The organism is Xanthomonas sp. WHRI 10207 (genome assembly GCF_040202975.1).
In the GTDB taxonomy this organism is placed as follows: Bacteria; Pseudomonadota; Gammaproteobacteria; order Xanthomonadales; family Xanthomonadaceae; genus Xanthomonas.
In genome coordinates, this window is record NZ_JBEGDX010000002.1 from 575,916 (window position 1) to 633,586 (window position 57,671).

The following is a 57,671-nucleotide window of genomic DNA, read 5'->3' on the forward strand; positions in this document are numbered from 1 at the left end:
CTTATTGCGCCGTTCGATCGCCATGCAGGTGCGCTTGCGCATCGCCGACAGCGTGTTGCGCAACGTCGATCGGTCATCGATACATGTTGCGAGCGTCGAATTTTTTTCACCGAGCACACCCCAGACCCTCACGAACGACTCACGTCAGAAATCCGGCGCACCGGTATGCAGGCGGTTGTGCGGCGACAGATCGCGCATGGATGCCTCCACGCGCATCGCGTCAGCGCATCGCCAACCGCCTTTCCAGCCTGCGAGTGTCAGCACCGTGCAGGTGGCTGCCCAACCGCCCCTCGATCTCGATCTCGAACGCACACCGCCCGGCGGCGACGCGCCAAAAAAAAATGGCCGCTCTGGGAGCGGCCATCGGTGCGCAGCAGGGAAGACGGACTCAGTGGTCGTCGTCTTCAAGCAGCTCGGCGTAGTCGTCGGGCGACAGTAGATCGTTGAGCTGCTCCTTGTCGTCGAGTTCGACAACGAAGATCCAGCCCTCGCCATAGGCGTCTTCGTTGATGGTTTCCGGCTTGTCGCTCAGCGCGCCGTTGACCTCGACCACAGTACCGCTGACCGGGCTATAGACATCGGATGCGGCCTTGACCGACTCGACCACCGCCGCGCCGTTGCCGACCTGCACGGTGTCGCCGACGCTCGGCAGCTCGACGTAGACCAGGTCGCCCAGCAAGCCCTGCGCGTGGTCGGAAATACCGACGGTCACGCGGCCGCTGCTTTCGACACGGGCCCACTCGTGGGATTTGAGGAACTTGAGGTCGCCAGGAATCTCGCTCATGGGTGTGCTCCGGGGAAACTGGGGTTGGGGACAGGTGGTTAGTTTAGACCGCGCGACAAGACAGGTGCACGCATGTCGGTATGGCTGGGTTGCATGCGGTGACAGGAGGCCGGCCGAGGGCGACCGGCGTCATGCGACTCAGTCACCAAGAACGCCGGGCTGCGCCTGACCGTCGCGCACGAACGGAAACTTCACCGCGCGCAACGGGACCTGCTTGCCGCGAATGTCCACGCGCAGGTCGTCGATGCTGCCGGCCGGCACGCGTGCGAATGCGATCGCCTTGCCGAGCGTCGGTGAGAAGGTGCCGGACAGGATCTCGCCTTCGCCGCTGGCGGTGAACACGCTCTGGCCGTGGCGCAGCACGCCCTTCTCATCCATCACCACGCCGATCAGTTGGCGCGGTGCGCCCTGTGCCTTTTGCGTTTCGAGCACGGCGCGACCGATGAAGTCGCGGCCTTCGTCCAGGGTGATCGTCCACGCCAACGCAGCCTCATAAGGAGTGACCGCGTCGTCCATGTCCTGCCCATAGAGATTCATGCCCGCTTCCAGACGCAAGGTGTCGCGCGCACCCAGACCGGCCGGCTTGACGCCCTGCGCGAGTAGCGCATTCCAGAACGCAACCGCTGCGTCCTGCGGCAACACGATTTCGAAACCGTCTTCGCCGGTGTAACCGGTGCGCGCAACAAACAGGTCGATGCCATCGCGCGAGCGCGTCTGCAGTGCGGCGAAACGGCCGAGCTTGCTCGCTGCCGTGGCGTCGGCCGGATCGACCAGTTCGATGACCTTGGCGCGTGCGTTGGGGCCCTGCACGGCGATCATCGCGAAGTCGCCGCGCTCTTCCACGCGTACCTCGAAGCGTGCGGCCTGTTCGCCGATCCACTGCAGATCCTTTTCGCGGGTGGCGGCGTTGACCACCAGACGGAAAAAATCTTCGGTCATGAAATAGACGATGAGGTCGTCGATTACCCCGCCCTGCGGATTAAGCATGCAGGTGTACAGCGCCTTGCCGGACACCTTGAGCTTGTCCACCGAGTTGGCGAGCAGGTAGCGCAGGAACTCGCGCACGCGTGCGCCGCGCAGATCGACCACGGTCATGTGACTGACGTCGAACATGCCGGCGTCGCGACGCACCTGATGGTGTTCGTCCAGCTGCGAGCCGTAGTGGATCGGCATATCCCAACCGCCGAAGTCGACCATCTTGGCGCCGAGCGCGCGATGGGTGTCGTTGAGGATGGTCTTCTGGGTCATGGGCGCCGGTCCAAGGGAAAGATGCCCATTATCGCTGCCTGGCCGTGCTTGCGGGTAACCGCGTCATTGCGCAGACGCAGCACCGGCCCAACCGTGCAATTGGGCACAAGCACGCCGCACTGCAGCAATGTGCGACCGGGCTTCTCGCCGTGCTCGGCGATCAGCTGGTGGCTTGCACCTGCAAGGTCATGCCATCGACGCCGACGATGCGCACCGGCGCGCCGGCGGGCAGATCCGGACCACTGACCACCCAGAACGCATCGTCGACCTTGGCGCGACCGCGGCCATCGTGGATGGCTTGATCGAGCAGCACACGACGGCCGATCAATTGCTCGGCGCGTCTGTTGAGCAAGGGACGGTCGCTCTGCCGCCCCTTGCCGCGGAACCAGGTGCGATAGACCTGCACCGACACAAAGCTGAGCACGACGAACGCCACAATCTGCACCAGCAGCGACATGCCCGGCAGCGCCAACACGAGCATGCAGACGGCGGCGGCGGCAATCCCCATCCACAGCAGAAACGCGCCGGGCACCAGCGTCTCTGCGGCGATCAACAGCAGCGCCAGCACCGCCCAGATCACAACGTCCCAGCGCATGGCTCAGCCTCCCGCGCGCGGCGGCATCGGCGGCATGCGTACGGCTGGCGCGTCGGGCTTGCCCATCGCTTCCTTGGCCAGTTCAGCGATGCCGGCGAGCGAGCCGATGATGCCGCTGGATTCCATCGGCATCAGCACGAACTTCTGGTTGGGTGCGGTGGCCAGTGCCTTGAACGCCTCCACATACTTTTGTGCGACGAAATAATTGATTGCCTGCACGCTGCCGTTGGCGATCGCGTCGGACACCACCTGGGTGGCGCGGGCTTCGGCCTCGGCCAGACGCTCGCGCGCCTCGGCGTCGCGGAAGGCGGCTTCCTTGCGGCCTTCGGCTTCGAGCACGGCCGCCTGCTTCTCGCCCTCGGCGCGCAGGATCTCCGATTGACGCGAGCCTTCGGCTTCCAGGATCTGCGCGCGCTTTTCGCGCTCGGCCTTCATCTGCCGCGCCATCGAGTCGATCAGATCGCGCGGCGGCTGGATATCGCGAATTTCGATTCGCGTGACCTTGATGCCCCATGGGTTGGTGGCCTGGTCCACCACGCTCAGCAACTGCGCATTGATGGTTTCGCGCTGGCTCAGCGATTCGTCCAGATCCATCGAACCGATCACGGTACGGATATTGGTTTGCACCAGCGCGATGCTGGCGATCTCCAGATTGGAGACTTCATAGGCGGCCTTGGCGGCATCCAGCACCTGGAAGAACACCACACCGTCCACGCGTACCACCGCGTTGTCCTTGGTGATGACGTCCTGGCTGGGCACGTCCAGCACCTGTTCCATCATGTTGATCTTGCGGCCCACGCCGTAGACCACCGGCACCAGAAAGTGCAGACCCGGACTCAGGGTGTGGGTGTAGCGGCCAAAGCGCTCCACTGTCCACTGAAATCCCTGCGGCACCATACGCACGGTCTTGAACAACACGATGACGCCAGCGACCAGAACGGCCATGGCCAAAAACGAAGTCGGAAACATGTGCATCCCCCTTGCATATGACGAGTCGATCCTTGCAGCAGTATGCACCCGCACTGCCCGTCGCCGGCTTGGGGATGCACTGCAGGAATGCGCTCGCGACCATTGCCGCGTCGGACAGCAAGCGCCTCGTCGTGCGCGGATCACACGACCGCCAGGCTCAGACGTTGCGCGGCGCGAACATGATGACGGCCATGCCGAGCAGACAGCAGGCGGCGCCGAGCAGGTCCCATCGCGTCGGAGTGATGCGGTCCACCCACCACAACCACAGCAAGGCACTGGCGATATAGACCCCGCCATAGGCGGCATACACGCGTCCGCTGGCAGCCGGATGCAGACTCAACAGCCACACGAAGATCGCAAGGCTCAGCGCGCTGGGCAGCAGCAGCCACACGCTGCCGCCTTTGCGTAGCCATAGATAAGGAAGGTAGCAGCCGACCAGTTCGGCCACGGCGGTGGCGACGAACAGCAACAGTGTGGTCAGCGCGGCGCTCATGCGCCGGGCACGGCGCCGGCATCCGGCACCGCCGCGAGGGATTCGTCGCGCTTGACCTGTTGCCACAGCGCTTCCTGCGCGCCCAGCGACAACGCATCCAGCGTGGTGCCCTGCACGTGCGCCTGCGCTTCCATCGCACGGAAGCGCCGTTCGAATTTCAGATTGGCATGCCGGAGCGCGGCGCCCACATCGACCTTGGCGTGTCGCGCGAGATTGGCGCAGACGAACAGCACATCGCCCAGTTCGTCTTCCAGCCGCGCCTGATTGTCGGCTACCGGGCCGCGGGCGAATTCCACCCGCAGCTCCTCGATTTCTTCCTGCAATTTTTCCAGCACCGGCGCCGGGCCAGGCCAATCGAAGCCCACCCGCGCCGCGCGCGACTGCAACTTGGTGGACCGCTGCCACTCGGGCAGCCCGCGCGCGATGCCGGCCAGTGCAGAGTCGTCCTGGTGTCCCGCGGCGCGGCGTTCTTCGCGTTTGATCTGGTCCCAGTTGGCGCTCACCGCCTGCGCATCGTCCGCCGTTTGCGCCGCGAACACATGCGGGTGCCGGCGCACCAGCTTGTCGCTGAGTGTGGCGACCACGTCGGCAAAGTCGAACGCGCCCTGTTCGGACGCCATCTGCGCATGGAAGACCACCTGCAGCAGCAGGTCGCCCAACTCGTCGCGCAGCCCGGGCAGGTCGTTGCGATCGATCGCGTCGGCGACCTCGTAGGCTTCTTCGATGGTGTACGGCGCGATGGTGGCAAAGCTCTGCTCCACATCCCAGGGGCAACCGTGCTCACGGTCGCGCAGGCGCGCCATCAACTGCAGCAGGCGGTGGATATCGCCGGTGGGCGGAGTCTGGAGCATGGTGTGTTCCTGGAGCGATGTTGGAAGGCGCATCCGCGGCGAGAGCGCTGACGCAGTGCGGCAGTGCGCGTGGCAGCAACTCCGACGCGCGATGCCGCCGCAGTGTACCGGTCAGCCAATCACGACCTTGCGCATCCGTGTTGCCTGGCGTGTGACGCGCACACGGCAGGCCGGCATGCTCAGGCCAGCCAATCGCGCCAAGGCAGATTGGGGTCGCCCAGCGCGATGAAGTCGCCATTGAGCAAGGTGTCGCGGCGGTTGTAGCGGAACGGCTTGCCGGAACCGCCGGCCAGCAGCACACCACCGGCGGCATGCAGCACGCATTGGCCGGCCGCGGTGTCCCATTCGGAGGTGGGGCCGAAGCGCGGATAGACATCCAGGTCGCCTTCGGCGATGCGGCAGAACTTCAACGACGAGCCTTGCGCCACCACGTCGATCTCCCCCATGCGCTCCAGCGCGGCCGCAGTGCGCGCGTCGCGATGCGAGCGGCTGGCAGCGACCCGCAAGGGTGTGGCGGCCGGTGTGCGGGTGTGCAGCATCTCGTCGCGATCGCCGTCGCGGCGGAACGCGTTTTCGCCGCGTGCGGCGTACCAGACCCGGCCATCGACCGGCGCCTGCACCACGCCCAACACCGGCGCGCCCATGTGGATGAGGGCGATGTTGACGCTGAACTCGCCGTTGCGTTTGACGAACTCGCGGGTGCCATCCAGCGGATCGACCAGCCAGTAGCTGGTCCAGTACTGCCGCTCCTCCCAGGCCACGTGCGCGGATTCTTCCGACAGCACCGGCACATCGGGCGTGACCCGGCGCAGACCGTCGACGATGACGCGATTGGCGGCAAGGTCGGCCTGGGTCAACGGACTGGCGTCGTCCTTGATCTCGACCGCGAAGTCCTGCGCGTACACCTGCATGATGGCCTCACCCGCTTCGCGAGCAATCGCGATCACGGTTTCGCGCAGTTCCATCGGGATACGGATCATGGGTTGCGCTCCAGCCACTCGCGCGCAATGAACAAGGCGGCCAGCGAGCGGCCTTCGGAGAAATCGTCGCGCAGCATCAATTCGTCCAGACGAGCGATTGGCCAGGGCACCACTTCCATCTCTTCCGGCTCATCGCCGACCAGGCGCTCGGGATACAGGTCGCGCGCCAGCACCAACCAGGATTGGTGACTCATATAAGTAGGAGCGAGCGTCATCGCGCGCAGCACCTGGACCTGCCGCGCGCCGTAGCCGGCTTCTTCCTTGAGCTCGCGGTCGGCCGCCTGCTCCGGGGTCTCGCCGGCATCGATGCGCCCCTTGACCAAACCCAGCTCGTAGCGGTGCACGCCGGCGGCGTACTCGCGCACCAGCAGCACAGTGGTCGCGTCGAGCATCGGCACCACGACCACGGCACCGTGGCCCTGGCTGAGTTGCCGTTCGTAGAGACGGCGCTGCCCGTTGGAAAACTCCAGATCCAGTTGCTGGCGACGGAACGGCCCGTCGCCAAGATCGGTGATCTTGTGGATGGTCGGCAGACGCGGGCTCATGCGTGGCACGCAGCCGCGGAGCGGACCGATAGAATAGGCAGATGCATCGACATGTTCATGAGCCCGAAATCCTAGCAGACCCTGCAGCCTCCGAAGCTGCCGAACATTGGCGGCAACGCGATCTTGCGGTGCTGTGGCACCCGTGCACACAGATGCGCGAGCATCCGCACACGCTTCCGCTGGTCCCCATCGCCGGTGGCCAGGGTGCGTGGCTGATCGGTCACGATGGCCGTCGCTATCTGGACGCGGTCAGCAGCTGGTGGACCAACCTGTTCGGCCATGCCGAGCCGCGCATCGGCGCGGCCATCGCGCAGCAGGCCGGCACCCTGGAGCAGGTGATGCTGGCCGGCTTCACCCACGCGCCGGCAGTGCAGCTGGCTGAGCGCCTGCTGGCGATTGCGCCGCGCCAGCCCGACCGCGCACCGCTGTCCAAGGTGTTCTATGCCGACAACGGCTCGGCCGGCGTCGAAGTGGCCTTGAAGATGGCCTTCCATTATTTCCACAACCGTGGCGAGCATCGCCGCACGCGTTTCATCGCGTTGGAAAACGGGTATCACGGCGAAACCATCGGCGCACTGTCGGTCGGCGACATCCCGTTGTATCGGCGCGTGTATGCACCGCTGTTGTTGCAATCGCTGTTTGCACCGTCGCCCGACGCCTACCTGGCCGAGCCGGGCCAAAGCGCGGAAGACTATGCACTGCAGGCGGCCGATGCCCTGCAGGCACTGTTCGAACAGTCGCCGGGCGAAATTTGCGCGTTGATTCTGGAACCACGTGTGCAATGCGCCGGCGGCATGCGCATGTATCACCCGGCGTACTTGCGCCGTGCGCGCGCATTGTGCGATGCGCATGGCGCGTTCCTGATCGCCGACGAGATCGCCACCGGCTTCGGACGCACCGGCACCCTGTTCGCCTGCGAACAGGCCGGCGTGATGCCCGATCTGCTGTGCTTGTCCAAGGGACTGACTGGCGGCTTCCTGCCGCTGTCGGCGGTGCTGGCCACGCAGCAGTTGTACGACGCGTTTCTGGACGATTCGCGCGAGCGCGCGTTTCTGCATTCGCACAGCTATACCGGTAACCCACTGGCGTGCGCGGCGGCATTGGCGACGTTGCAGATCTTCGCGGACGACGACGTGATTGCGCGCAACCAGCAAACCGCCGCGCGCATGAGCGCCCTCGCTGCGCAGATCGGCGAGCACAGCGCGGTGGCGGACTTGCGCCAGGCCGGCATGATCGTGGCCTTCGAGCTGACCCAGGCCGGCAACAAACACACTCCCTTCCCCGCCGCGGCACGGGTTGGATTGAAGGCGTATCGCACGGCGCTGGAGCGCGGCGTGGTGCTGCGCCCGCTGGGCGACGTGCTGTACTGGATGCCGCCGTATTGTGTGGATGAGGCGCAACTGGCCTTGCTTGCCGCGACCACCCGTCACGCCATCGACGAGGCCGTCGCATGCGCCTGACCCGGTCCCACGTTGCGTTGCCGCTGCAGTGCGAACAGGAAGTGACCCTGCCCGAAGAGTCCGCCAATCATCTGCTGCGCGTGTTGCGCTTGCGCGAGGGCGATGCCTGCATCCTGTTCAATGGCGATGGCAGCGACTACCACGCGCGGATCACCGTGGCTGGCAAGCGCGAAGCGCGTGCGCTGGTTGAGCGTGCGGAAGCGCTGTCCAACGAATCGCCCTTACGCATCACGCTGCTCCAGGGCATCGCGCGCGGCGAAAAAATGGACCTGATCCTGCAGAAAGCCACCGAGTTGGGCGTGGCCGCCATCGTGCCGGTCAACGCCGAGCGCACCGAGGTCAAGCTCGATGCAGCGCGCATGGAAAAACGCATCGCGCATTGGCGCAGTGTGGTGGTGTCGGCCTGCGAACAATCCGGCCGCGCACGCGTGCCGACCGTCGCCGCGCCACTGGGCTTGCAAGAGGCCGCGCAGGCCAGCGACCCGCAGGCGCGACGGCTGACCCTGGACCCGCAGGGCGAGCATCGCCTGTCCACCCTGAGTGCGGATGTCGACCAGGGGCTCATCGTGGCGATCGGGCCGGAAGGCGGCTGGTCGCCACGCGACCGCGCCACGCTCGCCGCTGCCGGTTTCACCGGCCTGCAATTAGGCCCACGCATCCTGCGCACCGAGACCGCCGGCCTGGCCGCCATCGCGGCATTGCAGGCGCGGTTCGGGGACCTGTAGGTTCAAGGACGTGTAGGACATCGCGGCTGCTGACGCGGAGTGCGGGTAGTGTCACGCCTCGTGTGACCGAACGATTGGCGACCCCGCACGGTGGCGGCAACCCCGTAGGAGCGCACCCGGGCGCGAGAAGCCTTACCGGTAACGCCCTATCGCGCCCAGGTGCGCTCCTACGGCGTGCGGCGATGCGATTGCCGAGAGGCCCGATACAGCGCGAGTGGAATTACTGCAAAAACGTACGACGCCGGCCAATGCGTAGGACAGCACCCGGGCGAGAGAAGCCTTACCGGTAATGCCCTATCGCGCCCAGGTGCGCTCCTACGGAATGCGGCGATGCGATTGCCGAGAGGCCCGACACAGCACGAATGGAATTACTGCAAAGACGCACGACGCCCGACCACGGTGTAGGAGCGCACCCGGGCGCGAGAAGCCTTACCGGTAAAGTCCCGTCGCCCCCAGGTGCGCTCCTACGGTGTGTCGTGCGTCAGCGACCGTGCTGCAAAAACCAGCTGGCCGCGCCGATGACGCCGAGCTGGCCGTGTTCGACGATGCTGACCGGCACCTGCTCCAGGGCAGGACGCAGCGTGCCCTTGTCGAGCAGGCGGGCGGTGAAGTCGCTGGCGGCAATGAACTCGGCAATCTGCGGCAGGAATCCGCCGGCCAGATAGACGCCGCTGCGGATGCCGTAGAGCAGCATCATGTCGCCGACCACGCTGCCCATGAACCCACAGAACGCCCGCAACGCATCGCGCGCGAGCACGTCGTTGCCGGCCAATGCAGCGGCGGTGACATCGGCCGGGCCTTGATGCACGGCAGGCTCGCCACGCAGCGCGGCCAACGCGGTGTAGAGATTCAACAGGCCAGGGCCGGACAACAAGGTTTCGGTGCCCACATGCGTGCGCGTACGACGCAGTTCCTGCAGCAAGGCCACTTCCAGATCGCTGGCGGCGGCGAGCGCGGCGTGGCCGGCTTCGGTCGGCAGCACCATCGGGTTGGCGCCGTTGGGAATCCACACCGCCGCACCCAGCCCGGTTCCGGGACCGAGGACCAAGGCCGGGCCGGGCGCGCCCTGAGCGGGGCCGGACAGCTGCATGACCTGATTGCCGGTCATGTAATTGGCCGCGTAGGCGACCGCTTCGAAATCGTTGACCAGATGCAGCGCCTGCATGCCGAGCTGGCGGCGAATCTGTTCCGGCGCCAGCACCCACGGCAGGTTCGCGGTGATCACGCTACCGTCTTCCAGCGCATAACCGGCACTGGCGATCACGCCGCGCCGCACTGGCGCGCATCCCATCTCGGCAAAGAACGCGGACATGATCTCGGCCAGGCCCGGATAATCGGCGCAGCGGTACTTGCGATACTCCAGCACGGTGACCGGCTTGCGCATATCGGTGCTTGCGCAGACCAGCGCCAGGCGCACATGCGTCCCTCCCACGTCTGCGGCAACGAAGGTGTCGGGGCGCGGAAAGGCCACCGCTTCCATTGGGCTGCTTGCGCTCACGCATTCTCCTGATAAGTGGCAGCGGGCTGGCGTCATGTCCCGTTGTCCGACGAACGGCAGCGGGTAGACAACGTTGTCAGTAATCGCCCTGTAACGCAACCGTGGCGGCGACGATCAGGGCATTCTCCCGCACCGCCCATCATCCACGAAAAATCCGCATGCATCACGGAGATTTCTGCATAAAAACCGTGCATGTGCCAGTGGAACGCCGTCGAGCCATAGAAGCCGCCAATTGCACGTTGCTGACGGAACCCCGCATGTGCGCACGCTCTCAGCGGCTTCGACGATCACGTCGCAAAAAATGCTGCATTGCAGCGCAATCGCAGGCGCTTCAGAGATCTGTGACGATGTGTTGACAACGCTGTCAACGCTACGCGAGACTCGATCCAAATCGGGGTTCTGGCAGGAGGGGCCAGCAACTGTTCGGTACTGAAGAACGGCGCTTCCCTCGCCTGCCACGCCAGATTCGTGAGTGGCGCGTCATACGACGTTCGACTCGCCGATGTCGCATTCGCTCCACCGCTTCACCACACGGGGGACACCTCCTCTACCACGCGCATCGACGCCACCTGCTGCCATTGCGGAGCACGGAGTGCGATCACCGCGATCGGTCAGGGCGTGTTGTTTTGCCGGCCACGCCGAGCGCGTTGTGCCCACTACGGGCCATGCGCACTCACAGCACTAACCAATGAGGTTTAGCCATGCACAGCCGCACCACGACGTTAGCACTCTGTATCACCGCCGCTCTGTACTGCTCCGGCTCTGCAATGGCTGCCGGACAAGAACAACAAGCCCCGGCTGGCACCACGCCGTCGGCCACCACCGAGTTGGACACCATCACCGTCACCGGCTACCGCGCGTCGCTGGAGAAGAGCCAGGCGGTCAAGCGCTCGGCCAACTCCATCGTCGATGCGATCAGCGCCGAAGACATCGGCAAGTTCCCGGACATCAATGCGGCCGAATCGCTGTCGCACCTGCCGGGCATCAGCGTCGACCGCCAGTTCGGCGAAGGCGAAAAGGTCAGCATCAACGGCACCGACCCGGCGTTGAACCGCGTGCTGCTCAACGGCCAGACCATCGCCTCCGGCGACTGGGGCGGCAACCCGACCGACACCAGCGGCCGTACCTTCAACTACACCCTGCTGTCGCCGGAAATCATCGGCCTGATGGAGGTCTACAAGACCCCTGAAGCGCGCATCGATGAAGGCTCGATCGGCGGCACCGTGATCGTGCACACCCGCAAGCCGCTGGACCTGCCCAAGAACACCATTCGCGGCTCGATCGGCTACAACTACAACGACCGTTCCGAAGAAGGCAATCCGCGCGGTTCGGCGCTGTGGAGCTGGAAGAACGACGACGAAACCTTCGGCGCGTTGATCTCCGCCACGCACGACAAGCAGGACCTGGCACGTGCCGGTATCGAGTACTTCGGCTACACCACTGGCGCCGGCATTCCGCCGACGGCCACCATCACCGGCGACGGCAGCGATGTGGCCACCGCACGTGTGCCGGCCGGTATCAGCAGCGCGTTCTTCCAGCAGACCCGCGAGCGCAGCGGTCTGCAGGGTGCGTTGCAGTGGAAGCCCAACGAGCAGAACGAGTTCAACCTGACCGGTCTGTACATCAAGGGCAAGTACAACAACTTCAGCCAGGCGCGTTATGTGTGCCCGGCCTGTAACGACGACCGCCAGAAGATCACCCAGGCCAATGTGCAGAACGGCGTGGTGACCTCGGCCACGGTCAGCGATGGCGCAGCCGGTCAGCCGTACGCGCAGCTGGATGCCAACTACCGCGAGAGCACTGTCACCACCAAGAGCCTGAACCTGCGTCACGACTGGTCCGGCGAGAAGTGGGTATTCACCACCCAGGCCGGCTACACCGAGGCCACAGGTGGCAAGAACCCCGAATACCTGATGAAGTACCTGATGCAGGACGGTGGCTACAATTACGCGTTCGACGGCAGCAATACGTCGGTCAACTACGACAACGGCGGCGCCTCCAACTGGGCCCTGCCGGGCAACCCCGCCGGCCTGGCGCCGGGCCAGGAAGGCAATATCCCGGGCACCACCACCGGCATCATGCAGGCCGGCGGTATCGCTTATCAGAAGAGCAAGGACGACGAAAAGTACTTCCAGTGGGATGCCGCGCGCGACCTGGAATGGGGCCCGTTCACCAAGCTGCAGTTCGGCTACAAGTACATCAACCACAACAACGGCGTCGACGCGCGCGGTAACCGCATCAACACCACCGACCCGGTGTCGCTGACGCAGTTCAACCCAGGCACCACACCCAGCAGCCTGTACGACGGCCTGGGTGCCAGCGGCGACTTGACCACCTGGCCAACCGCCAACCTGGGCGCCGTGCGCAGCTACTTGCTGTCGCAGCCGCAGGGCCCGTACCGCACCGATTTTGGCGCGTCGTTCGACGTTAAGGAAATCACTCAGAACGTCTACACGCAGTTGAACTACGAGACCGGCAAGTGGCGCGGTAACGTCGGCGTGCGCTTGGTCGACACCACCGACAAGTCGCAGTTCTGGCAGAGCAATGACGGCGGCACCAGCTTCCAGCGCGTGGCCGAAACCAATGACTACCGCAAGGCGTTGCCGAGCTTCAACATCGCCTACGACATCACCGACGACACCGTGCTGCGCTTTTCGGCCGCCAAGGTCATCGCCCGTCCGCGTTACGCCGATCTGGCGGGTACGTTCACTGTCAACAGCGGTAACGGCAACCTGACCGCCAACGGCGGCAACCCGGATTTGAAGCCGTACGAGTCCACCAACTACGATCTGGCTGCCGAATGGTACTTCGCCCCGTCCAGCATGCTGTCCGGTGAAGTGTTCTACCGCGACATCAGTTCCTACATCGTCAACACCACGGTCACCCAGCAGCTGAATCCGGCACCGCCGGCCATCGCTGGCCTGTACCAGGTGACCACACCGGTCAACGTGTCCGATGCCAAGGTCAAGGGTGTGTCGGTCAATTACCAGCAGAGCTTCGGGCTGGGCTTCGGTTTGCAGGCCAACTACACCTTTGCCGAGTCCGACTCCAGCTCCGGTCTGAATCTGCCGTACCTGTCGCGCGATACCTACAACGTGATCCCCTACTGGGAACACGGCGACTGGATGGTGCGTGTGAACTACAGCTACCGCTCGAAGTACTTCACCCAGATCGGTCGTCTGGAGTCGCGTGACTTTGCAGATGCTTACAAGCAGCTGGATCTGAACGCCTCGTACCAGATCACCGACTACATGGGCATCACCGTCGGCGCGACCAATCTGCTGGATTCCACCTACCGGGTCTTCAGCAACACCCGCGATACCCCCACGGCGTTCTACAAGAACGGCCGCGGCTATCAGGCCCAGCTCAACTTCAAGTTCTGATGTAGCACCGGCGCGCCACCGACCCTCCACGGTGGCGCGCTTTTTTTTGACCTGTGCGTTGCATGCAGCGCACAGGTTGATGTTGTACCAAGGAGTGGTACTGGCCACGCCCCTTCGCGGTTGAGGGAGCATGGCCAGGCCCGCTTTTGCCATCCACGTGCCGGCTGCATGCAACCGACACGTTTCGCTTAGAGGAGCAGTTCCCATGACGACCGATAGCCGCATCCATGCGGCTCCATCCCGCCGCCACGCCGGAGCTGCACCCAGAACGCGAATGCTCGCGCTCGGTCTGCTGCTGGCGTTGCCTGCTGCCACGCTCAGCGCGCAATCGCCCACCGCGGCCACGGCCACCACGCTCAGCCCCGAGGTCATCGACCAGCAGTGGCTCGATGCCACCGCCAAGTACGCGCCCGAACGCGAGCGCCTGGTGCGCGAAGCCGAAGCCGGCGCGCGCAAGGGTCCGTTCCGCCCCGACTGGGCTGCGCTGAAGGCGTATCAATCGCCTGCGTGGTACGACAATGCCAAGTTCGGCATCTTCATCCATTGGGGCGTGTTCTCGGTGCCGGCGTTTGGTAGCGAGTGGTATTCGCGCAACATGTATCTGCAAGGCTCCAAGGAATTCGCCCATCACGTGGCGACCTACGGCCCGCAAGCGACCAGCGGCTACAAGGATCTGATTCCCAAGTTCACCGCGCCCAAGTTCGACCCCACTGGCTGGGCCAAGCTGTTCCGGCAATCCGGCGCGCGCTACGTGGTGCCGGTGGCCGAACACCACGACGGCTTTGCGCTGTACGACTCCAAGCTGTCGGACTGGACCGCAATGAAGATGGGGCCCAAGCGCGACCTGCTGGGCGAGCTGTCCACCGCAATCCGCGCGCAAGGCCTGCACTTCGGTTTGTCGTCGCACCGCGCCGAACACAACTGGTTCTTCGATGGCGGGCGTAAGTTCGATTCCGACGTCAACGACCCGCGCTATGCGGCGCTGTACGGTCCGGCGCAAGTGCGCCTGCCGGGCAAGGACGACGGCGATGTCGCCAACGACTGGACGCCGGTGTCGCAGGCCTGGCTGGACGACTGGCTGGCGCGCACCACCGAGTTGATCGATACCTATCAACCGGACCTGATCTATTTCGATTGGTGGATTGCCCACCCAACGTTCCGGCGCAGCCTGCCAACGATGCTGGCGTATTACTACAACCAAGGCGCGGCGCGCACCGAGGCCGATCGCGGCGTGGTGGTCAACTACAAGCTCGGCGCGTTTCCGGAAGGCGCCGGCACGCTGGATATCGAACGCGGCCAGCTCACCGGCATCCATCCCACGCATTGGCAGACCGATACCTCGGTCAGCAATGCCTCGTGGGGCTACATCGAAAACGACACCTACAAATCGCCCACTTTCATCATCCACATGCTGGCCGATGTGGTGGCCAAGAACGGCAACCTGATGCTCAACATCGGCCCGCGTGCCGATGGCTCGATCCCCGACACCGAGCGCGGCATTCTGCTGGCGATCGGCAAGTGGCTCAAGACCAACGGTGGCGCGATCTACGACAGCAAGCCGTGGCGCGTGTATGGCGAAGGCCCGACCGAAGTGGTGGGCGGCACCTTCCAGGACGTCAAGACCAAACCGTATACGTCCGACGATTTTCGCTTCACCACCCGCGATGGCGCGCTGTATGCGATTGAGCTGGGTTGGCCGACCGATGGCGAGGCGGTGATCCGCTCACTCACGCCGGCCGACGGCGTGCGCGGGGTCACTTTGCTGGCCAACGGCAAGAAGATCCCGTTCGAACAACGCGCCGATGGCCTGCATCTGCGCCTCCCCGCAAAGCCGGTTGGCGAGAGCGCCTATGTGTTCCGCATCGACCTTTCCACCCCTACTCCCTGACGGATGTTGTCCTCCATGAGCAAACGATTGACCTGGATGTTGCTTGCGCTGGCATTTGCCTGCGTCCCGGCCCTGGCCAAGAACCCCACGGCGTTGTTCTATCTGATGAACACGCAGAAATCGACCAACTCGTTCATTGCCAACGTCGACAAGATCGATGTGGTGGTGCCGACCTGGTATGGCGTGGATCAGAACGGCCTGGTCAACGGCACGCCCAATATGTACCTGTACGACATCGCCAAGCAGAACAAGCTGCGGGTGATGCCGATCCTGTCGATGACCACCGGCCGCGACGGCTTCCACAAGCTGATGCATGACGAAGCGGCCAAGAAGCGCATGATCGAATCGCTGCTGATCCACGGCAAGCAGCACAAGTACTACGGCTTCCAGTTTGATTTCGAGAACATCGCCTGGACCGATCGCGACGCCTACACCTTGATGGTGAAGCAGACCGCCGATGCGCTGCACAAGGCCGGTTTCAAGATGTCGGTGGCGGTGGTGCCCAATGCACCGGGCCACGCCGAAGGCGGCCAGTTTTCCAAGTGGATGTGGGAATACTGGCGCGGCGCGTATGACCTGAAGGCGCTGGGCCAGGTGGCGGATCTGATCAGCATCATGACCTACGACCAGCACACCCGCTGGACCACGCCCGGCCCGGTCGATGGCATGGTGTGGATGAAGAAGCATCTGGATTACGCGATCACCCAGGTGCCGAAAGAAAAGCTCTCGCTGGGCATCGCCACCTATGGCTACCGCTGGTTCACCGGCAACCCGGTGAAGGAAGACGGCACCGAGGCTTCGAATATTTCCGCAACCTACATCGATGCCGACGAATCCTTCCCGCTGGCGATCGAACAGAACGCTACCGTGCAGTGGGATCCGGTCGAACAGGAATCGTGGTTCTACTTCTACCGCGACGACATGCGCGAGTGGGTGTTCCGCCCGGACGCGCGCAGCTTCAAGGCACGCTACGAGATGGCCAAGCAATACGGTCTGGAAGGTTTCAGCTGCTGGGTGCTGGGCGCCGAAGACCCGAAGGTGTGGGACGAGCTGCCGACCGCGCAGCGCTGATCCCTGTTACATGCCTGGCGCACGCCGATGAAGCGTGCGCCAGTGCCTGTGTGAGTCGCTGCGGCTTTGCTACTGTGCGTGGCTGCCGCGCATCGCTATCGTCGGCATGACCGAGCGATGGTGTCGATGCGATATGGTGTTGTTCCATTTGGCTGCGCGCATGCATCCGCGCAGCGACACGCTCTCCGCTACTTCGGGATGTGATTGCATGATGTCCAACACCAGTCGTACGCCACGCATGTTGTTGTCGAGGGCGCTGTTGTTGGACATGCCGTTAGGCAAGAAGCCGTTATCGATGCAGTTGCCGTCGCGGTTGCTTGCACTGTCGTTGGCCGCACTGGCGCTCACCGGTTGCGGCAAACGCGACGCAGCTACGGCACCGGCAGCGGTTAACGCAGGCGCGACGGCGGCGTCACCTTCCGCAACTGCGCCGCTGCCGCTGATTCCCGCACCGGTGGAGGCCAAGCGCAACGCCAGCAGTTTCAGCGTGGGCACCGGCACGGTGATCTCGATCGTGGCAGGCGACGCCGATGCGCGTCGCAGCGCCGAGTACCTTGCCGGCCTGCTCAAGCGCACACGTGGGCTTGCACTGGAAGTGCGTGCAGAAGCCACGCCCTCGCCGGCCAGCATCCGCCTGGAACGCAATGCGCAGGCAGCGGTGACGCAGAAAGAAGGCTATCGCCTGGATGTGGACGCCACCGGTATCCGCATTGCCGCGCGCGATGGTGCCGGCCTGTTTTATGGCGCAATCAGTGCCTGGCAATTGATGACCCCGGATGCGCGCAAGGGCGCGGTGGCCGTGCCCGGCGTCAGTATCCGCGACTGGCCGCGCTTTGGCTGGCGTGGTCAGCATCTGGACGTGGCCCGCCACTTCCACGACGTGGACACCGTCAAGCACGTGCTCGATGCGATGGCCGTGCACAAGCTCAATGTGCTGCATTGGCATCTCACCGATGACCAGGGCTGGCGCATCGAAATCAAGCGTTACCCCAAACTCACCGAGGTCGGTGCTTGGCGCACCCCGCCGGGTGCCGGCAGACACGGCACACCGGAGCGCTCCGGCGGCTTTTACACGCAAGAGCAGATCAGCGAAATCGTCGCGTATGCGGCGCGCCTGCACATCACCGTGTTGCCCGAGCTGGACATGCCCGGCCATGCGCAGGCGGCGGTTGCCGCCTACCCGGAAGAGGTGGGCGTCCCCGGCGTGCGCACCCAGGTGGGCGTGGACTGGGGCGTCAACCCGTATCTATTCAACACCAGCGAACGCAGCCTGAGTTTCATCACCAATGTGCTGGACGAGGTGCTGACGCTGTTCCCGTCCAGCTACATCCACATCGGTGGCGATGAGGCGGTCAAGGATCAATGGGAAGCCTCGCCGGCCGTTCGCGCACAGATGCGCAAGCTGGGCGTCAAGGATGCCCATGCCATGCAAGGCTGGTTCAACGAACAGCTTGCGACCTACCTCACCAAGCACGGCCGGCGCATGATCGGCTGGGACGAGATTCTGGAAGGCGGCGTGCCGGCCAGTGCGTCGGTGATGTCGTGGCGTGGCGTCGAAGGTGCGGTCACCGCCGCCAGACAGGGACACGATGTGGTGCTTGCGCCCGGCAACTGGCTGTATCTGGATAACCTGCAAACCACGCGTAGCGACGAGCCCAACGGCCGCCTGACGGTGTTGCCATTGTCGAAGGTGTACGCGTTCGATCCGGTCCCGAGCGACCTCACCGCCGAGCAGGCCAGGCATGTGTTGGGCGCACAAGGCGCGTTGTGGTCCGAATACATTCCCTCGCGCTGGCACATTGATCACGCGCTGTTCCCGCGTCTTTCGGCGGTAGCGGAGATGACCTGGTCGCCGCCGAGCGCACGCGAGTGGAAAAACTTTCTGGCGCGGTTGCCGGCGCAGTTGCAGCGCTACAAGGCACTGGACATCGCCTACAGCGACGGCGCGTTTGCTGCCGATATCGCGCTGGAAAACGGCCCCAACCCGTTGCTCGCCGGCAGCCCGGCCAAGGTGGCGCTGAGCACGCAGACTGGCGCAGGCACACTGCACTACACCGTGGACGGCAGCGACCCTAGCCCCACATCGCCACGCTATGAGGCACCGTTTGCGATCAACTTGCCGACCACGGTCAAGGCCACCGCATTCACCGCCGACGGCGCGCCGCTGGCCGCCACGCGCAGCCGCACCTTCGACCGTGCATCGCTGTTGCGCGTGGACACGCAAGGCCTGCGCGATTGCGTGGAGACCGGCGCGCTCGGCCTGCGCCTGCCGTTGCTGCCGGAGATGACCGGCGCCGATACACCGGTTTACAACGTCGATCTGTTTCATGCCTGCCGGCTGTATCCGCAGGCACGCCTGGATGGCATCGGCGCGATCCGCATCGAGGCCGCGCGCCTGCCCAACAACTTCGGCCTGGCGCACGAGCAATCCAAGGTGGTGCAGTACCCGGCCAAGACCCGCGGCGGCGAGCTGGAAGTGCGCCAGGGTTGTGACGGCGAACTGATCGCCAGCGTGCAACTGCCCAAGAGCGACACCCTGGGCGAACAATTCACCCTGGAAACGCCGCTGCCAGCACGCACCGGCACCCACGATCTGTGCCTGCGCTTCACTGCGCCGATTCGCGGCCCGTTGTATGCCATCGGCGCCGTCCAACTGATTGAAACCACCGCGCAGGCGCCCCCCGCCGCCACGCGCTGATCCATCCAAGGAGACTCACCCATGCCCCTGTCGCACCGCACTGCCCCCGCACTGTCCCTGCTCACCCCCGCCCGGCTCGGGCTTGCCCTGACCTTTGCACTCTCGCAGGCCTGGGCGGCACCGCCCACGGCAGTGACCCTGGACAGCGGCTGGCAGGTGCGCCTGGTGCCGGGGCAGGAACAGGCCAAGACCTATCCAAAGGCGGCCAGCTGGATGCCGGCGCAGGTGCCGGGCGTGGTGCAGACCGATCTGATCGCCGCCAAGGTGGTGCCAGACCCGTTCCTGCGCGACAACGAGGGCAAGATCCAGTGGGCGGGCTTAAGCGATTGGCAGTACCAGACCCGCTTCAACGTGGATGCGGCCACGCTCAAGCGCGCGCATGTGGAGCTGGTATTCGATGGTCTGGACACGCTGGCCGAGGTCACCCTCAACGGCAAGAAGCTGCTCAGCGCCGACAACATGTTCCGGCAATGGCGGGTGGATGCGAAATCGCTGCTCAAGCGCGGCGACAACGTGCTGGAAATTACCTTCTTCTCGCCGATCAAGAAGATTCAGCCGTGGCTGGCCAAGCAGCCGTATGCGCTGCCGGGCGCCTACGATTCGGCGTTCGGCGACGAGCCGGATGGACGCCACAGTTCCACCTACGTGCGCAAGGCGCCGTATAGCTACGGCTGGGACTGGGGCCCGCGCATGGTCAATGCCGGCATCTGGAAAGATGTGCGCGTGGAAGCATGGGATGCCGTGCGCGTGGACGGCTTGCATATCGACCAGCAGCGCGTGGACGCTGACAGCGCGCAATTGCAGGCGCAGCTCGAACTGCAGGCCGGCCGCAGCGGGCCGGTGCAGGTGACGCTGGATGTCCTGGGTCCGGATGGACAAAAGGTCGGCCAGTTCACCCAGGACGCGGTGATCGACCCGGGCCAGAACCGCATCGATCTCGCAGTGCGGATTGCAAAGCCCAAGCGTTGGTTCCCGGCCGGCTACGGCGCGCAGGACCGCTACACCTTCGTGGCCACCGTGCGCGATGCCGATGGCGACAGCCAGCAGATCAAGCGCGTCACCGGCCTGCGTTCGGTGGAGCTGCGCCGCGAAAAGGACAAGTGGGGCAAGAGCATGGAGATCGTGATCAACGGCATCCCGATCTTCGCCAAGGGCGCCAACCTGATCCCGCTGGATGCGTTCCCCTCGCGCGTCAGCCAGGAGCGCATGCGCAGCACCTTGCAGGATGCGCGCGATGCCAACATGAACATGCTGCGCATGTGGGGCGGCGGGCATTACCAGGACGATCACTTCTACGAGGTGGCCGACGAGCTGGGCATCATGATCTGGCAGGACTTCATGTTCGGTGGCGCGGTGCCGCCGTACGACGTGGAGTTCCGCGAGAACACGCGGCAGGAGGCGATCGAACAGGTCAAGCGCCTGCGCGATCACCCCAGCATCGTGTTGTGGTGCGGCAACAACGAAGTGCAGACCGGCTGGGAAAACTGGGGCGATCGGGTCAAGTTCAAGCAGTCGGTGGACCCGGAAGAACGCACCCGCATCGAACGCGGCATGACCACGCTGTTCGGCACCGTGTTCCGCGAAGTGGTGGCCACCTACGATAGCGATGTGCCGTATTGGGCCACCTCGCCGGGCACCGATTTCGACGGCGGTGCCGACCAGGCCAACGATGGCGACATGCACTATTGGAAAGTGTGGGGCGGCCCGGCCCTGCCGGTGACCGAATACCTCAACGTCACCCCGCGCTTCATGTCCGAATACGGCCTGCAGTCGTTCCCGGACATGCGCACCTTGCGTGTGTTTGCCGATGCCGTCGACATGGACCCGGAATCGCCGGTGATGCGCGCGCATCAGAAGTTCGACAAGGGCAATGGCAACAAGCGGCTGATGCTGTACATCCGCCGCGAATTCGGCGAGCCCAAGGACTTCGAAAGCTTCGTGTATCTGAGCCAGTTGATGCAGGCCGAAGGCATCAATCTTGCCGCCTCGCATCTGCGCGCCTCGCGTCCGCAATCGATGGGCTCGCTGTATTGGCAGCTCAACGATGTGTGGCCAGGTGCGTCGTGGTCCAGCGTGGATTACTACGGCCGCTGGAAGGCGCTGCAATACCACGCGCGCCGCTTCTATGCGCCGGAGATGATCGCCGCGCTGCGTAACGACAAGGGCCAGACCCAGGTATCGCTGGTGTCGGACCGCACCACTGCCTTGGATGCACGCTGGCGCATGCGGGTGATGAGCATGGACGGCAAGGTGCTGAGCAAGCGTGAGCAAAAGGCCAGCGTCAAACCGCTGAGCAGCCTGCAGGTGGGCAACTTCAGCGATGCGCAATTGCTGGGCAAGGCCGACCCGAAGCGCAGCTATGCGGTGTTCGAGTTGTTCGATGGCGAGAAGCTGTTGTCGCGCGAAGTGGTGTTCTTCGCGCCGGCCAAGCAGCTGGCGTTGCCCACCGCCAAGATCGACAGCCAATGGCGCGCCGATGGCGATGGCTACGCGCTGACCTTGCGCAGCGACACGCTGGCGCGCGAGGTGTGGTTGTCGTTCGGCGATCTGGACGTGAACGTGGCCGACAACGCCTTCGACCTGTTGCCGGGCGAACCGCTGACGGTGCACGTCTCCAGCAAACTGCCGCTGGCGCAGGTGCAGGCCGCGCTGCAGGTGCGCGACCTGGCCAGCACGCTGGCCGGCGCGCCGCCTGAGCCAGCCGAAGCGAAGTGATGCGGCCCTCATCCGCCCTGCGGGCACCTTCTCCCGCAGGGCGGGAGAAGGAACCTCTGGCGATTGCAGGGCGATCAACTGCAGGACGATCAACAGAACGAGTGGATCGCGTTTCCCATTGGCACCCGAGTACCTTGCCACCCGAACACCATGCCACCCGAACACCGAGAGCATCTCCTTCTCCCGCCTGCGGGAGAAGGTGCCCCGCAGGGGCGGATGAGGGCAACGCTGTCCATAAAAAAGTAATCCCCCTTGTTGCCCCCGCCTCAATAACAAAAACAAAAGACGCATGGCGGCAGCGCCACTGCGCAGGAGTGCATTGATGTCATCCGTGTTTGTATCGCGCCTTGCCGTTGCGCTGGGCCTGAGCCTTGGGCTGCCGTGCATCGCGCACGCCGCCACCGCCGACCGCAGCGTCAGCCCCGAGCAACGCGCCGCCGCGCTGGTGGCGCAGATGAGCCGCGACGAAAAAGTGGCACAGGCCATGAACGATGCGCCGGCCATTCCGCGCCTGGGCATCCCCGCCTACGAATGGTGGAGCGAAGGCCTGCACGGCATCGCGCGCAATGGCTATGCCACGGTATTTCCGCAGGCGATCGGCCTGGCCGCCAGTTGGAACACTGCGCTGATGCAGCAGGTGGGCACCGTGGTGTCCACCGAGGCGCGCGCCAAGTTCAATCTGGCCGGCGGCCCCGGCAAGGACCACCCCCGTTACGCGGGGCTGACCATCTGGTCGCCCAATATCAATATCTTCCGCGACCCGCGCTGGGGCCGTGGCATGGAAACCTATGGCGAAGACCCGTTTCTGACCGGGCAACTCGCAGTGGGCTTCATTCGCGGCCTGCAAGGCGATGATCTGAATCATCCGCGCACCATCGCCACGCCCAAGCACATCGCCGTGCATAGCGGCCCGGAACCGGGCCGGCATGGTTTCGATGTGGACGTGTCGCCGCGCGATGTCGAAGCGACCTATACCCCCGCCTTCCGCGCGGCACTGGTCGATGGACAGGCCTGGTCGGTGATGTGCGCGTACAACTCCCTGCATGGCACACCGGCGTGCGCGGCCGACTGGTTGCTCAATGGCCGCGTGCGTGGCGATTGGGGCTTCAAGGGTTTTGTGGTGTCCGACTGCGATGCGGTGGACGACATGACCCAGTTCCACTATTTCCGCCCGGACAATGCCGGCTCGTCGGCTGCATCGCTCAAGGCCGGCCACGACCTCAATTGCGGGCATGCGTATCGCGCACTGGGCACCGCGATCGAACGTGGCGAAGTCGACGAAGCGCTGCTGGATCAATCGCTGGTGCGCCTGTTTGCCGCGCGCTATCGGCTGGGCGAACTTGAGGCACCGCGCAAGGACCCGTATGCGCGCCTGGGCGCCAAGGACATCGACAACACCGCCAACCGCGCACTGGCCTTGCAGGCCGCTGCCGAATCGATCGTGCTGCTGAAGAACAACGCCAATACCCTGCCGTTGAAAGCCGGCACGCGGCTGGCGGTGATCGGCCCCAATGCCGATGCGTTGGCCGCACTGGAAGCCAACTATCAGGGCACTTCCTCCACACCGATCACCCCGCTACTCGGACTGCGCCAGCACTTCGGTGCGCAGCAGGTGCGCTACGCGCAAGGCGCGCCGCTGGCCGCCGGCGTGCCGGGCATGATTCCGGAAACCGCGTTGCGCAGCGACGGCAAGCCGGGACTGCGCGGCGAATATTTCGACAATGTCGATCTGGACGGTAGCCCGCGCGTGGTGCGGCAAGACCGCACCATTAGCTTCAACTGGGATCAGGTCAGCCCGGCCAAGGGCGTGCCGGCCGATCGCTACGCGGTGCGCTGGAGCGGCGAACTGTTGCCGCCTGGCACCGGCGATTACACCTTGGCGGTGCGCGTGGCGCGCTGCTTCGATTGCACCGGGCATGACCCGGTGCGGCTCTACATCGACGACAAGCTGGTGGTCGCCGGCAACGCCGAAGACAAGCATGTACCGGCCGGCATGCACAACGCCGATGGCCGCAGTGTGGAAACCGTGCTGCATTTCGACGACACCCGCCCGCGCAAGATCCGTCTGGAAATGGAGCATCGCGGCCAGGACCAGGGCCTGCGCCTGGAGTGGCTGGCACCGGCCGCGGCGCAACTGGCCGAGGCCGAACAGGCGGTGGCGCAGTCCGATGCGGTCGTGGCCTTCGTCGGCCTGTCGCCGGATGTGGAAGGCGAGGAACTGCGCATCGACGTGCCCGGCTTCGACGGTGGCGATCGCAACGACATCGCCCTGCCCGCCTCACAGCAAGCCTTGCTGGAACGCGCCAAAGCCTCCGGCAAGCCGCTGGTGGTGGTGCTGATGAGCGGCAGCGCGGTGGCGCTGAACTGGGCAAAGGCCAACGCCGACGCCATCGTGGCGGCCTGGTATCCCGGCCAGTCCGGCGGCACTGCCATCGCGCGCGCACTGGCGGGCGACGACAACCCTGGCGGGCGCCTGCCGGTGACGTTCTACCGCTCCACCAAGGACCTGCCGCCGTACGTCAGCTACGACATGAAGGGCCGCACCTACCGCTACTTCAAGGGCGAGCCGCTGTTTCCGTTCGGCTATGGGCTGAGCTATACGAGTTTTGCCTACGACGCACCGCGCCTGTCCACCAGCACGCTGCAAGCCGGCAGCACGCTGCAGGTGACCACCACCGTGCGCAATACCGGCAGCCGCGCCGGCGATGAAGTGGCGCAGGTGTATCTGCAGTATCCGGACCGCCCGCAATCGCCGCTGCGCAGCCTGGTCGGTTTTCAACGCGTCCACCTCGCGCCCGGCGAACAACGCGAACTCACCTTTACGCTGGATGCGCGTGCACTGAGCGATGTGGACCGCAGCGGTCAGCGCGCGGTGGAAGCCGGCGATTACCGCGTATTTGTCGGTGGTGGCCAGCCGGGGACCGGCGCGGCGGGTGAGGCGGCGGCATTGTCGATTTCGGGGCGCTCGCCGTTGCCGAAGTAATCACTGCGTGTCTGACACGCAACCGGCGGCAGCTAACCCGATCGCCGGTTGCGTCATGCACGCGTGTTGCGCTGCATCGCACGACCGCCATATCGCTGCTGTGCGCAGCCGAATTGGTGCGCAATCGGCAAGCAACACGATGATGTCCGCACATACTTCACACCTGCTTGACAGACCCAAGCATGAGGTCTATCACTGGCTGCGGTCGGCAGTCCACGCCATCGGCGATCGGTACGATTCATCGACGGCAACAGCGTTTCCACGCGGCACGCACACTGGGAGAGGATTGTATGCAGCAGCGTCGTATCCACCCGCGTATCCGTGTTGCCGTGATCGCTGCCCCGAGGGTGCAGCGCGCATGACCAAGCACTACAAATTGAGCGCCATGCGCTCGCGTTCCAAATGCATCGCCGGCTACTCGCCGCCACGCCACTGACGCCTGCAACGCTGTTCTAGCTGGCAGACGCTCCGGCGCACTTCCCGTTCGGTCTTTCGCACACGCATCGCGCGTGGCGTTGAATGCCGTGCGCGCGTATCGCCGTGCAGATCGTCTGCCCTGACACAAGGCATCGCAAGGCCGTTACCCCGTGGTAACGCGGCCCAGCATCTGGCGAGGTGGCATGTGCACAAGCGTGAGCGTTTGACCCGTAAGCAATTGATCGTGGCGATCCTGGCCGTGACCGGCATGGCCTCGGCAACGTGCGCCGTCGCCGGCACGGTGGAGGGAACCCTCAAGGAACGCAGCAGCGGCAAACCGGCTGCCAATGCGAAGGTACGCATCGCCGGCACCGCGTACAGCGCGGTGGCCGATGCAGGCGGGCACTTTGTCATCCACGACGTACCTGCCGGGCAGTACGCACTGAATCTGGACTACCCCGGTTTCAGTGCGGTAGAGACCAGCGTACAGGTCGGCGACAGCGGCACCGCTGCGGTAACCATCGCACTGGACGAGGTCAAGCAATTGAAGGCGATCAGCGTGGTGAGCAACCGCTACGACGCCAGCGATCTGAAGATCAATGCGGCCAATACCGTCGATGTGCTGTCGGCCAACGATCTGCAGCGCACCGCTGTGCACAACGTGGCCGAAGCGCTGGGCCTGATCGCCGGCATCAACATCACCAGTACCGGCTCGGGATACTTCGGCGGCATCGATGGCGCCGCACGCGGCGAAGGCATGTTCGCCTCGGTGCGTGGGTTGCCGTCCGAATACAACGTCAACATGATCGACGGCGTCACCGTGGCGCAAGGCATGCCGTATAGCCGCAGCGTGCAACTGAGTTTGTTGCCGCCCACCGGCCTGCAGACCATCGTGGCCAACAAGACCTCCACCGCCGACATGGACGGCGATGCGATCGGCGGCACGCTGGATTTCCGCACCCCCACCGCCTACGACTTCAAGGACGTGAGCAGCGGCAGCGTTACCGGTAGCGGCCGGGTGGAAAGCCGTGCGCGCGATTACGGCGGCGATGGATTGGGCGGCGGGTTTGGCGGCGAGTTCCAGCACAAGTTCGGCGACGCGCAGCAGTTCGGCGTGTATGCCAGCGCCTACTACGACTACCGCACCACCACCAACAGCGAAGTGGCCGCCGCCACCAGCGCGCTCAACGATGGCTCGTGGGAGTACTTGAACACCGATGCCAGCGGCGGCAACGCGGCCGGCTTCGATCCGCAACACAACCTCACCAGCACCGGCATGAATGTCGGTATCGCCGCGGGATGGGAGCGCCGTTACGGCGGCAATGCCTCGTTCGACTGGCATGTGGACGACAGCCTGTCGCTGTACGCGCGCATGACCTACGCCTACGCCAAGACCGAGCAAGGCACCACCTTCGTGCAGTTGCTACCGCAGGATGTGCGCTACGTACCGAGCGGCACGCCGGGAGGTTTCACGCCCGACATCGGCCGCATCGCGGCGCGCTTCTGGTACGAAACCAATCCGGAAATCGCCGACCTGGCGACCTTCCAGATCGGCGCAAAAAAAACGGCAGGCGGCTGGACCTTCATGCCCAACCTGTTCTACAGCTTCGGTGACAACGACCGCCCCGACCATGTCGAAATCGACGGGCGGCAAGACAAGTTCACTCAGGACAACTACGCCTATTCCGGCAACACGTTCGTGCGCTACGGCGGCGGTGCGTTCCCGTACCCGCAGCTCACGCCCGCACTGCTGGCGCAGGTCAACAATATCCCCTCGTTGTTTGCCAGCAGCTATGGCGAGCAGACCAAGATCTACTCCGGCCAGAAGAAAGGCGGCGCGCGTTTCGATACCCGCTACGACTTTGAAGATGGCGCGCTGCGGTCGGTGCAGTTCGGGGTGAAGTACAGCAAGAGCAGCCGCCGCTACACCAATCGCGACTGGTACACCGGCGGCGTGGACGGCACCACCACGCTGGGCGATCTGGGCATCTTCACCGGCACCTATGGGTCGATCTTTCCCGGTAAATACGCCTGGAACACACCGCGCGTGAGCGAAGCAGCGGTGGCCGGCGTGATCGCCCAGCACCTGACCGACGATGACCTGGACACCTGCGGCAGCGCGTTCTACGTCAACAACTTCAACTGCAATACCATGCGCGGCACCGAGGCGGTCAGCGCCGCCTATGCCACCGCCACCTTCACTGTGGGCAACCTGGATATCGTGCCGGGCGTGCGCTTCGAACACACCGGCATCGACAACACGTTCTGGGTGAGCCCGGTAGATGCGGACGGTAACCAGATCGTCGGTTACTTCGACCACAACAGCACCTCCTACAACGAACCGCTGCCCAGCGTGTTCTTGACCTGGCGGCCGAATCTGCGCACCGCGTACCGTGCGTCGCTCTGGACCAGCTACACGCGCCCGGCGTTCGTTCAATTGGGCGGCGGCAGCCAGATCGACATCTCCAATGGCGTCACCACCATCACCCAAGGCAATCCGGATCTGAAGCCGATCGAATCGACCAACCTGGACCTCTCCGGCGAATGGTCTACCGAACGCGGTGGGTTCTTTTCGCTGGCCGGCTTCTACAAGCAGCTGCGCAACTACATCTACGACGCCGGCTCGGCTCAGGCCAACGGCAGCACCACCGGCAGCGGAACGGTGCTGTACCACATGCCCACCAATGGCGGCGACGGCAAAATCTACGGGGTGGAACTCAGTGCGCGGCAAAAGTTCCAGGACCTGCCGGCGCCGTTCGACGGCCTGGGCATCAGTGCCAATGCCACCCGCCAACATGCGCGCGCCGACCTCGGGCTGGACGGCTTTGACAACGAACACATGCAGTCGGCGCCGTCGGCGATGGCCAACCTTGAACTGTTCTACGAACACAGCGGTTTTTCGTTGAACCTGAGCTATCACTTCAGCAGCTCGTACCTGCTGGGCTACGACTTCCTGCATGAAGGCGCGCCGTGGAACGACCTGTGGGCACGCCCGACCCGGCGCGTGGATCTGCACACCGGCTACCGCTTCGACAACGGCGTGAGCATGGACGTGTCGATCTCCAACCTGACCAAGGAATACAGCTACTGGGCGCATGTGGGCCGCAGGAATCTGGCGATCTCCGACATCGTCGATGCTGGCAGCACAGCGCTGTTGACGGTGAAGTACGCGTTCTAGCGCAGCGGTGCATGACGCCATGTCGCCGGTGGCGGCGTGGCGACGCCTTCCCTTTCGGCTGGAGAGACGATGAAGCGCAGGACCTTGTGCACGTTCGGCCTGTTCGCCCCGTTGGGCTTGGCGGCCACACCAGCGCAGCGATCGCCGGCGCACACCGCGCTACCGGCGCCGCTACCGGATGGGCAGCCGCATGCGTTCGGATTCGCGCACGGCCGTTTCACCCTGGACGGGCAGCCCTGGCAATTGCGCAGCGGCGAAATGCATCCGCTGCGCATCGCGCGCGCCGATTGGCTGCACCGCATCCGCATGGCCAAGGCAATGGGGTTGAACACCATCGCGTTGTACCTGATGTGGAACGCGCTGGAACGCGAACCGGGGCAGTTCGATCTGGACACCGGCGAGCGCGATTTCGCCGCCTTCATCCGGCTATGCCAGCAGGAAGGGATGTGGGTGTATCTACGGCCCGGCCCGTACGTGTGCGCCGAGTGGACGCTGGGCGGGCTGCCGCCGTATCTGCTGCGCGAGCCGGACATGCGCCTGCGCGATGCCACCGACGCGCGCTACATGGCTGCGGTGCAGCGCTACATCGACGCAGTGGCGCCGCGGATCGCACCGCTGATGGCCAGCGCGGGCGGCCCGGTGCTGATGCTGCAGATCGAGAACGAATACAACATGCACGGCGCCGATGTGGGCTACCTGCATGCCTTGGCCGCACTCTGGCGCGCGCACGGCATCGCCGGCCCATTCTCTTTGGCCGAGGGTCTGAAGGATCTGCGTCGCCGCAAGGCCTATCTGCCTGGTGCGGCACTGGGCCTGGATGGTGCGGACATGGCAGACCTGCAGGCCGCCAAGCAGTTCGCAGGCGACGCGCCGGTCTGGGTGGCCGAAGGCTATCCGGGCTGGTTGACGCATTGGGGCGACGACGACGTTGCGCGGCGCGATTACGCGCCGATGCTGCGGCAACTGATGGCCGCCGGCGACTCGTTCAATCTGTACGTGGTGCACGGCGGCAGCAACTTCGGCCTCAACGCCGGTGCCAATGCCGAAGACGACGGCTCGCAATTCCAGCCGGCGCTGACCAGCTACGACTACAGCGCTCCCATCGACGAAGGTGGACGTGCCACACCCGCCTACATGGCGCTGCGCAGGATCATCGCAACGCATCTCGGCACATCGCTGCCGCCGATACCGGCTGCGCCGCCGCGCGCGCGCTTTGCATCAGTCATTGCCCGCCCGGTGGCCGCGCTCTGGGACAACTTGCGTGTCGACCCTGTACACACCGAGCGGCCCACCGACAACCAGACCCTGCTCAAGCAGAACCTTGGATTGGTGGTGTACCGGCGCCGCATCGCGGCCGGCGCGCAACTGCACCTGGGGCAAGTGCACGACTACGCGGTGGTGCAGCTGGACGGTGCCGAACTTGGGCATGTGTCGCGCATGCAGCACGCACGCCTGCACAGCGACCCGCAGCTGGCATTGCCGCCGTCCACCGCTACCGAGCGCACGTTGGAGGTGTTGGTCGACAGCTTCGGGCATATCAATTTCGGCCCGGCCTTGGGCGATGCAAAAGGCTTGCTCGGCCCGGTGCAGCTGGATGGCAAGGAGCTGCGCGATTGGCAGGCATTTGGCATGCCGCTGGACGGCGACCACGCGCCGACGCTACGTCCGCTGCACGCAGCACCCACGCGGCCCGGCCTGTTCTTCGCTGCCGACATCGCGTTGGAGACGGTCGGCGACATCTACCTGGACATGGGTCAGTGGCGCAAAGGCTATCTGTGGATCAACGGCCGCCTGCTCGGGCGTTACTGGAACATCGGCCCGCAGCAGTGTCTGTTCTGCCCTGGCGCGTGGCTGCAGCCGGGCAACAACGCAGTGCTGGTGCTGGATCTGCATCAACTGGAACCCACCGCCATCCACTGCGCCGATGGGCTGACCTCGGCACACAACGCGACCCCTGTCGCGGCACTCGCACACCCAGAGCGCTGCGCATGTTGACCGCCCCCATCGCGCCACTTTCGGCCACGCCCGTCGCTGCACCGCCGCGCACGCTCGGCGTGTGGAGCGCGCTGTCAGCCAACCTGCTCAACATGATCGGCATCGGCCCGTTCATCACCATTCCGCTGGCGTTGTCGGCGCTGGCCGGGCCGGCGGTGTTGCTGGGCTGGGTCGCCGGTGCGCTGCTGTGCCTGTGCGATGGACTGGTGTGGGCCGAACTGGGCGCGGCAATTCCGCGCTCGGGCGGGCCGTATCACTATCTGCGCGAGGCCTATGGGCGCGAACACTGGGGGCGGCTGTTCGGCTTTCTGTATCTGTGGCAGACGCTGTTGACCGCGCCGCTGTCGGTGGGCTCGGCGGCAGTGGGCTGCGCGCAGTACCTGGCCTTCCTGATGCCGGGGTTGGGCCATGCCCAGCTCACCGCGATCGCGATGACGCTCTGCGCGTTCAACACGCTGCTGCTGTATCGCAAAGTGCGCTCGGTACAGGTGCTGTCGCTGCTGGTCAGCGCGGTGGTGATCGGCGCTTGCGTGTGGATCATCGGCAGCGGCGTGCTGCATTTCGATGCCGGCATCGCGGCAGAGTTTCTGCGCGCACGCCCTGCGTCGCCACATGGGTTCTGGTTGGGCTTCGGCGCGGTGGCGCTGATCGCGGTCTACGACTACGGCGGCTACAACAACGTGTGCATGCTCGGCGGCGAAATCCGCAGGCCGCGGCGCACGATTCCGCGCGCGGTACTGCTCTCGATCCCGATCGTGGCGCTGCTGTATCTGGGCCTCAACATCACCCTGCTCGGCGTGCTGCCGTGGCAACAGGCCGCGCAGTCGAAGGCGGTGATGGCCGACTTCATGCAGACCATCTACGGCCCCACCGGCGCCACGGTGGCGGTGGCACTGATCGCGCTGGCGGCATGGGGCTCGGCGCTGGTGGTGCTGCTGGGCTATTCGCGGGTGCCGTATGCGGCCGCTGCGGCCGGGCAGTTCTTCGCGGTGTTCGCGCGGCTGCATCCGCGCGGTGGATTTCCTACGGTGTCGCTGCTGTTCGTCGGCGCAACCTCGACCCTGGCCTGCCTGCTCTCGCTGGAGGATTTGATCGCAACCTTGATGATCATCCAGATCCTGTTCCAGTTTCTGGCGCAATGCCTGGCGGTGGTGCTGCTGCGGCGCAAGCGTCGCAGGCGTGCGTTTGCGATGCCGCTGTATCCCTGGCCGCTGCTGATCAGCGTCGTGGGCTGGCTCTACCTGCTGGCCACCAGCCCGGGACGGCGCCTGCTCGCGGCAGTGTTGGCGCTGTGCGTGGGTAGCGCGGTGTATCTGATCCAGGCACGGAGGGAGCGCGCATGGCCGTTCCAGCTGCAATGAGCACTGCGCAGATCGCGGTGGTCGGCGAGGTATATCTCGACCATATCTTCAGCGGCTTCGCACGCTGGCCCGCACCTGGCGAAGAAGCGTTCGCGCAGCACTACCGGCGCGAACTCGGCGGCGGCACCGTCATCACCGCCTGCGCACTGGCGCAACTGGGCTACAGCGTGCGTGTGATCGGTGCGATCGGCGCGCAGGATCGCGCGCTGTTCGTGCAGCGTCTGGGCGACTTTGGCGTTTCGGCCGACGGGCTGATCGACTCGCCCAGCGGTACCGGCGTGACCACCAGCGTGTCGCTGCAGGACGACCGTTCGTTCTTCACCTATGCCGGCGCCAATGCGCAGCTCCCCGCGTTGCTGCTGCGCGAAGACACCATCGCCGCCCTGTGCGCGGCCACGCATGTGCATTTCGCGCTGCCGTTGCCGGCCGCAGTGGCGCGCACGTTATTGCCGCAGCTGGCGCGCGCCGGCTGCAGTACCTCGCTGGATGTCGGCTTCAGCCCGCAATGGCTTGCCGACCCGGCCAACCGTGCCACCTGTCGCGCAGTGACCTGGTTCCTGCCCAACCAGAAGGAAGCCGCACTGATGGGCTGCGGCGACGGCGCCGACGCCTGCAGTGCCTGGGCACAAGCGCAAGGCCTGCATCAGACGGTGATCAAGCACGGCGCTGCCGGCGCGATGGTCGTCGATGCCGACGGCGGCCGTTTGATTGCCGCCCCCCAGGTGCAACTGCGCGACAGCACCGGCGCCGGCGATGCCTTCGATGCCGGCTTCATCGCCGCGGTCCTGCAAGGGCGGTCACTGGACGCCGCCGCCCAACAGGGCTGCCGCTGCGGCGCGGCGTGTTGCAGCGCGCTGGGCGCACTGGACGGTCTGGTTTCCCTCTCTCCCCTTTTCTCCCCCACTGAGGACGTTCCATGAGCATTTCTGTCGACAATCGCAAGCTGACCCTGATCGGCGGCGGCGGCGTGCGCACACCATTGGTGGTGTACGGCGTCAACGAAGCCGCCGAAGCACTCGGCGCCCGCGAGATCGTGCTGTACGACCCCGACCAGGAGCGTCTGGCCTTGATGGTGGCGATGGGCCGCGCCATCGTGGCCGAGTCTGGCGGCACGCTGCAGGTGCATGCCGCAACGTCGTTGGAAGCGGCAATCGAAGGCGCGCACTTCGTGCTCAACAGCATCCGCATCGGCGGCATCGCCCAGCGCGCCTCCGATGAAAAAACCATCATCGACCACGGCTATTCCGGTCAGGAAACCACCGGACCCGGCGGCGTGGCCAAGGCGCTGCGCACGGTGCCGGTGGCGATCGAGCAGGCACGCATGATCGAGCGGCTGAGTCCGGACGCATGGCTGGTCAGCTTCACCAATCCGGCCGGGCTGGTCACCCAGGCCATCACCGCGCACACCCGCGCGCGCGTGGTCGGCATCTGCGATACGCCGGTGGAGCTGTTCCACAACATCGCGCGCGCGCTGGGCGAGCCGGCCGCCGATGTGGAGTGCGACTACGTCGGCCTCAATCACCTGGGCTGGATCCGCGCGGTGCGTTTGCGCGGCCAGGACATCATGGATCGCATCCTCGACGACGACGCCATCCTGCGTCAGCTATATCTAGCCCCGCTGTTCGATGTCGAAATGCTGCGCGCGTTGCGGTTGATCCCCACCGAGTACCTGTACTTCTTCTACGAACGCCGCCGCGCCCTGGACAACCAGCGCGCCAGCGGGGCCAGCCGCGGTGGCGAGATCGAGCGGCTCAACCGCAGCCTGATCGCCGACCTGCGCAGCCGCCTGGAGGCTGGCGACAACGCCGGCGCGGTGCAGACCTATGCCGCCTACCTGGCGCAGCGCTCCGGCTCGTACATGAAGCTGGAAGCCGAAGCCGGCTCGGCGTTCGCACCGGATCTGGCGCCGCAGCCGGATCCGTTCCGCGCCAGCACCGGCTATCACCGCATCGCGGTGGACGTGATGAGCGCATTGACCGGCGCACGCCCGGGCCGGCACGTGGTCAACGTGCGCAACCGCGGCGCAATGGCCGAGCTGGCCGACGACGACGTGGTGGAAATCGCCGCAGACATCGACCGCGACCGCATCGTGCCGATTCCCGCCGCGCCCCTGCCGGACGCGGTGCATGGCCTGGTGCGTGCGTTCAAGGCCTACGAGCACGCCGCGATCGACGCCGCGCTCAGCGGCAGCCATCGGGATGCCTGCAAGGCCATGCTGATCCATCCGGCGATCGGCGAGTGGGGCCCATCGCAGCGCCTGCTGGACGCCTTGTTCGGGCACGACCACGACGACGGCCACTGCGCCGGCCCAGCGCATTGGCGCGGGCATGCGGCTGGGTGATGGAGCCGGCCTGCGGATATCGGCGTGGCCGGCACCACGCCGACGCTGGACGCCTTGGACGACCACGCCCACGCGACGGCCACTGCGCCGGCCCGGCGCACTGGCGAGGGCATGCGGCTGGGTGATGGAGCCGGCCTGCGGATATCGGCGTGGCCGGCACCACGCCGACGCTGGACGCCTTGTTCGGGCACGACCACCACGACGGCCACTGCGCGGGCCCGGCGCATTGGCGCGGGCATGCGGCCGGGTGATGGAGCCGGCCTGCGGATGTCGGCGTGGCAGGCACCACGCCAACGCTGGACGCCTTGTTCGGGCACGACCACGACAACGACGGCCACTACGCCGGCCCGGCGCACTGGCGCGGGCATGCGGCTGGGTGATGGAGCCATCCTGCGGATATCGGCGTGGCGTGGCAAGCACCACGCCGATATCCGCAGATGTTCCAGCCAGGCCGCGCCGCCATGGCCTGGCAGGCATCCGGCGGCGCGCGCGCCCCAAAAATTGTGCAAACGCACTATGCAGTTTCGACGCACACGTTGTATGGTCATCGGGAATTGGTCATGCATAGGTCTCATCGCCCAGGCTGCCGTCTCGCAGCCGCCAGCGCAGGGAGCACCGTCATGCGGATCGCAGGTCGAATCCATGGAGTCTTGAGGTCATGCATACCCGCCGCGACATCCTTCAGCTACTGGGCGCCAGCGCCGGTGCCGGCCTGCTGGCCAGCGCCCTGCCCGCGTTCGCGGCCGCGCCTGCCGCCGGCGCTTCCACGGCCGGCGGCGCCTTCGTCAGCAAGCGCCCGCCCAAGGCGCAGCGCCGCTTCGTGAGCAAGGCGGTCGAGCAGCAGATCGTGCAGATCAAGGCGCAGATCGCCGACCCGGAACTGGCCTGGCTGTTCGAGAACTGCTACCCCAATACGCTCGACACCACGGTGGAAACCGGCACCCGCAACGGCAAGCCGGACACCTTCGTCATCACCGGCGACATCCATGCGATGTGGCTGCGCGATTCGTCCGCACAGGTGCATCCATACGTTCCGCTGGCCAAGCGCGACCCCGCGTTACGGCGCATGTTCCATGGCCTGATCCAACGCCAGGCCGCGTGCATCCGGCTCGACCCCTATGCCAACGCCTTCCTGCCCGATGGCCAGACCCAGCGCCTGAAGTGGTCGCTCAACGACATCACCGAAATGAAGCCCGGCGTGGGCGAGCGCAAGTGGGAAATCGATTCGCTGTGCTACCCCATTCGCATCGCGCACGAATACTGGCGCGCCACCGGCGACACCGCTCCGTTCGACGACGACTGGCGCGAGGCGATGCACGTAGTGGTCAAGACCTTCCGCGAACAACAGCGCAAGGACAATCGCGGCCCGTACGTGTTCCAGCGCCCCTCCCCGCTGGCCACCGAAACCCTGGTGCTGGAAGGCTACGGCCAGCCGACCAAACCCAACGGCATGATCCACTCGATGTTCCGTCCGTCCGACGATGCCTGTGTGTTTCCGTTGTTCGTACCGGCCAACCTGTTTGCGGTGGCCTCGCTGCGGCAGTTGGCGACGATGAGCACCGCGTTGCATCGCGACACCGCCTTCGCCGCCGAGTGCACCGCACTGGCCGATGAAGTGGAAACCGCCACGCGCCAGTTCGGGCAGTTGCGCGATACCGATGGGCAAGCCTATTGGGCCTTCGAAGTGGACGGCTTCGGCAACCAGCTGTTTATCGACGACGCCAATGCCCCCGGCCTGCTCAGCCTGGCCTACCTGGGCTGCTGCGATCGGCGCGACCCGGTGTTCTTGCGCACACGCCAACTGGCCTGGAGCGAACGCAACCCGTATTTTTCGCGCGGCACCGCGGCCGAAGGCGTCGGCAGCCCGCACAGCGGCATGGGCACCATCTGGCCGATGTCCATCGTGCAATACGCGCTGGTCAGCGATGACGACGCGCAATTGCGCCAGTGCCTGCAGTGGCTCAAGACCACCCACGCCGGCACCGGCTTCATGCACGAAGCGTTCGACAAGGACACCCCGAGCACGTTTACCCGCGACTGGTTCGCCTGGGCAAACACTTTGTTCGGCGAGCTGATCATCGATTTGCATCAACGCAAACCCCAACTGCTGCGCAGCGCCTGAACACCGCCCGGCGCTTGATTGCTATCCGAAGCGTTTGATTGCCACTCGAAGCGCTTGATTGCTATCCAAAGCGCTGGATTCCTTCCTTCTCCCGCCTGCGGGAGAAGGTGCCCGAAGGGCGGATGAGGGTGCCCCGGCATCGGCCCGCACATTCAGAGACAACACCCCATGGCAACACGACGCGGTTTTCTCCAAGGCGCCATCGCTGCAGCATTGTTCGGCAGCGTGGGCCTGCCCGGCGCAGCCCGCGCACGCGCCGGCAACTACGCGCTGCCCGCCGATGCGCGCACGCGTGCCGAGCTCACCCGCCATGTCGATGTGTTCATCGGCACCGGTGGTCATGGCCATACCTTTCCCGGCGCCACGCTACCGTTCGGCATGGTGCAGCTGAGCCCGGACACCTACAACGCGGTGTGGGATTCGTGTTCGGGCTATCACGAATCCGACGGCTCGATCATGGGCTTTTCGCACACGCATCTATCCGGCACCGGTATCGGCGACATGCTGGATTTTCTGCTGGTGCCGGCCACCGGCGAGGTCAAGCTGGTGCCTGGCACACTCGACGCGCCGCAGACCGGTTACCGCTCGCGCTTCGATCACAGCGACGAAGCCGCCTCGCCCGGCTATTACCGCGTGCGGCTCAAGGACAGCGGCGTGCATGCCGAACTCACCGCCACCGCACGTGCAGGCCTGCACCGTTACCACTTCCCCAAGGGCAAGCCGGCGCACGTACTGCTCGACCTGTGCCACGGCATGCAGGACAAACCGGGCATTCCCACCCGCGTCAGCGATGCACAGTTACGCGTGGTCGACGCGCAAACCCTCACCGGTGGGCGCCGGGTCTACCAGTGGGCCAAAGGGCGCTACATCTACTTCGCCATGCGGCTGTCGCGGCCGTTCGCACGCGTGCAGCTGTACAACGAAGACCAGCCGCTGGCAGCCGACACCCGCAGCCTCGATGGAACCCATCTCAAGGCCGCGCTGCACTTCCCGGATGCCTCCGAGGCGCCGCTGCTGATCAAGGTCGGCATCTCTGCCGTCAGCGCCGACAACGCGCTGGCCAATCTCGACGCTGAGCTACCGGACTTCGACTTCGCACGCGTGCATGCGCAAGCCGTGGCGACCTGGGAAAAAGAACTGGGTCGCGTGCGCATCGACAGCGATGACGATGCGCAACGCCGCATCTTCTACACAGGCCTGTATCACAGCCTGCTCGCACCCACGCTCTTCAGCGATGTGGACAACCGGTACCGCGGCATGGATCTGCAGATCCACACCGCGCCCAAGGGCTACAACAACTACAGCACTTACTCGTTGTGGGACACCTACCGCGCCGCGCATCCGCTGCTCACCCTGGTGCAACCCGAGCGCGTGCCCGACCTGGTGCAATGCCTGGTGCGCGGCGCCAACGAATGCCCCGACGGCGTCGGCATCTGGCCGCTGCAAGGCGTGGAAACCGGCTGCATGATTGGCTACCACTCCGCCGTGGTACTGGCCGAAGCGCACGCCAAGGGCTTTACCGGCATCGACTACGCCGCCGCGTGGCCGGCCTACCGCAAGCGCGCGATGGACGACACCACCCATGGCCTGGCGTACTACCGCACGCTTGGCTACATCCCCGCCGACAAGGTGGACGAAGCGGTCAGCCGCACCCTCGAATACGCCTATGACGACTGGGCCTGCGCGCATCTGGCGCAGGCCGCCGGCGCCGTGGACGATGCACGCGCGTTGCGCAAACGCTCGCGCAACTACCGCAACGTGTTCAATCGCGACAGCGGCTTTGTGCAGGCGCGCCTGGAAGACGGCAGCTGGGCCAAACCGTTCGACCCGCGCGGCATGGGCCACATCGCCAAGTGGCGCGATTTCACCGAATCCAACGCCTGGCAAGCCACCTTCCTCAATCAGCATGACTTGTACGGTTACATGGATTTGTACGGTGGCCGCGATGGTTTCGTCGCCAAGCTCGACGAACTGTTTTCCACCAGTTCCGAACTGCCGGCCGATGCGCCGCCGGATATCGACGGCCTGGTCGGCCAGTACGCGCACGGCAACGAGCCCAGCCACCACGTGGCCTATCTGTTCGCCTATGCAGGCCAACCGTATAAAACCCAGGCGATGGTGCGCCGCTTGCTGCGCGAGCAATACCACGACGCGCGCAATGGCCTGTCCGGCAATGAAGATTGTGGGCAGATGAGCGCGTGGTTCGTCCTCAGCGCGCTGGGCCTGTATGCGGTGGACCCGGTCAGCGGCAACTACATCGTCGGCAGCCCGTTGTTCAAGCGCGCAGAACTGGATGTGGGCAAGGGCCGCACGCTGCGCATCGTGGCCAATAACACCAGCGCGCAGAACGTCTACGTGCAATCGCTGACGTGGAATGGCAAGCCGATCAATCGCGCCTGGCTGCGCCACGCCGATCTGGCTGCGGGCGGCACGCTGGAATTCACCATGGGTGCCAAGCCGAACCCAGCCTTCGGTGCGAACAAGGAGGATTTACCGCCGTCGTTCGCATAACGGCGCACGCCCCAAGCAACACACCCCATAGGGAAGTCGACCGATCCCTGCCACACAAGCTAAAGGCACGCGCCTCATTCCTGGCGTAAACGAGCGGATTGCAGTCCACGTCTCCCGCAAGCGGGAGGCCCGCTCTCCCTTCTCCCGCAAGCGGGAGTCTTGCCTTTCCCTTCTCCCGCAAGCGGGAGAAGGTGCCCGAAGGGCGGATGAGGGGCCCACCCACAGCCCGCTCCACCCAACACCCCATTCACCACGCTTGTCACCAGTCATGCGTCACCGCCGAGAATCGCCCATGTTGCGCACCACCCTCAGCCCCCTCGTCCTGGCCCTCGCGTTCGCGCTTCCCGTCACCGCCATTGCCGCCGACACCGAGCGCTGGCCCAGCGTCGGCACGCAGGGCACGCAGTTCGTGCGCGACGGCAAGCCGTATCAGATCCTCTCCGGCGCCATCCATTTTCAGCGCATTCCACGCGCGTACTGGAAGGACCGTCTGCAAAAGGCGCGCGCGCTCGGCTTGAACACGGTGGAGACCTACGTGTTCTGGAACCTGGTCGAACCGCAACAAGGCCAGTTCGATTTTGCCGGCAACAACGATGTGGCCGCCTTCGTCCGCGAAGCCGCCGCGCAAGGCCTCAACGTCATCCTGCGCCCCGGCCCTTACGTCTGCGCCGAATGGGAAGCCGGCGGTTATCCCGCATGGTTGTTCGGCAAGGACAACATCCGCGTGCGCAGCCGCGACCCGCGCTTTCTCGGCGCCAGCCAGGCATACCTGGATGCAGTGGCAAAACAGGTCCAACCGCTGCTCAATCACAACGGCGGCCCCATCATCGCCGTGCAGGTAGAAAACGAGTACGGCTCCTACGACGACGACCATGCCTACATGGCCGACAACCGCGCCATGTTCGTCAAGGCCGGCTTCGACAAGGCGCTACTGTTCACCTCCGACGGAGCCGACATGCTCGCCAACGGCACCCTGCCGGACACCTTGGCGGTGGTGAATTTTGCGCCAGGCGAAGCCAAGAGCGCGTTCGACAAACTGATCAAGTTCCGTCCCGAGCAACCGCGCATGGTCGGCGAATACTGGGCCGGCTGGTTCGACCATTGGGGCACGCCGCACGCCAGAACCGATGCCAAACAACAGACCGAAGAACTGGAGTGGATCCTGCGCCAGGGCCACTCGGCCAACCTCTACATGTTCATCGGCGGCACCAGTTTCGGCTTCATGAATGGCGCCAATTTCCAGGGCAATCCCAGCGATCATTACGCGTCGCAGACCACCAGCTACGACTACGACGCCATCCTCGACGAAGCCGGCCAGCCCACGCCCAAGTTCGCATTGATGCGCGATGCCATCGCGCGCGTCACCGGCGTGCAACCGCCCGCGTTGCCGGCACCGATCGCCATGGCCGCACTACCGGACAGCCAACTGCGCGAATCCGCGTCGCTGTGGGACAACCTGCCCGCACCAATCGCCATCGACACCCCGCAGCCGATGGAACGTTTCGGCCAGGATTACGGCTACATCCTCTACCGCACCACCATCACCGGCCCGCGCAAAGGTCCGCTGTATCTGGGCGAGGTACGCGACGTGGCGCGGGTATATGTCGATCAGAAGCCGGTCGGCAGTGTCGAACGTCGGCTGCAGCAGGTCTCCACCGACGTGGACATCCCGGCGGGCGAACACACGCTGGACGTTTTGGTCGAAAACAGCGGCCGCATCAACTACGGCACGCGCATGGCAGATGGCCGCGCCGGCCTGGTCGACCCGGTGCTGCTGGACAACCAGCAGCTCACAGGCTGGCAGGCCTTCCCGCTACCGATGCGCTCGCCCGACAGCATCCGCGGCTGGACCCGCAATCACGTAGACGGCCCGGCATTCCACCGCGGCAGCCTGCGCATCGGCACGCCCACCGACACCTATCTGGACATGCACGGCTTCGGCAAGGGCATCGCCTGGGCCAACGGCGTCAATCTCGGCCGGCATTGGTCCATCGGCCCGCAGACCGCGCTGTATTTCCCGGCCCCGTTCCAGCGCAAGGGCGATAACAGCGTGGTGGTGTTCGACCTGGACAGCACCGCCAACCCCAGCTTGCGCGGCCTGAAACAGCAGGTGTGGATCAAGCCGAAGAACTGATGGCGTCACCTTCGCGCAGATCCAGAAGGTGGTAAGCAACCGCAATACTCAAAGCCCCTCTCCCCTCGGGAGAGGGGTTGGGGTGAGGGTACGGGGCGGGCCGCATGTATCAGATGAAGGGGCGCCGCACGCGTCAAACCCATCAGCGCTTTAAACCCACCAGCGTTCACGGGCAAGCGTGCCGTTCCACAAAGCGTTTGTTCGACAACCAGACGAAGTTACGCCGCACCCTCATCCGCCCCTGCGGGGCACCTACTCTCGAGGGGAGAAGGAATCAAAGCACCTCTCTCTTCGGGAGAAAGCGTTGGGGTGATGGTACGGGGCAAGCCGCACGCACTGCAGGGCAGCCTGCATCGCTCGCCACCGCCAAACCCACCGCCAACCAACTCGGTGCAAGGCGCCTCAACTGCCGCCCCTTCAGACCGCGCCTTGCGCGCCGTTATCTGGAAGTCCGGTGCACCTGTACCGCCCGTTGCCGTCCTGGTATCGGGCGGACCATATTCCAGGCAAGATCACCGGCTGACACCGTTACGGGGGCGCTTTGGTTGCTACGTAGACGGCCTGATTGCAGGTTCCAGGAGCGTTGCATGTCGTCGTCCACCGTTGTTGCCCAAGATTCCACCTCCGTTGCCCCGGAGCACACCCAGCACGCGTTTGCAGAGCAGGTCCAGAGCAAGCCCATGGGCAGCACCGAAGCGGCGCACATGATGACGTTCCTGTGCCAGACCCAGTCGGCCAAGAAGCCGCAGACACTGTTGCCGCCACAGGTGCGCGACGAGAACGCCGCCTAAGCACGGCCCGACGCGTACGCCGCTGCCGACAGCGGTGCACGCTTGCCAACGCCCAGCCCGCAGCGTTATTCAAACGCGCTGAGCACCGTCGGCAGGCTGCTCAGGTATCGGAGGCGCCTGCCTGCGCAACCGTCTCGGTGGCACCGGCTAACGCCGTGGTATCCACACCGTAAATCTGCATCACGCCCTGGTTGGTCGCAGCCTGCGCCAGCGTGTTCTGTTGCTGCTGCGCCGCTACCGCGTTCTGGAACAGGATGCCGGCCGCTTGGGCCATGCTCTGGTAGATCGTGCCCATTGCCATGGCAGGCGCCTCGCCGATGACCTTGACGTTGGACTGGGTGACGGCATCGGTGATCTGATTGTTGACTGCGGTTGGAAAAGCCATGCTGCGCTCCTGCGTGGACGGACGCACGGCGTTACGCGCCTCTGAAAGCCGACCTCGGCGGCTGTCGACCGCATCGCGCTACACCGACCAGGCCGCAAGACACAGCACGCCATGCCCGTCCGATAGCGGCGTGCAGCCATGCGCCTGAACCCTCGCAGCGCAGCTTCGCAACGGACGTCGCAGTCACCTCTGCAACGTTTTGCGCAATGGCTCAAGGCAGGGTCAGCGCGGTGAGGCCAAGGGCGACCAGCCAGCGCAACGGGCAGAGCGGGCGCGACGACATCGCGGGTCGTCGCAGTGGTCGGCGACCAGGGCCGCCTGCGATGACCAGAGCACATGGTATTTAAGAGATAATAAATAGGTATTTTTAAAATTCGCACAGGACTGGACCACGATGGCTTCGCCACGCCTGCTGATTGGCCTGATTGCCAGCCTTGCCGCCTTTATGGCCGGGGCACAGACGCCCGCCTCCCCGCCTTCGCCGATCGTGCTCAGCGAGTTCATTGCCGACCCGGCACCTACCCCGCAGGCGCATGCCTCCACGTTATTGGAGACCCGCGATGGCCGCCTGTTGGCTGCCTGGTTCGGGGGCGCGCACGAAGGCGCGGCCGACGTCGGCATCTGGCTGACCCAGCGCGACGCACAGCACTGGCAGCCACCGCGTCGCATCGCCGATGGCACGCGTGCCGGCAAGCAGGGCGCGACCGTGCCGGCCTGGAACCCGGTGCTGTTTCAATCGACCACCGGTCCGGTGCAGCTGTTTTACAAGCTCGGCCCCAACCCGCGGCAATGGTGGGGGCTGCGCATGACCTCAGCCGACGATGGAACGCATTGGTCTGCGCCACAGCCGTTGCCCAACGGCATCCTAGGACCGATCAAGAACAAACCCGTGCAACTGCCGAGCGGGCGCATCCTGGCGCCAAGCAGCAGCGAAGATCGCGGTTGGCGCGCGCATCTCGAATGGAGCGACGACGACGGTGAGCACTGGCAGCGCGGCATGCCGCTCAACGACCCCAGCGTGATCGGTGCGATCCAGCCCAGTCTGTTGCTGCACAGCGATGGCCGCTTGCAGGCGCTCGGCCGCAGCCAGCAGAACAAACTCTTCAGCACGTTTTCGCACGATGGCGGCCTGCATTGGCAGCCGATGCAGTTGCTCGATGTGGAAAACCCCAACTCCGGCACCGATGCGGTGACGCTGCGCGATGGTCGCTCGCTCCTGGTCTATAACCCCGGTATTGCCGGCAAGGACTGGTGGGACGGGCGCGGTACCCTGGCCGTGGCGGTGTCCGACGATGGCGTGCACTGGCAACGCGTGTTGACGCTGGAAGACAGCGCAAAAGACGAATTTTCGTATCCGGCGGTGATCCAGACCCGCGACGGGCTGGTGCACATCAGCTACACCTGGAAGCGTCAGCGCATCAAGCATGTGGTGGTCGATCCGGCGCGGCTTGGTGGCGGCGAATAACACGCAACAAGCGCGGTGGATGCGGCTGCGTCGGAGTCGCTATCGATAAGCAATACCGTGGTGTTGCGCGCTGTCTGCTGTGTTCTCAGCGTCACTTCAAACACGTTGAATGCACGTCGTGGCAGATAAACCGCGAACGTGACTACCCTCACCCAAACCTCTCTCCCGAGCGGAGAGAAGCTCTACGGAGGGCAGCGGAGTCTGGTCCCTTCTGCCCTCGGGAGAAGGTGCCCCGCAGGGGCGGATGAGGGTACGGCGTAGCTTGGCGTGCCTGGCGAACACGCGCGTTGCAACGTTGGGCGAGTACCTGCAAGTGCTGCCGGCTTCAAGAAGATAATGGGGTTAACGCAGGCAGCGCGCTGCGATCTGATACCGGCCGATCGCCTCGTAACCTCATCACCTCGCCCCCTTCTCCCAGCGGAAAAGAGAGACATCGGCATTGCCCTTGATGGTCTGTTACGCGCCAATGTTTCCAAGAAAGAAGGCAAAACAATCTACGCCCCCTCCCGCGCTCGCGGCGCTGCTGCACAACCCGCAGCGTGAGATGTTGTCATCGATAAAGCACATCAGCTGCGCACAACGCACGCGCAACTCACCCGCGCAGCAACGCCACGAGACGCCGCACACGCTCCACATCCGTGCGTTGGTAATCGCCACCCAGGTCGCTGATGTAGGCATGCGGCGCATGCACCTGTGCGGCCACCGGCCCGCGCAAGGAGGCATGAAATTCATGCGCGCCAGTCCGCGCACGCAAGTCTGCAATGGTGTGCTCGGACACGCCGGCTCCGGGCATGATGCCGATGCGGCCGGCGGCCTGCGCCACCAGCGCAGCGATGGTGTCGATTCCCTCCAACGCACTCGCCCGCGCGCCCGAGGTCAGCACGCGCTCGCAGCCCAGCGCGATCGCGTCTTCCAGTGCGCGTGCCGGATCGGCACTCACATCGATCGCACGATGGAAGGTCACGCCCAGCGCTCCAGCCGCTTCGATCAATACACGCATCGTGGCCATATCGACCTGCCCGTGCCGATCCAGTGCGCCCAGCACCACGCCATCGCAACCCAACCGCACGCACTGCTCCACATCGCGCTGCATCGCCTCGACCTCGGCGGCATCGAACACGAAGTCGCCCACGCGCGGGCGAATCAAGACATACAACGGAATCTGCAAGCGCTCACGCACCACCGCCAACGTGCCGAACGAGGGCGTCAAGCCACCGCCATCCAGCCCGCCGCAGAGTTCCACACGCATAGCACCGCCCTGCTGCGCGGCCAGCGCCGAGCCCACCGAGTCGGCGGCCACCTCAAGCCCCATCGCCACCGACTTGTCAGCTGCGCTCATGCCGCAGGCTCCTGGGTGTAGTGGCTTTCGCCGGGCACCAGCAGGTCTTGCCGCGTCGCATCGCATACCGCGTAACTAAAGCCTTTCTGGATCGCAAACGCGCCCACTTCGCCACGCTTGTTCATCGCCAAAAACCCGACCTGCAACGTGCGCGTCAGTTCCGGCTTGCGGTGGATCAACCGCATCACCACCTCGCGGCAGGCGTCGGCCGGCGACTTGCCCTGGCGCATCATTTCCACCACTGCAAAACTGCCCACGTTACGAATCACTTCTTCGCCCACGCCAGTGGAGGTCGCGCCGCCCACCTCGTTATCCACGTACAAGCCAGCACCGATGATCGGGCTGTCGCCAACCCGGCCGTGCATCTTCCACGCCATGCCGCTGGTGGTGCAGGCACCGGACAGATTGCCGTGCGCATCCAGCGCCAACATGCCGATGGTGTCGTGATTGTCTTTACCGCCGGGCAATTTGGCGTCGCGCCACGCACGGTTTTCCACATTGGCTTCGGGCGAATACTTGGACGTCTTCAACCACTGCTTCCACGCCGCTTCCGAACTTGGAGTGAGCAGCTTGGTCTTCGGAAAGCCCTGTTCCAACGCGAACTGCCGCGCACCATCGCCGACCAGCATTACGTGCGGGGTTTTTTCCATCACCGCGCGCGCCACCGAAATGGCATGCACCACATCTTCCAGCGATGCCACCGCGCCGCAATTGCCCAGGTGATCCATGATGCAGGCATCCAGCGTCACTCGACCGTCGCGATCCGGATACCCGCCCAAGCCGACGGTGGGATTGGTCGGGTCCGCTTCTGGCACGCGCACGCCCGCTTCCACAGCATCCAGCGCGATACCGCCGGCACTCAGGATTTGCCACGCGGCCTGATTGGCGGCCACGCCGAAATCCCAGGTCGAGATCACCCTCGCCGCGCCTGCCGGCAAGGCCGCAGGGCGCCCGGCTGCGGTGGATTTCGCGGCGGCCTGCGCACGCGCGCCCCACCCGGCCAGGCCGGAAGCAATGGCGCCCAGCGTGGCGCTCTTGAGGAAATGACGACGTTGAATCATCCAGGCGAACTCCATGACGGAAACAGATGCCGCGCACTGCGCCGCAGCCTCCCATCATGCGACAGCGCTGGCTGCGGATAAACCGCATTGCCGTGCGCAACCGGTGCGGATCCATGCACAACCGCGCCTGGCTTAGCGCGGCGAGCCAAAAGTAGCGAGTGGTCGTCTGGTAGGCGTGGATGGCGCGCTCAGAGCCGGAGTGAACGAGTGGCAGCCGCACCGGGCACCGGTCGTGGCCGCCTGGTGGTGAGCGAAGTCGTTGTGTTAGCCACTCCCTCTCTGGCTGGTATCGATGCAATTGCTGAGCGTGCTGGCCAATGCACGCGCCAACGTCCATCGGACAGAGCACCGGGTCTGAGGAAGACCTGCACACCTCCCGGCGGTCCTAACAAAGGCGTTTTCCTAGCCCACGGGAAAGGGATTGCGGTGGGCGGACCAGACGTCCGCAGGCCGCAGCCACGAAGCAGCACCAGCCATCGCCAAACCCAATCGCAAGCCCATCGCAAAAAATCTTTCTTCAGTTAACCCCATTTCCCGCGCTGGCCCGTTTTACCTACAGAGGCGCAGTGCACGGCGACCTCGGGCTGTCTGGTTGTCACCCACTTCGTCATCGCCACGCAAAGGATTTCCATGCCACGTCACAGCCTTCTCGCGCTCGCCCTGCTGCTGAGCGCCTGCTCGCACGAACCCACCGCACCCGTCGTTGGCGACCCGCCGTCATCGCCAGCCTACACCGGCGAGATCGCGTATACGCCCGCAGCCGCAGCCGAACCCGAACCCCAACCCGCGCGTCCACCCGTGCTCGCGGATCCTGCACCGATACAACCAAGCCAGGCTGACATGGTCTATGCGCCTAGCCCGCCAGCACCCGCGGCGCCGCAGAGTGCCAATGGCGCACTTGCGCGGCAAGCACCTGCGGCCACGCTGATGGCCAAGCGCGCACTGCCGGATCGGTCCATGCCCGCACCACCCATTGCGTCGATAACGCCGGCCGAGAATCGCGAAACCTACCAGACCCTCAGCGACAACCCGGTCGTGCAGGCCGCGGACAATCCGGTGTCTACCTTCAGCATCGATGTCGACACCGGCAGCTACAGCAATGTGCGGCGCTATCTCACCAGTGGCAGCCTGCCGCCGGTCGATGCAGTGCGTGTGGAAGAGATGATCAACTACTTCCGCTACGACGACCCCGCACCCCGCGACGGCCAACCGTTTGCCGTGCGTACCGAACTGGCGCCCACGCCCTGGAACAAGAACAGCGTGCTATTGCGCATAGGCATTACCGGCCGCGATGTCGCCGCGTCTGCCATGCCGGCAGCCAATCTGGTGTTCCTGGTCGACGTCTCCGGCTCGATGGATGCGCCCGACAAGCTGCCGCTATTACAGTCATCGCTCAAGCTGCTGACACGCCAGCTGCGCGCGCAGGACCGCATCACCTTGGTGACCTACGCCGGCAACACCGCCGTGGTGTTGCCGCCCACGTCAGGTAATCAGCAAGCACGCATCGTCGAAGCCATCGACAGCCTGCAATCGGGCGGCGGCACTGCCGGCGCCAGCGGCATCGAGCTGGCCTACAAGGCAGCGCAGCAGAGTTATCTGCGTGGCGGCATCAACCGCATCCTGCTGGCCACCGATGGCGACTTCAATGTGGGCGTCACCGACTTCGATACGCTCAAGGGCATGGTGGCCGAAAAGCGCCGGTCCGGTGTGGCGTTGTCCACGCTCGGCTTTGGCACCGGCAACTACAACGACACCTTGATGGAGCAATTGGCCGACGCCGGCGACGGTGCCTACGCCTACATCGATTCGCCGCTGGAAGCGCGCAAGGTGTTGACCCACGAACTGGGCGCAACGTTGGAAACCATCGCGCGCGACGTCAAGATCCAGGTCGAGTTCAACCCGGCCACCGTGCAGGAATACCGTCTGATCGGCTATGAAAACCGCGCACTGCGCCGCGAAGATTTCAACAACGACCAGGTCGACGCTGGCGACATCGGCGCAGGCCACAGCGTCACCGCGCTGTATGAAATCACCCCCGCACGCGGTGAAGCCTCGGTCGACCCGCTACGTTATGCCACTAAAGCCAAACGCCCGGCCGCAGACAACGGCAATGAGCTTGCCCATCTCAAGCTGCGCTACAAATTGCCGGACGCGCACCGCAGCCGCCTGCTCGACACCGTCATCCGCAGCGACCAGCAGGTTGCACTGGCAGCCTCCAGCGACGCGTTCCGGTTTGCGGCAGCGGTCGCTGGTTTCGGCCAACGCCTGCGCGGCGGCAACCAATTGCAAGGCTGGGATTATCCGCAGCTGCGCGCCTTGGCAGCAGGCAGCATCGGCAAGGACCGCTTCGGCTATCGCGCCGACTTCCTGCGCATGGTGCAGCAGGCCGAAACGCTGAGCAGCCGGCCGGTCGCCACCACCGACTGATGCGCGCAGCGGTTGCCTATACTGCGCGCATGCATCCTGCCGATCTTGCGCATCTTCCCGACGAGGAGCTCATGCTCCTCGTCGCCAATGGCTTTGTCGAACAGCCGGCCACCGAGCTGTTCAAGCGGCATAACCGCGCCTTGTTCAATTTTCTGGCGTGGCAGTGCGAGGGCAATGTCGGCGAGGCCGAAGACCTGGCACAGAAGACCTGGCTCAAGCTGATGACCCGCTGCAGCGACTACCGCCCCGAGCAAGCCGCCTTCAGCAGTTTTCTATTCCAGATCGCGCGCAATGCGTGGATCGACACGCGTCGTAGTGCTTACGTCGCCACCTCGGTGCCGTTGGACGACAGCCATCTGCACCTGCCCGACGACGACCTGTCCACCGAGCAGCTGGCAATGCTGGGCCAGCAGCAACATCGTGTGCGCAGCGCGGTGATGGCCTTGCCCGATGCACAACGCGAAGTGATCGTGCTGCGGTTCTTCTCAGGTTTGGCCATCGAAGACATCGCACAGGTGGTCGGCGAAGGCTTCGAGACCGTCAAAAGCCGGCTGCGTTATGCGTTTGCCAAATTGCGCCTGAGCCTGGACGCCGCGCAGTGAGCACACTTTTCGAGCGCTTTATTGCTGGCGAAGATGGCCTGGCCGCGTTGCTGGGTGCATTACCGGCCTACGCACCTCCCGACCGCATGCAAGCGTGGTTTGCGCAGGCCGCTGCGCAGGCCGACAGCACGCGCAATAGCGCTGCGCCTGGATCGGCGCAGACAACATCGGCAGACGCAGCAGACACCTTGCAGTTCGAACCACCGGCAACGATGGGCGCCATCTTCGCTGCCGCTGCCGCGCAGGCGGAGCAAGCACAGGCCGCACAGCGCGCCGCCATCCACGCACGACTGGCAGACGGCGACGACGCGGCGCAGGCACTGGGTGCGCCGGTAAACGACAGCACGCGCGCTTGGTTGCAGCAGCAGCTGCCGGTGACGTCCACAGCCACGCATGTCGCCGCGCCTGCGTTGCGGGAGACCGATGGCGCCGATGCGTCTGTGGGTGATGGCACTGCGCCAGTGGAGGCGACGCAGACGGCGAGTCGCTCGTCCTCCAGCGTTGCACCAGGTGATACGTCGCTGGCTCCAGTGCTGGTAGCAGCGACGTCACCGATCACCTCGCAGACCGCGCAGCCCGGCCATACAGCGCAAGCAAACGATGCAACGCGTGCGCATCCCCCTGTCGCGCGTCGCGCACGTCGCCAGCGCTGGATGCCGGCATTGGCGCTGGCGGCCTCGGTCACCTTGGCAGTCGGCGTCGGCCTGCAATGGCAAGCAACTGCGCCGCCGACAACATCGATGCAGGCTGCGCCGGCTGCGGCTATGCCAGCCGATCAAGCCCAGGCCCAGGCCGAAGCGGAATCGCAAACAAGATCGGCCCCGGACAATCAGGCACCGCTGCCTCAGATTCCGCAGCCAGAACCCGCGCCCGCATCAGCGTCAACAGATTTTGATAGCACGGTCGAAGAACGCATGCATCAACCCGCTTCTGCCCCGCCGCCGCCAGCGTTTGCGCCACCGCCGATGCCCGCGCCCGCGCAACCTGTGGAGTCGTTGGTTGTCGTTCCGGCTCCCCCGGCGCCGGCCGCAGCACCTTCCGAACCCGCGCCAATCGCAGCAGCCCCTGCCGCCGACCTTGCGCTGCCGGCGCTACCTGCACCGGTTGCGCCGTCCGTCAGCGCATCAGTCGCCGAGATGCCGTCTCCGTCCGCAAATCGCAACGCCGCTGTGCCGAACACCGCCAATGCCGCGCAGGCGAGCGTACTCAACAAACCGAAGCCGGCAGCTGCGCCTGCGTTTGCCTCTGCGACACCGGCAAACGACATGCAGCCATTCGGGCAATTGGACGCGGGGAACCCTGCGCACTCCACGCCAGCCGCTGCAGTGGTCTCCCGGGCGCCTCAGGATACGCAGCTGTCGCGCGCCTTGATCAAACGCGCGCCGTTGCAGAAAGACGCTGCCGCGCAACAACCCGTGCAAGAACACACCGCAGCGCAGACTCCAGTGCAGGCATCAACAGTGGCTGCTCCGCAAGCCAGCGCCGCAGACGATGCCGCAAGATCCTCCAAGCCGGTGCACTTGCTTGCGTTGACGACCTCGCCGGATACGTGGCTCGACCACGCGCTGCCTGCCGGACAACGTGGGCCGGTGCAGCTGCGCATCTGGACGGCAGATCCCGAGGCGAACGCGTTCCGACAGTGGCTCGATCAACTGCGCGAGGCATACAGCAAGCGCAATGTACCGGCGCAACTGGACATCGCCCGCGACCCACGCCTGCCAACAGACCGCGTGCGCGTCGAAACGGTGAGCCCAACGCAACCGAAGTGAGTGCAGCCAACAAAACGTAGCGAACAGACGGCAGGCGACTGTGGACGGCGCACAGGAATCGCAGTGTCAAAGTGATCCATGTCGACTAAGACCACCGGTCGCGCCGGTCGATGCCGCGCTATCGCTATCGCTATCGCAAGCATCCGCTATCGCCAGCAGAATGCGGCACACCTCACTCCACGTCGAACTCCCCGTCTTCGCGCAGCAGGCTGGTCAGCACATGATCGCGCCAGACGCCGTTCAACTGCAGATAGCGTCGCGCGCGGCCCTCGATCTGGAAGCCCAACCGCGCCAGCACCTGCGCGCTGCGCACATTGTCCGGCACGTATTGCGCCATGACTCGATGCAACCCGAGCGGCCCGAACACGAACGCGATGCCCTGCGTGGCGGCCCACTGCATCAAACCGCGCCCCTGATGGGACGCATCCAGCCCGTAGCCGAGATGACAGCCCTGAAACGCCCCGCGCTGAATCTGGGTGAAGCCCACCGTGCCGATCACGTCTGGCCCGGCACACAGCACCAGTTGCAGTTCGCGCTCACCGGGTACCGACGCGCGGTAGGCGATGCACAACCGGCGCCAGCCTTCGACGGTGTAGAACGCAGGCGGCCGCAGCGGCATCGCCTCGATCAGATGGCCGCGGTTGCGCGCGTGATAGTCGGCCACTGCGGCGGGGTCGGCGTTGCCCAGATCGGACAACACCACACCGTCCGCATGGCACACGGGCTTGAAGGCGGGCAGGCTCATGACGTCACTCTACAATCGCGATATCGCGCATCGTATCGATCAGCGCCAGCTGCGCAGCGCGATGCGAAATCCACAACGCTGACGCCGAACCGTCCACCCGCCGCGCTAACGCATGCACGTGACCGCAGACGCATCGCCTGGATTCCAGTCGTTTCAAGCGCGGCGATCCACACGCTGCGTGCATGCCCCGCTTGGATCTGGAGATCACACAGAGGCTGCACTCTGCGCGCACGCCCTGCCGAAGGAGAGCACCGCACACGCCGGTCCGACGGCTGCGGTGTCGCTGTGCCGGCTGCGCTAGGCGGCGGCAGCCGAGGCAAGCGCCTGCGCCACCTGCGACTCGATGGCGTCCAGATTCGGCAGCAGCGCGCTCTGCTCACCAAGCAACACGCGCATGTGCACGCCGTCCGGCAGCGCGTCTTCCGAGGCGTCGGCCAGCAAGCCGTCACGCGGCACCGAGATCAGCTGCGGGAACGAGGCAGTGAGCAACGCGAAGTACGGCAGCACGGGATTGCCGCCCAGCGCCTTCAGCACGATCACCTTGTTGTTGACGGCCGTGGGTTCGTCGCCCAAGCCGCTGAGGCGTGCGAACGACAGCAGCGGCACTTTCCAGCCGTACCAGTCGATGCGCCCAACCACCCAGCGCGGCATGTCCGGCAGCGCTTCGACTGCCACGCGCGACATCACCTCGGCCACCGTGGCGTTCGGTAGCAGTACCCGCTCGGTGCCGGCCTGAATCAGGACGCCGCGGATTTCGTCATTGTTGGCGTAGCTCATCGCACCATTCCGATCTGAGAGGGAGCGCCCGGCTTACGCCGGCCAACGCTGTGCCAACGCCTGCGCCAACTGCGCGGGATCGCCGGTCAAAATGCCTTGTCGTGCCAGGCGCGCCGCAGCGGCCGGGTCGTAGCAACCGTCGGCGGACTGACCGGCCAACCAGCCACCCTGCTCGGCCAATGCCAGCGATGCATCCACCAGCGTCTCGTTGGCGCCGCTGAGCATCAGCACTGCACTGTCGGTGGCCGGCAGCGCCGCGATCAGCGCCGCAGGATCGCTATGCGCCACGAAGGCCAGTGCACCTGCGTGCTGCTGCAGGCCAATTTCGTCGGACAACACGTAGACCTTGCCCGGCGAAACGACCTGTCCCGGCTCACCCAGCTCGACCGGCAACGCGGAGACGCGCCCCATCTGCCGCACCAGGTTGCCGTACTGGCCGCCATCGAGGGTCATGCGCACCAGTACCGCACGCGGGAAGTTAGGCGGCAGCGCCGCCAGCAGCCGGCGGATCGCATCCGGCCCACCAATGCCGGCCATCACCAGCACCGCGCCGGTCACTTCGCCGCTGTGTTCCAGATCCACCAGCGACAAGCCGCCGGTCGACAGCGCTGCCACGTCCACTTCGGTACGCGGGCGCACCACCACGGCAACCTCGTCGACCAGACCCCAGGTACTGGAATCGCCCAGCGTCGTACTCGGCTTGTCGGCAGCGGCAGGCGTCTGCGCGTGATCGACAGCGCGCGTAAACATGGCATCACCCGGCATGCTTTCGAAGGCATGCGCGGCCGCTTCCAGATGTTGATCGAGTTGTAGGTCCGAATGCTGCCGCGGGGCGAGGGTCAGACCCGGCTCGGGTTGCAGCGAGGGTTCGCTTTCGGTGCCCGGCGGCAACACATCGGCATGGCCGTGCAGCTTGGCGGCCAGATGGCGTACCCAACGCTGCGCTTCCCAGCCCTCGCGGCGCACCGTGAGTTCGGCTTCGTCGAAGATTACCGTCACGCCAGGCATGTTGAAGGCCGGCTCCAACGCCTCCAGCGCGTCTTCGATCGACGGTTCCAGCGCGACCAGCACCGCCACCGGCTCGGCGTCGCGCAACATCTGCACGTCTACCGCAGACGGTTCGTCTTCCAGCACGACCTGCGCACCGGCCAGGCCGAGCGCTTCGCGCAGACGCTCGCGCGCCTCACCCGGCCGGCCCAGCAGGGCGACCGGAGTTCCCATTGCGCCATTAGTCTCGGACACGAGCGATCCCCAGCAGGTCATACACGTTGCGCATCAGATCCAACTCTTGGTAAGGCTTGCCCAGGTAGCGCTGCACGCCGATCTCGAAGGCGCGCTGGCGGTGCTTCTCGCCACTGCGCGAGGTGATCATCACGATCGGCACCGCCTTGAAGCGTGGGTCGGCACGCATCGCGGTGGCCAGCTCGTAGCCGTCCATGCGCGGCATTTCGATATCCAGCAGCATCAGATCCGGAACGCGCTCTTCGAGCAGTTCCAGGGCCTCGACGCCGTCGCGGGCGGTGGTGACATCCAGGTTGTGACGTTCCAGCACGCGGCTGGTGACCTTGCGCATGGTCAGCGAGTCGTCGACCACCATCACCAACGGCACCTGGCGCTGCGCCTCGGCCGGGGTTTCCAGCGTCGGACGCGCCGGCTGGCTGAGGTAACGACGTACCAGCGGCGCCACGTCCAGGATCACCACCACGCGGCCATCGCCGGTGATGGTGGCGCCGTAGATACCCGGCACCGAGGCGATCTGCAGGCCCACCGGCTTGACCACGATTTCGCGGTTGCCCAGCACCTGATCGATCGCCACTGCCGCGCGCAGATCACCCGCACGCACCAGCAGCAACGGCACCTGCGCCTGACCATCGGCACGTGCAACGGGCTGGCCGACCAGCGAGCCCAGATCGTGCAGCACATACTCCTCGCCGGCGTAGTGGTAACCGCCCTCACCCGACTCGTAACGGGTGCGCGAGATGCGGCCGATACCGCTGACCGAGCCCACCGGCACCGCGAACGTCGTCTCGCCGATGCGCACGAACACCGCCTGGGTGACCGCCAACGTCTGCGGCAGGCGCAGCGTAAAGGTGACTCCCTGCCCACGTACCGAGTGGATGTCCACCGAGCCGCCGAGCTGACGCACTTCGTTGCGCACCACGTCCATGCCCACACCACGGCCGGACAACTGACTGACCTGTTCGGAGGTGCTGAAACCGGAGGCGAAGATCAGACCATCTAGTTCGGCCTCGCTGAGCTCCTGGCCCGGTTCGATCAGGCCGCGCTGCTCGCCACGGCGACGGATCGCCTCGCGGTCCAGCCCGGCGCCGTCGTCGGCCACTTCCAGCACGATTTCCGAGCCTTCGCGGCGCAGCCGGATCGCGATATTGCCTTCTTCCGGCTTGCCTGCGTCGCGCCGCTGTTCCGGCGTTTCCAGCCCGTGCGCAACCGAGTTGCGCAGCATGTGTTCCAACGGCGCGACCATGCGGTCGAGCACGTTACGGTCCAATTCGCCCTGGGTGCCTTCCAGCAGCAGATGCACTTGCTTGCCGGTCTCGCTGGCCGCCTGGCGCACCACACGGCGCAGACGCGGCACCAGGCCGTCGAACGGCACCATGCGCGCACGCATCAGGCCGTCCTGCAGCTCGGAGCTGACGCGCGACTGCTGTTGCAGCAAGCCGTCGTACTGACGCGAGAGGTCTTCCAGTACACCTTGCAGACCGCCCAAGTCGGCGGCCGATTCGTTCAGCGCGCGGCTGAGCTGCTGCAGGGTGGAGAAGCGGTCCAGTTCCAGCGGATCGAAGGTGCGATCGCCCTGGTCCTGCTCACGCTGATAACGCGCCACGATCTGCGCTTCGGTTTCCAGATCCAGACGCCGCAACTGGTCGCGCAGACGGGCGTTGGTGCGATCCAGTTCGCCCATGGCGCCACGGAATGCACCCAACTGCTGTTCCAGACGCGACCGATAGATCGCCACTTCGCCGGCATGGTTGACCAAGCGGTCCAGCAGGTCGGCACGCACGCGCACCTGTTCCTGCTGTGCACGCGGCATCAACTCTTCTTCGACCTGGCCTTCGGCCGGGATCGGCGCCGACAACGGTGCCTGCTCCACCGACGCCTTGGCGATCGCGCGGACATCGGCGTCGCTGGGCGGGGCGGCATCGCGGCCACGGGTGCGGGTTTCGAATGCTTCCACCAGGTCGGTCGGCATCGACACCGCGCGGTGCATGCCGGTGCGGGTCAACAACTGATGCAACCGGTCGAAGCCGCGTTCGAACAAGCGCACGTCGTCGCGATCGATGTCGGTACGGTTGGCCGCCACCGCTTCGAGCAGCGATTCGATCGCATGACCGAGGTCGCCGATGGCGTTGATGCCGGCCATGCGCGCGCCGCCCTTGAGCGTGTGCAGATCGCGCTGCAGTCCGTTGAGGACCTCGCGGTCTTCCGGCACTTCGCGCATGCGGGCGATCAGACCATCGCAATGGTCCAGCAGGTCGCGGCCTTCTTCGACAAAGATGTCGATCAGCTCGCCATCGAGGCGATCGAAGTTGAGCGGACCGATATCGAACGCGGCGCCCACCTCGTTGCTGGCCGTCTCGACCGGCGCGGCGTCTTCCACCGGTGCGCTGAAGGCCGCGGCTGCGGTGGTTTCATGCTCGGTGTCTGCGTGCTCGGCGTCTGCGTGCTCGGTGTCGGGTGCGCTGTGGTCTGCATGCTCGCCGGCGTCGACGTGCTCTGCATGCTCCGGGTGTTCGAGCTGATCGCGCGTTGCGGTCGCGTCGTCATGCTGCGCATCGGCGTCGGCCGTCGCGATCTGGTCATGCTCGATCTGATCATGCAACTCAGGCGCAATCTCGGACTGCGGATCACCCGATTCCTCGACCTGATCGGCCGCATGCGCCATTTCGAACGCCTGCACCGACTCGATGGTCTGCTCCGACACTGCCTCATCGGCGTGCGCCGTCTCGGCCTGCTGCGCGTCGGCATGCTCGGCCTCTGCGTGCGCTGCGTCCAAATGCTCGACGTCCGCCTGCGCGGCTTCGTCGACAGTCTCTGCAGTCAACGCGTCGTCGTGCGACAGCTGGTCCGGCTGCGCCTGTTCGATCGCATCCAGCTGCTCGCTCGATTCGCCTTGCGCGTCCGACTGCGACGGTGCGTCGGACGCCGTCTGCGCTTCGGAATGCGCAAGCTGCTCGGCGTCCGCATGGCCTTGCGACCCTGCGTGCTCGTCCGCTTGCGCGGCGTGCTGTTCCTGTTCGCTGACCTGTGCATCGGCGTCGTGCGCCTGCAGCGACTCGGCGTGCTCTGAGCCCTGGTCTGCGACGTGCTCGGCATGCTGATCCTGCGCACCGGCGTCATGCTCGGACGACGCAGCAACGTGGTCGAGGTGGCCCTGATCGGCGTACTGACCCTCCTGATCGGTCGAGACACTGTCCAGCGCCGCGGTTTCCGGGGTCCAGTCTTCGGCGATTGCGGCAGGCGCTTCGTCGGCGACCGGCGCATCGGCGTGCACTGCTTCCAATGCGTCGATGGTTTCGACAGTTGCTTCGTCTGCAACCGTGTCGGTATCGGCCACTGGCGCAAGCGTCTGCGATTCGCCCAGAGTGGCTTCCGCCTCGGCCAGCTCGTCTACCGCAACGGCATCGTCTGCGTGCGTGCCATGTTCTGCCGCGTCGGACGCAGCGGAAGGCGTTGCATCGGAAGCGACGTCCGCTTCAGTCGCTGCAGCTTCGGCATGGTCTGCAGGCTGCAAGGCCGTTTCCGCTGTCTCGGCGTGCTGCAGTTCAGTGGCATCCCAGGCGTCGGCTTCGACCGCCGGCTCATCGGAGGTGTCGTGCGTCTCGGCGGCCTGCAAGGCCGCTTCGTCGTGCTGCGCGGCATCGCCATGCAGCTGTTCGGACTGCTCTGTGTGCGTCACCGCTGCGGCGCCATCGCTGGACGCGGCATCGGACGCGGCAAATGCAGTGTCCTGCTCCAGCGCTACGGCCTGTGCATCGCTCGCTGCAGGTGCTTGCAGCGATTCGTTCGCCTCGGCCTCGGCCAGCTCGTCCACCGCAATCGGTGCCTCGGCGTGTGCGTCGGCGTCTTGCGACTGGTCGGACGGATGCGCCGGTGCGGCGGTATCGGCCGGCAGTGCGCTGGAGTCCAGGTACTGCGACAGATCTTCCACGCCGGTGAGTTCGACCGCTTCGCTGGCGGCAACTTCATCGCTGGCAGCGTCGAGGTCGTCCAGCTCGTCCAGGAACGCCTGCGGCGGCCACTGCGCTTCGGGAAGCGTGTCCACCAACGCGCGCAAGCGCTCGGTCAGGGGCGCAAACGATGGAATCAACGGCGCATCGGCGCGCAGTGCGGTGACCGTGGTGGC

The 57,671-nt window shown here is 65.3% G+C and carries 36 protein-coding genes, 1 other RNA gene and 1 pseudogene (1 of these 38 only partly in view); 21 read left to right on the forward strand and 17 right to left on the reverse strand.

The window, feature by feature from the left end; all coding sequences use genetic code 11:
• Positions 1-388 precede the first annotated feature (388 nt).
• The 8 genes from gcvH to nudE all read right to left on the reverse strand — a co-directional run bounded on the left by gcvH (position 389) and on the right by nudE (position 6,465).
• Positions 389-784 carry a glycine cleavage system protein GcvH gene (gene gcvH / locus ABQU90_RS08175; RefSeq protein WP_055849316.1) on the reverse strand — a complete coding sequence of 132 codons (396 nt, stop codon included), beginning with the start codon at positions 782-784 and terminating at the stop codon, positions 389-391.
• Between the two features lie 138 nt (positions 785-922).
• Positions 923-2,032 (reverse strand): glycine cleavage system aminomethyltransferase GcvT, encoded by a 1,110-nt coding sequence (gene gcvT / locus ABQU90_RS08180; RefSeq protein ID WP_323521366.1) that lies wholly within the window; start codon positions 2,030-2,032, stop codon positions 923-925.
• Positions 2,033-2,192: 160 nt separating this feature from the next.
• Positions 2,193-2,627 carry an NfeD family protein gene (locus ABQU90_RS08185; RefSeq protein WP_323521367.1) on the reverse strand — a complete coding sequence of 145 codons (435 nt, stop codon included), beginning with the start codon at positions 2,625-2,627 and terminating at the stop codon, positions 2,193-2,195.
• A 3-nt stretch (positions 2,628-2,630) separates the two neighbouring features.
• A complete protein-coding gene (locus ABQU90_RS08190) occupies positions 2,631-3,596 on the reverse strand; it encodes an SPFH domain-containing protein (RefSeq protein ID WP_055850368.1) in 966 nt (321 codons plus the stop codon).
• Positions 3,597-3,753: 157 nt separating this feature from the next.
• A complete protein-coding gene (locus ABQU90_RS08195; RefSeq protein ID WP_323521368.1) occupies positions 3,754-4,089 on the reverse strand; it encodes a YnfA family protein in 336 nt (111 codons plus the stop codon).
• Positions 4,086-4,940 carry a nucleoside triphosphate pyrophosphohydrolase gene (gene mazG, locus ABQU90_RS08200; protein ID WP_323521369.1) on the reverse strand — a complete coding sequence of 285 codons (855 nt, stop codon included), beginning with the start codon at positions 4,938-4,940 and terminating at the stop codon, positions 4,086-4,088. Before mazG ends, ABQU90_RS08195 begins: the two co-directional genes overlap by 4 nt.
• Before the next feature lie 179 nt (positions 4,941-5,119).
• Positions 5,120-5,920 carry a 3'(2'),5'-bisphosphate nucleotidase CysQ gene (gene cysQ, locus ABQU90_RS08205; protein WP_115513572.1) on the reverse strand — a complete coding sequence of 267 codons (801 nt, stop codon included), beginning with the start codon at positions 5,918-5,920 and terminating at the stop codon, positions 5,120-5,122.
• The gene (nudE, locus tag ABQU90_RS08210) at positions 5,917-6,465 is read right to left on the reverse strand and encodes an ADP compounds hydrolase NudE (protein ID WP_055849296.1); all 549 of its coding nucleotides are present in this window, start codon (positions 6,463-6,465) and stop codon (positions 5,917-5,919) included. Before nudE ends, cysQ begins: the two co-directional genes overlap by 4 nt.
• A gap of 41 nt (positions 6,466-6,506) precedes the next feature.
• On the opposite strand from nudE, the gene bioA reads away from it, so the two are divergent.
• On the forward strand, positions 6,507-7,925 hold the full coding sequence (gene bioA, locus ABQU90_RS08215; protein WP_323521370.1) for an adenosylmethionine--8-amino-7-oxononanoate transaminase: 1,419 nt from the start codon (positions 6,507-6,509) through the stop codon (positions 7,923-7,925).
• A complete protein-coding gene (locus ABQU90_RS08220; protein ID WP_323521371.1) occupies positions 7,916-8,650 on the forward strand; it encodes a 16S rRNA (uracil(1498)-N(3))-methyltransferase in 735 nt (244 codons plus the stop codon). Before bioA ends, ABQU90_RS08220 begins: the two co-directional genes overlap by 10 nt.
• Before the next feature lie 481 nt (positions 8,651-9,131).
• Here the strand turns inward: ABQU90_RS08220 and ABQU90_RS08225 are convergent, their stop codons facing one another.
• The gene (locus tag ABQU90_RS08225; protein ID WP_323521434.1) at positions 9,132-10,130 is read right to left on the reverse strand and encodes a glucokinase family protein; all 999 of its coding nucleotides are present in this window, start codon (positions 10,128-10,130) and stop codon (positions 9,132-9,134) included.
• A gap of 719 nt (positions 10,131-10,849) precedes the next feature.
• Between ABQU90_RS08225 and ABQU90_RS08230 the strand changes: the two genes are divergently transcribed.
• From ABQU90_RS08230 to ABQU90_RS08300, 15 genes are all read left to right on the forward strand, one after another.
• Positions 10,850-13,531, forward strand: coding sequence for a TonB-dependent receptor (locus ABQU90_RS08230; protein WP_323521372.1), 2,682 nt, complete (start codon positions 10,850-10,852; stop codon positions 13,529-13,531).
• A gap of 205 nt (positions 13,532-13,736) precedes the next feature.
• Positions 13,737-15,419, forward strand: coding sequence for an alpha-L-fucosidase (locus ABQU90_RS08235; RefSeq protein ID WP_323521373.1), 1,683 nt, complete (start codon positions 13,737-13,739; stop codon positions 15,417-15,419).
• A 3-nt stretch (positions 15,420-15,422) separates the two neighbouring features.
• Complete coding sequence (locus ABQU90_RS08240) at positions 15,423-16,490, forward strand: glycosyl hydrolase family 18 protein (RefSeq protein ID WP_323521374.1); 1,068 nt, start codon at positions 15,423-15,425, stop codon at positions 16,488-16,490.
• Positions 16,491-16,698: 208 nt separating this feature from the next.
• Complete coding sequence (locus ABQU90_RS08245; protein ID WP_407078762.1) at positions 16,699-19,188, forward strand: family 20 glycosylhydrolase; 2,490 nt, start codon at positions 16,699-16,701, stop codon at positions 19,186-19,188.
• A 21-nt stretch (positions 19,189-19,209) separates the two neighbouring features.
• Positions 19,210-21,903 (forward strand): beta-mannosidase, encoded by a 2,694-nt coding sequence (locus tag ABQU90_RS08250; RefSeq protein WP_323521375.1) that lies wholly within the window; start codon positions 19,210-19,212, stop codon positions 21,901-21,903.
• A 322-nt stretch (positions 21,904-22,225) separates the two neighbouring features.
• The gene (locus tag ABQU90_RS08255; RefSeq protein ID WP_323521376.1) at positions 22,226-24,886 is read left to right on the forward strand and encodes a glycoside hydrolase family 3 protein; all 2,661 of its coding nucleotides are present in this window, start codon (positions 22,226-22,228) and stop codon (positions 24,884-24,886) included.
• A gap of 685 nt (positions 24,887-25,571) precedes the next feature.
• On the forward strand, positions 25,572-28,481 hold the full coding sequence (locus tag ABQU90_RS08260; RefSeq protein ID WP_323521436.1) for a TonB-dependent receptor: 2,910 nt from the start codon (positions 25,572-25,574) through the stop codon (positions 28,479-28,481).
• Positions 28,482-28,550: 69 nt separating this feature from the next.
• Positions 28,551-30,476 (forward strand): beta-galactosidase, encoded by a 1,926-nt coding sequence (locus tag ABQU90_RS08265; RefSeq protein WP_323521377.1) that lies wholly within the window; start codon positions 28,551-28,553, stop codon positions 30,474-30,476.
• Positions 30,470-31,837, forward strand: coding sequence for an APC family permease (locus ABQU90_RS08270; protein WP_323521378.1), 1,368 nt, complete (start codon positions 30,470-30,472; stop codon positions 31,835-31,837). The genes ABQU90_RS08265 and ABQU90_RS08270 overlap by 7 nt, the downstream gene beginning before the upstream one ends.
• Entirely contained in the window at positions 31,816-32,757 is a 942-nt protein-coding gene (locus tag ABQU90_RS08275) for a carbohydrate kinase family protein (protein ID WP_323521379.1), read from the forward strand. Before ABQU90_RS08270 ends, ABQU90_RS08275 begins: the two co-directional genes overlap by 22 nt.
• A complete protein-coding gene (locus ABQU90_RS08280; RefSeq protein ID WP_323521380.1) occupies positions 32,754-34,178 on the forward strand; it encodes a 6-phospho-beta-glucosidase in 1,425 nt (474 codons plus the stop codon). Before ABQU90_RS08275 ends, ABQU90_RS08280 begins: the two co-directional genes overlap by 4 nt.
• Positions 34,179-34,836: 658 nt before the next feature.
• Positions 34,837-36,300: a glycoside hydrolase family 125 protein gene (locus ABQU90_RS08285; RefSeq protein WP_115513585.1), complete on the forward strand. Its 1,464-nt coding sequence runs from the start codon at positions 34,837-34,839 to the stop codon at positions 36,298-36,300.
• A gap of 168 nt (positions 36,301-36,468) precedes the next feature.
• Positions 36,469-38,811: a GH92 family glycosyl hydrolase gene (locus tag ABQU90_RS08290; protein WP_323521381.1), complete on the forward strand. Its 2,343-nt coding sequence runs from the start codon at positions 36,469-36,471 to the stop codon at positions 38,809-38,811.
• Between the two features lie 292 nt (positions 38,812-39,103).
• Positions 39,104-40,945 carry a glycoside hydrolase family 35 protein gene (locus tag ABQU90_RS08295; RefSeq protein ID WP_323521382.1) on the forward strand — a complete coding sequence of 614 codons (1,842 nt, stop codon included), beginning with the start codon at positions 39,104-39,106 and terminating at the stop codon, positions 40,943-40,945.
• Between the two features lie 587 nt (positions 40,946-41,532).
• A complete protein-coding gene (locus ABQU90_RS08300; RefSeq protein ID WP_055849229.1) occupies positions 41,533-41,736 on the forward strand; it encodes a hypothetical protein in 204 nt (67 codons plus the stop codon).
• Positions 41,737-41,801: 65 nt separating this feature from the next.
• On the opposite strand, the pseudogene ABQU90_RS08305 reads toward ABQU90_RS08300, so the two are convergent.
• A pseudogene (locus ABQU90_RS08305) lies at positions 41,802-42,121 on the reverse strand (RebB family R body protein).
• 394 nt (positions 42,122-42,515) lie between these two features.
• Here ABQU90_RS08305 and ABQU90_RS08310 point away from each other — a divergent pair.
• On the forward strand, positions 42,516-43,586 hold the full coding sequence (locus ABQU90_RS08310; RefSeq protein WP_323521383.1) for a sialidase family protein: 1,071 nt from the start codon (positions 42,516-42,518) through the stop codon (positions 43,584-43,586).
• Positions 43,587-44,178: 592 nt separating this feature from the next.
• On the opposite strand, the gene ABQU90_RS08315 is transcribed toward ABQU90_RS08310, so the two are convergent.
• The gene (locus tag ABQU90_RS08315) at positions 44,179-44,898 is read right to left on the reverse strand and encodes a copper homeostasis protein CutC (RefSeq protein ID WP_323521437.1); all 720 of its coding nucleotides are present in this window, start codon (positions 44,896-44,898) and stop codon (positions 44,179-44,181) included.
• 23 nt (positions 44,899-44,921) lie between these two features.
• The gene (locus tag ABQU90_RS08320; RefSeq protein WP_115529136.1) at positions 44,922-45,986 is read right to left on the reverse strand and encodes a glycosylasparaginase; all 1,065 of its coding nucleotides are present in this window, start codon (positions 45,984-45,986) and stop codon (positions 44,922-44,924) included.
• 927 nt (positions 45,987-46,913) lie between these two features.
• On the opposite strand from ABQU90_RS08320, the gene ABQU90_RS08325 reads away from it, so the two are divergent.
• From ABQU90_RS08325 to ABQU90_RS08335, 3 genes are read left to right on the forward strand one after another with little or no spacing between them, the layout of a single operon-like run.
• On the forward strand, positions 46,914-48,413 hold the full coding sequence (locus ABQU90_RS08325; RefSeq protein ID WP_407078770.1) for a vWA domain-containing protein: 1,500 nt from the start codon (positions 46,914-46,916) through the stop codon (positions 48,411-48,413).
• Between the two features lie 29 nt (positions 48,414-48,442).
• Positions 48,443-49,015 (forward strand): sigma-70 family RNA polymerase sigma factor, encoded by a 573-nt coding sequence (locus ABQU90_RS08330; protein ID WP_055850350.1) that lies wholly within the window; start codon positions 48,443-48,445, stop codon positions 49,013-49,015.
• Positions 49,012-50,784 carry a RodZ family helix-turn-helix domain-containing protein gene (locus ABQU90_RS08335; RefSeq protein ID WP_323521385.1) on the forward strand — a complete coding sequence of 591 codons (1,773 nt, stop codon included), beginning with the start codon at positions 49,012-49,014 and terminating at the stop codon, positions 50,782-50,784. Before ABQU90_RS08330 ends, ABQU90_RS08335 begins: the two co-directional genes overlap by 4 nt.
• Positions 50,785-50,788: 4 nt before the next feature.
• Here the strand turns inward: ABQU90_RS08335 and ABQU90_RS08340 are convergent.
• The 5 genes from ABQU90_RS08340 to ABQU90_RS08360 all read right to left on the reverse strand — a co-directional run.
• Positions 50,789-50,864, reverse strand: a non-coding RNA gene (locus ABQU90_RS08340) — sX9 sRNA.
• Positions 50,865-50,956: 92 nt separating this feature from the next.
• Positions 50,957-51,529: a GNAT family N-acetyltransferase gene (locus tag ABQU90_RS08345; RefSeq protein ID WP_323521386.1), complete on the reverse strand. Its 573-nt coding sequence runs from the start codon at positions 51,527-51,529 to the stop codon at positions 50,957-50,959.
• Between the two features lie 297 nt (positions 51,530-51,826).
• Positions 51,827-52,306, reverse strand: coding sequence for a chemotaxis protein CheW (locus ABQU90_RS08350; protein ID WP_055849215.1), 480 nt, complete (start codon positions 52,304-52,306; stop codon positions 51,827-51,829).
• Positions 52,307-52,339: 33 nt separating this feature from the next.
• Positions 52,340-53,527 carry a chemotaxis protein CheB gene (locus ABQU90_RS08355; RefSeq protein ID WP_323521387.1) on the reverse strand — a complete coding sequence of 396 codons (1,188 nt, stop codon included), beginning with the start codon at positions 53,525-53,527 and terminating at the stop codon, positions 52,340-52,342.
• A gap of 7 nt (positions 53,528-53,534) precedes the next feature.
• Positions 53,535-57,671 carry the 3' portion of an Hpt domain-containing protein gene (locus tag ABQU90_RS08360; protein ID WP_323521388.1) on the reverse strand. It continues 2,979 nt past the right edge of the window, so 4,137 of the gene's 7,116 nt are visible here — the last part of the coding sequence; its start codon lies off the right edge, out of view — the gene reads right to left on this strand; the stop codon is at positions 53,535-53,537.

Coding starts and splice junctions, on each gene's coding strand:
- gcvH (WP_055849316.1), bottom strand. CDS start 784: ATGAGCGAGATTCCTGGCGACCTCAAGTTCCTCAAATCCCACGAGTGG.
- gcvT (WP_323521366.1), bottom strand. CDS start 2,032: ATGACCCAGAAGACCATCCTCAACGACACCCATCGCGCGCTCGGCGCC.
- ABQU90_RS08185 (WP_323521367.1), bottom strand. CDS start 2,627: ATGCGCTGGGACGTTGTGATCTGGGCGGTGCTGGCGCTGCTGTTGATC.
- ABQU90_RS08190 (WP_055850368.1), bottom strand. CDS start 3,596: ATGTTTCCGACTTCGTTTTTGGCCATGGCCGTTCTGGTCGCTGGCGTC.
- ABQU90_RS08195 (WP_323521368.1), bottom strand. CDS start 4,089: ATGAGCGCCGCGCTGACCACACTGTTGCTGTTCGTCGCCACCGCCGTG.
- mazG (WP_323521369.1), bottom strand. CDS start 4,940: ATGCTCCAGACTCCGCCCACCGGCGATATCCACCGCCTGCTGCAGTTG.
- cysQ (WP_115513572.1), bottom strand. CDS start 5,920: ATGATCCGTATCCCGATGGAACTGCGCGAAACCGTGATCGCGATTGCT.
- nudE (WP_055849296.1), bottom strand. CDS start 6,465: ATGAGCCCGCGTCTGCCGACCATCCACAAGATCACCGATCTTGGCGAC.
- bioA (WP_323521370.1), top strand. CDS start 6,507: ATGCATCGACATGTTCATGAGCCCGAAATCCTAGCAGACCCTGCAGCC.
- ABQU90_RS08220 (WP_323521371.1), top strand. CDS start 7,916: ATGCGCCTGACCCGGTCCCACGTTGCGTTGCCGCTGCAGTGCGAACAG.
- ABQU90_RS08225 (WP_323521434.1), bottom strand. CDS start 10,130: ATGGAAGCGGTGGCCTTTCCGCGCCCCGACACCTTCGTTGCCGCAGAC.
- ABQU90_RS08230 (WP_323521372.1), top strand. CDS start 10,850: ATGCACAGCCGCACCACGACGTTAGCACTCTGTATCACCGCCGCTCTG.
- ABQU90_RS08235 (WP_323521373.1), top strand. CDS start 13,737: ATGACGACCGATAGCCGCATCCATGCGGCTCCATCCCGCCGCCACGCC.
- ABQU90_RS08240 (WP_323521374.1), top strand. CDS start 15,423: ATGTTGTCCTCCATGAGCAAACGATTGACCTGGATGTTGCTTGCGCTG.
- ABQU90_RS08245 (WP_407078762.1), top strand. CDS start 16,699: ATGATGTCCAACACCAGTCGTACGCCACGCATGTTGTTGTCGAGGGCG.
- ABQU90_RS08250 (WP_323521375.1), top strand. CDS start 19,210: ATGCCCCTGTCGCACCGCACTGCCCCCGCACTGTCCCTGCTCACCCCC.
- ABQU90_RS08255 (WP_323521376.1), top strand. CDS start 22,226: ATGTCATCCGTGTTTGTATCGCGCCTTGCCGTTGCGCTGGGCCTGAGC.
- ABQU90_RS08260 (WP_323521436.1), top strand. CDS start 25,572: ATGGCCTCGGCAACGTGCGCCGTCGCCGGCACGGTGGAGGGAACCCTC.
- ABQU90_RS08265 (WP_323521377.1), top strand. CDS start 28,551: ATGAAGCGCAGGACCTTGTGCACGTTCGGCCTGTTCGCCCCGTTGGGC.
- ABQU90_RS08270 (WP_323521378.1), top strand. CDS start 30,470: ATGTTGACCGCCCCCATCGCGCCACTTTCGGCCACGCCCGTCGCTGCA.
- ABQU90_RS08275 (WP_323521379.1), top strand. CDS start 31,816: ATGGCCGTTCCAGCTGCAATGAGCACTGCGCAGATCGCGGTGGTCGGC.
- ABQU90_RS08280 (WP_323521380.1), top strand. CDS start 32,754: ATGAGCATTTCTGTCGACAATCGCAAGCTGACCCTGATCGGCGGCGGC.
- ABQU90_RS08285 (WP_115513585.1), top strand. CDS start 34,837: ATGCATACCCGCCGCGACATCCTTCAGCTACTGGGCGCCAGCGCCGGT.
- ABQU90_RS08290 (WP_323521381.1), top strand. CDS start 36,469: ATGGCAACACGACGCGGTTTTCTCCAAGGCGCCATCGCTGCAGCATTG.
- ABQU90_RS08295 (WP_323521382.1), top strand. CDS start 39,104: ATGTTGCGCACCACCCTCAGCCCCCTCGTCCTGGCCCTCGCGTTCGCG.
- ABQU90_RS08300 (WP_055849229.1), top strand. CDS start 41,533: ATGTCGTCGTCCACCGTTGTTGCCCAAGATTCCACCTCCGTTGCCCCG.
- ABQU90_RS08310 (WP_323521383.1), top strand. CDS start 42,516: ATGGCTTCGCCACGCCTGCTGATTGGCCTGATTGCCAGCCTTGCCGCC.
- ABQU90_RS08315 (WP_323521437.1), bottom strand. CDS start 44,898: ATGGGGCTTGAGGTGGCCGCCGACTCGGTGGGCTCGGCGCTGGCCGCG.
- ABQU90_RS08320 (WP_115529136.1), bottom strand. CDS start 45,986: ATGATTCAACGTCGTCATTTCCTCAAGAGCGCCACGCTGGGCGCCATT.
- ABQU90_RS08325 (WP_407078770.1), top strand. CDS start 46,914: ATGGCCAAGCGCGCACTGCCGGATCGGTCCATGCCCGCACCACCCATT.
- ABQU90_RS08330 (WP_055850350.1), top strand. CDS start 48,443: ATGCATCCTGCCGATCTTGCGCATCTTCCCGACGAGGAGCTCATGCTC.
- ABQU90_RS08345 (WP_323521386.1), bottom strand. CDS start 51,529: ATGAGCCTGCCCGCCTTCAAGCCCGTGTGCCATGCGGACGGTGTGGTG.
- ABQU90_RS08350 (WP_055849215.1), bottom strand. CDS start 52,306: ATGAGCTACGCCAACAATGACGAAATCCGCGGCGTCCTGATTCAGGCC.
- ABQU90_RS08355 (WP_323521387.1), bottom strand. CDS start 53,527: ATGGGAACTCCGGTCGCCCTGCTGGGCCGGCCGGGTGAGGCGCGCGAG.